A 55224-nucleotide genomic window follows, 5' to 3' on the forward strand; every position below is an offset into this window, starting at 1 on the left:
GCGCGCGGCGATGGACGAGATCGTCGATTGGCTGACGTTCTACAACCACCGGCGGCTTCACTCGTCGCTGGGCTACGTCAGTCCGATGCAATTCGAGAGGGCATGGCTTGCCGCCCAGCAAAGGCAAGCCGCGTAATGGTCTCAGCTATGGGATCCGGGAAACGCGGGCAAGGTCAATCCAGCCGATCTCCGGACCACCAGCAACTAGACATCATGGCTGCCGGCCCAGCGTAAGAGGCTCGTCTCCAGTAACGTGGATTGCGTACCGAGGTGTGCCGAGCCACATGCGTCTGGACGGGCCAGGCGCAACAGCAAGGAGACGAGCCATGGACGAGCGTATCAAGTTCTTCGTCGGTCTTGATGTCCACAAGGACACCATCAGCATTGCGGCTTGTGATGCCAGTCGAGAGCCGGCGCGCTTCGTGGGCACGGTGAGTTCGGATGTCCGGCAGGTGTTCAAGGCGCTGGCCAAGGCCGGAGAGCCGGGTGAGGTCCACGTCGTCTACGAGGCCGGCCCGACCGGCTACGGGCTGTATCGCGAGCTCTGCAAGCGGGGCTATCGCTGCGAGATCGTGGCGCCGTCGCTGATCCCGCGACGACCCGGCGACCGGATCAAGAACGACCGATGGGACTGCGCCCGGTTGGCCGAGCTGGCGCGTGCCGGCGAACTCAAAGCGATCTGGGTGCCCGACGAAGAGCACGAGTCGGTGCGAGACCTGTGCCGGGCACGAGAGGATGCGGTGAATGCAAGGCTCAAGGCGCGCCAGCATTTGAAGGCCTTCCTTCTGCGGCACGACCGGCGCTACCCGGGCAAGACGTCGTGGAACAAGAGCCATGCGAGCTGGATCGCCGAGCAGCGCTTTGACCATGCCGGCGAGCGTGTTGCGCTGGCGGAGTACCAGCTTGCCGTGCAGGCGGCCGAACAACGCGTCGAACGGCTCACCGCTGCGCTTAGCGAGACGATCAAAGGGTGGCGCTTCGAGTCCGTCGTTGCCGCGTTGCGCGGCCTGAGGGGTATCGACGTGGTCAGTGCCATCGGGCTCGTTGCCGAGATCGGCGACATCAATCGCTTCGGCTCGGCGCGGGGCTTGATGGGCTACCTCGGCCTGGTGCCGTCGGAGCATTCCAGCGGCAACAGCGTACGACGCGGCTCGATCACCAAGACCGGCAACGCCCACGCCAGGCGACTGCTGACGGAAGCGGCGTGGAACTACCGGTTCCCCGCCCGGATGAGCGCCACGCTGCGAGCGCGCAACGAGGCGTTGCCGCAGGCGGTGCGGGACCACGCTTGGAAGGCACAGCTGCGCTTGAGCAAGCGCTTCTCGCAGCTGTCGTCACGGGGAGTGCAGGCTAACAAGGTCTGCGTCGCCGTGGCCCGGGAACTTGCCGGCTTCGTATGGGCCATCGCTCGCCAAGCCACGCCCACATTGAATTGAACGAACGCGAGCGGCCTGCGGCGATGCGGGGCAGCTAAACGAATGGAAGAATCCTCAACTCAGCTACACCGGAAGGCCTTCGGCAACCCGCGAAACTAGACAGAGGCAGCTTCCACGACGGATAGATGTAGAGCGGCAACCAACCCGCGGATATCAGTCTGATCCATCGTCGCAGCAGACTTTGCGCCGCATCGCCCCAGGCCGCTTGCGTTCGGAATTCAAATGTTTGACAAGAGCAGCCATATCAGCTGAACGCTGCCAGCAGCCGCTCCAACGCCACGGTGAACGGCGTCTGCATGAGCGGCAGCGTGGCCACCATGCCGATCAGGCCGACGCTGACCGTCAGCGGGAAGCCGACCGAGAAGACGCCGATCTGCGGCGCCACGCGGGAGATCACGCCGAGCACGAGGTTGACGAACATCAGCATCGTGATCAGCGGCAGCGCGATCCACAGGCCGATGCTGAAGATCTCGGCGCCCCACTGCTGAGGTGCCGCCGCGCGCAGGAAGGCGAAGGGCTCGCCACCGACCGGGAAGGCGTGGAAGCTCTGAATCAGTGCGTTGATCAACAGCAGATGGCCGTTGATGGCAATGAACAGGAAGGCCACCATGCTGCCGAAGAAGCGGGCGCTGGCGGTGCCCTGGGCGCCGGTGCCGGGGTCGAAGAAGCCGGCGAAGTTCAGGCCCATCTGCAGGCCGATGATCTCGCCGGCGAACTCAAGCGCCGCGAACACGATGCGCACCGCGAAGCCCATGGACAGGCCGATCAGCAGCTGCTGCGCCACCAGAAGCGTCAGCATCGGAAAGGAGTCCAGCGGCGTGGGCGGGATCTCGGGCAGCGAGGGCTGGGCAGCCACGGCGATGAACAGTGCCAGGCCCACGCGCAGCCGCAGCGGCACGTTGCGCTGACTGAAGGTGGGCATGCCGGCGAACAGCGCCAGCGTGCGGATGAAGGGCCAGAGCAGCGGGTTCAGCCACGCCAGCAACTGGGCTTCGGTGACGCTGAACATCGCCCCTGCTTCAGCCGACGACAGACGGGATCGTCTGCAGCGTGCGCTGGATGTACTCGACCAGCTCCGTCATCATCCAGGGCCCCGCGACGGCCAGCGTCAGCACGGCGCCGATGACCTTGGGCACGAAGGACAGCGTCGCCTCGTTGATCTGCGTGGCCGCCTGGAAGACGCTGACGACGACGCCGACTAGCAGCACGACGATCAGGATGGGCGCGGACACCAACAGCAGCATGTACAGGCCTTGCTGGCCGAAGGTGAAGACTTGTTGTGCGTCCATGTCAGGTCACGAAGCTGGCGGCCAAAGAGCCAAGAAGAAGATTCCACCCATCCGCCAGCACGAACAGCATCAGCTTGAAGGGCAGGGCGACGAGCACGGGCGACAGCATCATCATCCCCAGGCTCATCAGCACGCTCGCCACGATCATGTCGATGACGAGGAAGGGGATGAAGATCAAAAACGCGATCTGGAAGGCGCTTTTCAGCTCGCTGGTGACGAAGGCCGGCACCAGCACCTTGAAGGGCACGTCCTCGGGCTTGATGCCACTGTCCAGCTTGGCCAGGCGCGAGAACAGCGCCACGTCGGCCTGGCGGGTCTGCTTGAGCATGAAGCCGCGCATCGGCACCTCGGCGCGCTTCAGGGCTTCGTCGAACTGGATGGTGCCGGCGCTGTAGGGCTGCCAGGCCTCGGCGTAGACCTTGTCCAGCGTCGGGCTCATGACGAAGAAGGTCAGGAAGAGACTCAGGCCCACGATGACCTGGTTGGGCGGCGCGGCCTGCGTGCCCAGCGCCTGGCGCATCAGGCTGAGCACGATGGCGATGCGCGTGAAGGCTGTCATCATCAGGATGACCGCGGGCAGGAAACCCAGGGCCGTGAAGAACAGCAGGGTCTGGATGGGGATGGAATAGCCGCCCTGGCCGACGAGCAGCGGCAGCGATGCTGGCGGCGTCTGGCCTTGCGCGAAGGCGCCGCCCGCGGCCAGCAGCAGTGCAAGGCCGATCGCCTTACGCATTGCCACGCTCCTTGCCGAGCAGCTTGGCGAACGAGGCCGGCGCGACCGGCTCGGCCTGCGGAGGCAGCGTATGCAGCGTGGTGATGCTCTGTGCCGTGGCGCCCAGCACCAGCCAGCGGCGGTCCTCGCCCTGGCCGACCTCGACGACCAGCAGGCGCTGGTTGGGCGCCGTGGGCAGTTGGGCCACCACGCGCAGCACGCCGGCCGCCGCCGCGCCGCCCATGGGCGTGCGCTTGAGCAGCCACAGCGCGACCGGGATCAGCGCGACGATGGCGAGGAACCAGAGGAAAGGGAGCAGGCCGGAAGCATTCATGCCTCGGCATTCTGCGGACGGACTTGAGCCGTCGATCCCGGCAACTGAGCCGGGAATTCGGTGCTGATCAGGCCGCTTTGGAGAGCCGGCGCATGCGCTCGGACGGCGTCACGATGTCCGTCAGCCGGATGCCGAACTTGTCGTTCACCACCACCACCTCGCCCTGGGCGATCAGATAGCCGTTGACCAGCACGTCCATGGGCTCGCCGGCCAGGGCGTCCAGCTCCACGACCGAGCCCTGGGCCAGTTGCAGGATGTTCTTGATCGGGATGCGGGTGCGGCCGAGTTCGACGGTGAGCTGGACGGGGATGTCCAGGATCATGTTGATGTCACCGGCCGGGCCACCCGCCGTCGTCGGGCTGAAGTTGGCGAAGCTGGGCGTGGACACCTGCTCGGGGGCCACCTCGGTAACGACCTCGGTGGAGGCCGCGGGGGCGGGCGCAGCGGAGGCTTCGGCCAGGGCCGCGGCCCATTCGGCCGCCATCGCGTCCTGTTCTTCTTGGCTGGGTGAATCAGGGCTCATGTTTGGCTCCCAACCAGCTCTCCTGCGAGCCGGTCAGCATCTTGTCGATCTTGAGGGCGTAGCGGCCGTTGGAGGTGCCGTAATGGCACTCGAACACGGGCACGCCGTCCACCTTGGTCTGGATCATGGGCTCCAGGTCCAGTTCGATGAAGTCGCCAGGCTTGAAGGCCAGCAACTGCTCGACGGTGGCCGGCGCCGTGCCCAGCTCGGCCACGAGTTCGACCTCGGCCGACTGGATCTGCGTCTTCAGCAGGTTGATCCAGCGCCGGTCGGGCTCGGAGGAGTCGCCCACTGTCGTCGAATACAGCACGTCGCGGATGGGTTCCAGCGTCGAGTAGGGGATGCAGAAGTAGATGGTGCCGCTGGTCTCGCCGATCTCCAGCGTGAAGGATGTCGACACGACGATCTCGCTGGGCGTGGCGATGGTGGCGAACTGCGGCTGCATCTCCGAGCGCTGGTATTCCAGCTCCAGCGGGTAGATGCCTTTCCAGGCCTTGTGGTACTCGGCGAGGATGACCTCGACGATGCGGGTGATGACGCGCTGCTCGGTGGGCGAGAAGTCGCGGCCCTCGATGCGGGCGTGGAACTTGCCGATGCCGCCGAACAGCGAGTCGATGACGGCGAACACCAGCGTCGGGTCGCAGACGATGAGCCCGCTGCCGCGCAGCGGCTTGACCGATACGATGTTGAAGTTGGTCGGGACGACGATCTCGCGCAGGAAGGCGCTGTACTTCTGCACCTTGATGCCACCGATGGCGACCTCGGGGCTCTTGCGGATGAAGTTGAACAGGCCCACGCGGATGTTGCGCGCGAACCGCTCGTTGATGATCTCCATCGTGGGCATGCGCCCACGGACGATGCGTTCCTGGCTGGCGAGGTTGTACTCGCGTATGCCGCCAACCTGCTCCTCCTCGGCTTCGAGCTTCTGGCTCTCGCCGGTGATGCCCTGGAGCAGTGCATCGACTTCGTCTTGGGAAAGAATCTGCTGATTCATGGTGAATCTGCGTCGGTCACTGGACGATGAAGTTGGAGAACAGGACTTGCGTCACCGGGCTTTCCACGGCGGCCTTTTTCTTCTTCTTTTTCTTCTTCGGCGCGTCGGCGGTTTCTTCTTCCTCATCGTCGAGCTCGATGCCCATGGGCCGCACCGACTCGCGCATGATCTCCTTGGCGAGCTTCTCCTTGCCCTCGCGGCTCAGCAGCTCGGCGGCGGTCTTGTGCGACAGCACCATCAGCACGTTGCTGCGGATGGCGGGCATGTAGGCCTTGATCTGGTCGGCGAACTTCGGGTCGTCGACCTGCAGCGTCACGCCCACCTGGGCGAAGCGGTCCACGTCCTTGTCGGCCAGGTTGACCGTGAACGGGTCCAGCGGCACGAAGGTCGGCGGGTGCTCGGGCTTGGCATGGGCCTTGGCCTTGACGGGCGCTTCGACGACCTCGCCGTCCTCGCCCTCCTCGGCCGCGGGCTTCTTCTTCAACAGCATGAAGGCCGCACCGCCCCCGACCAGCACGAGCACGAGCACGGCAGCCAAGATGATGATCAGCTTCTTGCTGCCACCGCCTTTGGGTGCGGCGGGTTCGGCAGCCGGCGCAGTCGCCATAAGAACTCCTTGAAACGCGTCCATCGCCCATGCCGGCCTCGGCGGGCCATGGGCATCTTGCGGCCGATTATTGACCCGGGCCGGGCCGGGCAAACCTCGATCAGGTCAAGTCAGGCGTGGCTATTTCCGCTTCAGCTTCAGGCAAATGTGTCGAGCAGGCCGACCGCACGGCGCGCGGGAGCCGCCACGGCAGTGCTGCCGCCCGCGCGGCCACCGCCCGCGCGGCCACCGCCGGCCCGGGCGCCACGGCCCTCGCTGCTGCCGGACTCGGCTTCGCCGCCCTGGGTGTCCCGGGAAGACTGCTGGAAGACACCGCCGCCCGACAGCGTGAGGCCCTGGCCCTGCAGGGCGGCGGCCAGATCGGGCAGGCTCTGCTCCAGCGCCTGGCGCGTCTCGGCCTGCACGGCGTGGAAGGAGACCTGGGCCTGGGCGCCGTCGACGACGATCTGCACGGACACCGGGCCCATGTCGGCCGGGTTGAGCTGCAGTTCGGCCTGCTGCACGCCGTCCACCGCTAGCAGGCTGACGCTGGCCGCCAATTCAGGCGCGAAGGTGCTGCTGTGCAGGGCGGCATGCACCTGGCCGCTGGCGGTGGCTGGCGTCGTGGCGGGTGCAGCGGCGGCTGCGGGCAGGGACTGGGCCAGTACGGCGGCAAAGCTGGAAGGGATGGCGTCGGAAGTGGCCGCGGTGCGCGGGGCGCTGTCGCCCGTTCTGGCGCTGTCGGCCTGCTGCAGCATCTCGCTGCTGGCGCTTCGCGCGGCTGCGGCCCGGTCGGCGGCCAGTTCGATGCCCTTGGCGCGCGGTGCCTCTGCGGTGCGGGCGCCGGCCTCGGTTGGGCGGCGTTCAGCCGTCGGCCCGGTGGCCGGCTCGGTGGAGTCAGCCGGGGCTGCGGCTTCGCCGGCCGCTTCGTCGGCGGCCTGGCCGGCGCGCGCGCCATGGGCAACGTGGGCACCCGGTGCGCCCTTGATGGCGGCTTCGGCATCGCCTGCGGCCCCAGCCGCGGCGACCGGGTTGGGTGCCGCGGGCTGCTGCCCCGGCAATGCCAGGCCGATGAGTTGCGTGAACTCGTTCAGGCCCGAGGTTTCGGCATCCTGGTCGTCGTCGGCCGCGGCGTCGGTGGTTTCGGCGCCGTCCTCACCGACCTTGGCGGGCTGGGCCTGCCCGGTCGAGGCGGTCGCTTCGGCCGTGTGCCCCGGGGGCGGCGGCGCCGGCTTCGCCGACGCGGCATTGCCTTCCTTGCGGCGCACCGGCGCCGCGCCCGCTGCCGGGGAGGGCGCGGGGGCCGTCTCGCCGGCCGTGTTGGCGTTGTCGGGCGCGGGAGGGTTGTGGGCGGGAGGCAGCAGGTCGGGCTGGTCGTTCAGGAACTGCGCAAAGCTCGGGCCGCCGGCCGAAGCCGAACCGGGTGCTGCGGCCTGGGGGACGGGCGCAAAAGCGGCCGGCTTGGGGGCGACGTTCGGGGCGCTGCTGAGCATGGTGGTGCCCCTCTTCAGGCGTGGGCCGTGCGGCGCAGGTGGGCGCGGGCGGCGAATTCGTCGGTGGCGCGCTGCTCGCGGCGCTGGGCTGCCTTGGCGGCCTCGGCCTGGCGGCGGGCGATCAGCTGGCGCAGCGCCGCCACGCGCAGCTCCGCCTGGCGCAGTGCCTCGCGGGCGCGCACCTGGCGCTGGTCGGCGTGGCTGGCGACATGGCCTTGCGTGTCGACGGCCTGGTTCAGGCGCTGGCCGAAGCTCTGGTAGCAGGCCACGATGTCCATGGTCGTGGCCTGGGCGAAGCTCTGCGTCCAGCGCTGCTGGTAGTCCTGGCGATAGCCGGACAGCTCGCCATGCTGGGCGTGGGCGGCCTGGGCCTGGGCGCTGGCGGCGTGCAGGGCCTGGGCGGCCGTGTCGCGTTCGCCTTCGGCGCGTTCCAGCAGCAGGCTCAGGGTGTCGGTGGCGGGTGCACTCATTCAAAACTCCAGCGCAGCGCCGAACCGACGGTCCGGCGCTCAGTCGTTATCGGCGGGCGCCCGACCGAGGTTTAGGCGCCCTGGACCACGGCCTGCAATTGGCTGACGCTGGCGTGAAGAAGTGCCGGGCTGTGCATGTCCTGCTGCAGCAGCCGCGTCATGTCGGCATGCAGGCGCACGGCCAAGTCCAGCTCGGGGTCCGCGCCCGGGGCGTAGGCACCGAGCTGGATCAGGTCGCGGGCCTTGTTGTATTTCGCCAGAAGCTGGCGGAACCGACGCGCGGAATCGACCTGGTTTTGGGGTGCAACACTGGTCATCACCCGGGAAACGGAGCGCTCGATGTCGATGGCCGGGTAGTGGCCGGCTTCGGCGAGGTCGCGCGAGAGCACGATGTGGCCGTCCAGGATGCCGCGCGCGGCGTCGGCGATCGGGTCCTGCGGGTCGTCGCCCTCGGTCAGCACGGTGTAGAAGGCGGTGATGGAGCCCTCGCCCGGCAGGCCGTTGCCGCTGCGCTCCACCAGCTGAGGCAGCTTGGCGAAGCAGCTGGGCGGGTAGCCCTTGGTGGCAGGCGGCTCGCCGATGGCCAGCGCGATCTCGCGCTGGGCCATCGCGTAGCGGGTCAGCGAGTCCATCAGCAGCAGCACATGCCGGCCCTGGTCGCGGAAATGCTCGGCGATCGCCGTGGCGTAGTGCGCACCCTGCATGCGCATCAGCGGTGGCGCATCGGCCGGGGCAGCGACGACGACGCTGCGCCGCAGGCCCTCCTCGCCGAGGATGTCTTCGATGAATTCCTTGACCTCGCGGCCGCGCTCGCCGATGAGCCCGACGACGATGACGTCGGCCTGGGTGTAGCGCGCCATCATGCCCAGCAGCACCGACTTGCCGACGCCGGTGCCGGCGAACAGCCCCAGGCGCTGGCCGCGGCCGACGGTCAGCAGCGCGTTGATGGCGCGCACGCCAGTGTCCAGCGGCGTGCGCACGGGGTCGCGGTCCATCGCGTTGATGGGCCGGCGCACCATGGGTTCGTTGTGGATGTTGGCTAGCTCGCCGCCGCGGTCCAGCGGGTGGCCGTGCGGGTCGACGACGCGGCCCAGCAGGCCGTCGCCCATGGGCAGGTGCAGGCCGCGGTCCTCGCCGCGGCGCCAGGGGTGCAGCGGCTGGCCCAGCTGCGGCGCCAGCGGCGGCAGGTGGCGGGGCACGACGGTGGCGCCGCTGGACAGGCCCTGCACCTCGTCGGTGGGCATCAGGTAGGCGCGGTCGCCGGAGAAGCCGACGACCTCGGCATTCACCGGCGCCGAGCCGCGACGCGGGTTGTTGCCGCTGCTGGGCATCTGGATGCGGCAGACCGAGCCCAGCGGCACCTTGATGCCGGTGGCCTCCAGCACCAGGCCGGCCACGCGCACCAGCTTGCCCTGCGATTCCAGCGGCGCGGTGTTGCCGGCCAGGGTCTCCAGGTCGGCGAGGTAGCGCTGCCAGCGCTCGCGGCGCTCAGTCGGCATCGGCGTCCGCGCCACGGCGGTCTTCCCAGATGGATTGCTGGCCAAGGGCGGAAACTGCCTGCTGCCAGCGGGTGGCGATCGTTGCATCGACGCTGGCGATGTCGGCATCGACCTTGACACCGCCGCGCGGCACTTCGGCATCCGGGATGAGCTGGGCCTCGCGGGCCTCCAGCTCACTGCCGGCGCCGTCGCGCACCAGCGGGAAATCGTCGGGGTGCACGCGCACGCGCACATGGCGGGCCGACAGCTGCAGGGCCTCGACGGCGTCATGGGCGACGCGGGCGATCAGCTCGGGGCGCTGCTCCAGCTCGCTGCGCACCACCTGGCGGGCCAGTTCGACGGCGATGCGGGCGATCGAGCCGGCCATGTCGTCCTCCAGCGCGCGCATCTCGAAGTCGAAGTTCTCGACCAGCCCGCCCAGTTGCTTGCTCATCTGCTGGGCAAAGCTCTGCTTGAAGGCGTCGAGTGCAGCCATGCCGTCGCGGTAGCCGTCCTGGTAGCCGCTCTGGCGGGCGGTGTGCAACTGCTCGTGCACGCTGGGTTCGGGCGGCGGGGGCGCCTCCACGGGCGCCGCGGCGGGCGCGGGCGACGGGGGCGAGCCGGGGCGCATCGGCGCGAACGGCGAGGGTGCGGTATTGCCCAGGTTGTCGAGGCTCCAGGCCTTGGCGCCCTGGATCTCCTCGCCCGGGATGAAGCGCGCATAGCTGCCGCGGCGCTCGCCTTCGCGGCGATCCGGGGGCGGCACCTGCCGCGGGGGTTGGCGACCGGTGGCCATGGTCAGACGAACTGGTCGTCGCCGCCGCCGACGAGCACGATCTGGCCTTCGTCGACGAGGCGGCGCACGATCTTGAGCATTTCCTTCTGCTCGGCCTCGACCTCGGAGAGGCGCACCGGGCCGCGGGTTTCGAGATCCTCGCGCAGCGTCTCGGCGGCGCGCGTGGACATGTTTCGGAAGATCTTCTCGCGCAGGTCGGCGCTGGCGCCCTTGAGCGCGACGATGAGGCTTTCGCTCTGCACTTCCTTGAGCACGGACTGGATGCCCTTGTCGTCGATCTTGTTCAGATCGTCGAAGGTGAACATGTTGTCCATGATCTTCTGCGCCAGGTCGGAATCGGCCTCGCGGATGTAGTCCAGCACCGAGGCCTCGACGCTGGAGCCCATCATGTTGATGATCTCGGCGGCGGTCTTGGCGCCGCCCAGCGAACTCTTCTTCATGCGCTCGCCGCCGGCCAGGATCTGGCTCATGACCTCGTTCAGGTCCTTGAGCGCCGTGGGCTGGATGCCGTCCAGCGTGGCGATGCGGATCAGCACCTCGTTGCGGCCGCGCTCGGTGAAGAGCTTGAGCACCTGGCTGGTCTGGTCGAAGTCGAGGTGGGCCAGGATGGCCGCGATGATCTGAGGGTGCTCGTTGCGCAGCAGCTCGGCCACGCTGGCCGCGTCCATCCACTTCAGGCTCTCGATGGAGGACACGTCGCTGCCCTGCAGGATGCGGTCCAGCAGCAGGTTGGCCTTGTCTTCGCCCAGGGCCTTGCGCAGCACGGCGCGCACGTACTCGTCGGTGTCCGTGACCAGGGTGCTCTGGGTCTCGGCGACGGCGTCGAACTTGTCGAGCACGGTCTCGACCTGGGCGCGCTTGATGACCTTGAGCTTGGCGATGGTCTCGCCCAGCGCCTGCACTTCCTTGGGCGACAGATGCTTGAAGACCTCGCTAGCTTCTTCTTCGCCCAGCGACATCAACAAAATTGCGGCGTTCTCGATGCCCTTGTCGTCCATGGTTCAGCTCTGAATCAGCTGGCGGTCTCACCCGCCATCCAGTCGCGCATGATGTTGGCGACTGCCAGCGGATTGTCGCGGGCCAGCGCGCGGGCGCGTTCGAGTTTTTCGTTGTGCAGCGGGGCTTCGAGTCGCGGCATGCCGTCGGCGCCGGGCAGCAGTTCGGTGTCGTCGACGACTTCGTCCACCGTTTCCGGCTTTTCCTCGGGCGGCAGCGGCGCGGCGGCCTTGATGGCGGGGCGGATCATGCCGAACACGGCGATCAGCGCGATGGCGACGAAGGCCAGCGGCACGATGGCGCTGCGGGCGATGTCCAGCAGCCAGGGCTGCTTCCACAGCGGCACGTCGGCGGGTTCGGTCTTGTCGACGACGAAAGGCGCGCTGATGACCTTGACCGAGTCGCCGCGCTCGGCGCTGAAGCCCATGGCCTCCTTGACGAGTTCGGTCAGGCGGGCGACTTCCTCGGCCGGCACCGGCTGGTGGGTGGTCTTGCCCTTGCCGTCCGTCACCGGGCGGTGGTTGACGACGATGGCCGCGTTCAGCCGCCTGACGTTGCCCACCGCGCCGCGCGTCACGCGCACGGTCTTGTCGAGTTCGTAGTTGGTGACCTGCTCGCGCCGGCTGCTGTTGGCGCCGCCGCCGGTCTGCGTGGCCTGCAGCGGCGCGCTGGCGCCGTTGATGGGAGCCGTGGCCGGCACCGGGGGCTGGTTGGTGGCCGCGCCGGGCACGCCGGTGGGCTGGGCGGCGTTGGCGTTGCTGCTCTCGTTGCTCTGGCTGGAGCGCACCGCCGCCTGGGCGTTGGGACCCTGGTTGGGGCGGTATTCCTCGGCGGTGGCTTCGGTCTGGGAGAAGTCGACGTCGGCGGTGACGGTGGAGCGCAGGTTGTCGCGGCCGACGACGGGCTCCAGCAGGTCGAAGATGCGCTTGTTGTAGCCGGCCTCGATCTGCTGCTTGTACTGGAGCTGCTGGCTGTCCAGACCGGTGGCGGCGTCGGCGCCGGTCTGGGAGAGCAGGGCGCCGGTCTGGTCCAGCACGCTGACGGCCTTGGGACTCAGCTCGGGTACGCTGCTGGAGACGAGGTGGACGATGCCGGCGATCTGGCTGCGGTCCAGCGTGCGGCCGCCGCGCAGTGTCAGCATGACGCTGGCGCTGGGCTTCTGCTGCTCGCGAAAGAAGCCGTTCTGCTGCGGCATGGCCAGGTGCACGCGGGCGTCGGCCACGTCGGACATGGCGGTGATGGTGCGCGTGAGCTCGCCTTCCAGCGCGCGCTGGAAGTTCAGGCGTTCGTTGAACTGGGTCTGGCCGATGCTGGACTTGTCCATCAGCTCGAAGCCGACCGAGTTGCCGGTGCCACCCTTGGGCAGGCCCTGGGCGGCGAGCTTCATGCGCAGCTCGTAGACCTGGCTGGCCGGCACGAGGATGGTGCCGCCGGCCTCGTGCTTGTAGGGCACCTGCATGGCCGACAGCGCGCCGATGACGGCGCCGCCGTCCTTGTCGGCCAGGCCGGTGAACAGCGGGCGGTAGTCTCCCTGGGACGACCACAGCGTGATGGCGAGCACGGCGCCGGCCAAGGCCAGCAGGCCGGCGCCCATGGTCAGCTTGCTGCGCAGCGGCAGGCCGTTGATGCGCTGGACGAAGTTGGGCTGCGCGTCGACCGGCGTGATCATCACCGGGGCGGCGGCAGCGGGGGCGCTCAGGGCGTTGTCCATCGAGGAGGCGAGACAGCAGAGAGGCCGGGAATCGACCGATGGCGCAAATTATTTGTGCCGGCCCCCCTCAAGAAAGCGCCGAAGTGGCCGACGCGGGCAGCGCATCTCTGCGCTTCGTGCGCGTGACTTGCTGCCAAAGTGCGGCCCCATGGACATGAAGCTGCGCCCCTTCGACTTCGCCCAGGCCGCCGCCCGCGCGGGCCTGGCGGTGAACGGCACGCCGCTTGCGCCCAAGACGGCCGCGACGAGCGGCGCGAGCTTCGGCGACGCGATGGCCCAGGCGCTCAAGGGCGTCAGCGCCCAGCAGAACGAGGCGGCGCGGCTGCAGCGCGAGGTCCAGCTCGACAACCCGACCGTCAGCCTCGAAGAGACCATGGTCTCGATGCAGAAGGCCCAGATCGGCTTCCAGGCGACGCTGCAGGTGCGCAACCGCCTTGTGTCGGCCTACTCGGAAATCATGAACATGCAGATCTGAGCTCGCCGCCCGCGGGTGGCAGGGCATGAAGACAGCTCAGCAGCTGTCGTTTCTGCGCGCGTCGCTGCCGCAGATCTGCGGCCGGCCTAGCGGGTTGAGGTCGATGCGCAACTGCTGGTTTTGGTCGTTGGAGATGCCGATGCGCGTCCAGTCCAGCGCCCGGCCCATGCCGCCCTCGAAGGTGATGCTCTGGCCCGACTGAAGCAGCGTGCCCTTGTACTGGCGGTAGTTGTCGCCCCCGAGCTCGCAACGCGGCGCACCGGTGGTGCAGTTGCAGGGCGCCTGGCGGCTGAGGCCCCAGCACCATTGCGCACCGCTGTTGAAGCTGACGAAGATGTTGCGGCTCTCGTCGACGCTGAGCGTGCGCGCGCGGCGCAGGTCTAGCTCCAGCAGGCCGGCCACGTGGCGCAGGCGCTGGCGGGCCAGGTAGCTGGAGTAGCTCGGCACGGCGACCGCCAGGATGATGGCCAGCACGGCCAGCACGAAAGCGACCTCGATCAGCGTGAAACCCTTGCTGCCGGTCACCCTCATGGATCGAGCTTCAGCAGGCGGCGGCGCTTTTGCGTCTGGTCCACGTAGACCTGCAGTGAGCGGCCGGCGTTCGCATCCAGTTCCACGAAGGAGCAGCCCAGCTGCTGCATGCCGCCGGCATCACCGCTGATGGGGCTGACATGGTGGGGCAACAGGGCGATGCGCAGTGCGCTGATGCGGTCCAGCTCCAGCACCAGGCCATCGGCGACCCGGCCGGGCGGCAACGCGGGAAAGTCGGGCGGTAGGGCCAGTGCGAGGCCGCCGATGCTGATGTCCAGCACGCGCAGCGCACGCCCCGGTTGGGCGCCGCCGGGCAGGATGACGCGCGGGTAGGCGCTGCCGGCGGGCTGCACGCGGTAGGACTGGCGGCGTTGGAAGCGGTAGAGCCGCGTCGGCAGCATGCCGCGCAGCACCGTGCCCTGTTCGCCGCTGACCAGGACGGGGGCCTCCAGGTCGAACTGCAGCTTGATCGCGCCGAGATAGGCGACCGCGGTGATCTCGCCCTCGGCCACCAGGGCCTGGCTGATGCCTTCGGGGTCGGTGGCGATCTCCAGGCCGATGAGGTCGGCGTCGGCGTCGAGGGCGACGATGCGGCTGGCCAGACTCTGGCCTTGCGGGCCGCTGAGCAGCACGCCGGCGCCTTCGCGCTGCAGCTGCTGCAGATAGGCCGTGATCTCGGCCGAGGAGGCGACGCGCAGCTCCTCGGAAATGGCTTCAGGGGCGGACATGCCGCGATGGTAGTCGCCCGGCGCGGCGCGCTGGCGCCTGCACCGGGGCGCCGTCAGTGGACCAGGCGGCTGTTGCCCTTGAGGACGTGGTCCAGGTCTTCCAGCCAGGGCTCCGCGAGGTGGCGGATCTCGGCGTCGTTGAGCAGGATGCGCTGCATGATGCGCGTCTTCAGCTGCGACTCGCCGGCGGCCAGCTGGCCGTGGTTGGCGGCGGCCTTGAGCTGGGAGATCAGCAGCACGCAGGCGCCCTCGAGCTTGACGACTTCGTCCCAGTTGCCCGTGCGGGCCGCGGAGAGCATGTCGGCGCTGGCTTGCTCGATGGCTTCGTAGTAGTTCAGCAGGTCGGAGTTCATGTCGGAAGGCACCGGCTAGTTCTTGGGGCGGGGAGCTCAGGCCGCGCGGGCGGCGTCGCCGCCGAGGGCGGCCGGCGTCTGGGCGATGGCGCTCCAGGCCTCGCGCACCGGCGTCAGCAGGCGCTGGCATTCCTCGACGGCGGCCAGGTCGCTGTGCAGGTTGGCCTGGGTCAGCCGCATGCAGACATAGCCGTAGAGCTCGCGCAGGTCGACGGCGAGCTGGCCGGCGGAGAGATCCAGCCCGGCGCGCAGGCCTTCGTCGAGGATGCGCACGGCACGCGACAGGGCCCGGTTCTTGAGCTGAACGTTGCCGGCCTGGATGGCCTGGGTGGCCTGGCTCATCGCATCGAACACGCCGTCGAACAGCATGGCGACGAGGCGATGGGGGCTGGCGGCCTGCACATCGGTCTCCAGGCCGACCTTGGCATAGAGGGTGGCGCGCTGGTTGCGGGATGCGAAGGGGGAGGACATGTTGCCGTACATGGTTTCTCGGGGTTGGCGTCGTCGTGTTGACTGTTTTTCGGCCTTCTCCGGGGGGACTTGAGCCGGCCTTCGCCGGAACTTGTCATGAACTGTGCGGCTATTCCGCCCGCTTGAGAAGACGTCTTCGGGGCACCAAGAAAAACGGCGACCCGCAGGTCGCCGTCTGTCGCCGCAGGGCCGGAAGTTTCAGGCCTTGTTCAGCAGGGCCATCTGCTGGGTGACGTAGCTGGACAGGCCGCTGAGCTGGCTCATCTGGGTGTCCAGCGCCGAGTAGCGGGCGCGCAGCCGTTTCTCGGTCTGGGACACGTGATCTTCCAGCTGGTCCTGGCGCTTGTTGTTGTTGTCGATCTGTTTCTGGATGCCGGCCTGGCGGCTGGAGACGCGGCCATCGGTGCTCAGTGCGCCGTCGATGTAGCCGCGGATGCGCTGGGCGAAGCCGTCGTTGCTGCTGACGCCGCCGCTGTCCAGGCCCATGAAGAGCTGCTTGAGGCTGTCCAGGTCGCTCAGCGCCGTGGTGAGCTTGCTGTCCGTCGTCTTGAGGTTGCCGTCGCTGCCGGCTTCCAGGCCGATCTGCGCCAGGCGGCTGACACTGCTGCCGGCCAGCGAGGTGCTGCCGCCGACGATGCTGCGCAGCTGGTTCTGCAGGCCGATGGCGGTGGAGTCGCCCTGCAGGGCGCCGGCCGTCTTGCTGGCGGAGTCGTACTTGGTCTGCTCGCGCAGCAGCGCGTTGACGGCGTTGTAGGCGGTCGTGAAGTCGGTGATGAGCTTCTTGATCGAGTCCTTGTCCTGCGTCACGGCCACGCTGGCGGGGATGGTGGTGGTCTTAAGCAGCGTGATGTTGAGACCGTCGATGGCCTCCTTCAGCGTGTTGGACTCTGAGCTGATGTCGATGCCGTTGATCAGCGCGCGGGCGTTCTGGGCCGGCAGCGTCTGGATCAGCGAGGTGACACCCACGCGCGGGTCGTAGCCGAGATCGGTCAGGCCGCCGCCGGCGTCGATGCGAAAGCCGTTGGTCTGGCCGGTGGCATTGGAGCGCAGCGTGAGGCGCGCGCCGGAGGCGTCGTTGACGATTGAGGCGGTGACGCCGGCGCCAGCGGCGTTGATGGCGTCGCGGATGCCGGTGAGGGTGTCCTGGCCGCTGGCGATGTTGATGGTGACGGGCGTGGCGCCGGCCTTGTCGGTGAAGGTGGTGGCGCCGTTGGCGTCGGTGCCCCAGGCGCCGAGGGTGATGGTGAGGCTGCCCTGGCCGACGGTGGTGGTGGCGCTGGCGAAGGACGTGCCGCTGACCAGGGTCTGCGCCTGCGCGAGCTGGTTGACCTGGACGGACACGCTGCCGATGGCGGCACCGGTGCCGGCGCTGACGGAAACGGCCGTCGTGTCGCTGGACGAGGCCAGCGTGCCGGCCCAGGAGGAGGGCGACGTCAGCTTGGAGGCGGCATCGCGCAGCGTGGACAGGGCACCCTGCACCTTGCCGTAGGTGGACAGCTCGGTCTTCAGGTTGTCGGTGCGCTGGGACAGCTGGGTGATAGGGGTGCGTTCGGCAGCGACGAGCTTGCTCACCAGCGACTCGATGTCGAGGCCGCTGCCGATGCCTGCTGAGCTGATGGTTGCCATGGGGGTGAATGCAAAAAGGCCGATATGCCAGGGGAATATCGGCCAGGGTTTTCCGGAACTTTAGGCCCCGGACGAAATTTTTTTCAGGATCAGCCGTTCCGCAGCAGCGACAGCACTTGCTGGGGCAGTTGGTTGGCCTGGGCCACCATGGCGTTGCCGGCTTGTTGCAGGATCTGTGCCCGGCTCATGTTGGCGGTTTCCTGGGCGAAGTCGGCATCCATGATGCGGCTGCGGGCGGCGGTCTGGTTCTCGACGGCGACCTGCAGGTTGGAGATCACCGCGTCGAAGCGCGACTGGATCGCGCCGTAGGTGGCCCGGGTGTTGTTGATCGTGTCCAGCGCTGCGTCGATGTTGTTCATGACGACACCCAGCGCGTTGAAGTCGGCCGTGTTGTCGATCAACGCCGGGAAGGGCGCCGCGCCCGTGCCGAGCAGGGCGACGACCGTCGGGTCCTGGGTCATGTCCAGGGCCGCGATCGTGATCGAATCGTTGGTCGTCGTGTTGGCGCCGATCTGGAAGGTCTGGCCGGTGCCGGCGGCCACGCCCGCCGCGTCGGCGAGGATGGGTTTGCTGTTGAAGGTGGTCGCATTGACGATGCGCCAGATTTCCGAGCCCAGCTGCTCGAACTCCTTGTTCAGCGAGTCCTTGTCGGAGTTGCTGTTCGTGGCGTTGCGGGCCTGAACGGTCAGCTCCCGCATGCGCTGCAGGTTGTCGCCGATCTTGCCCAGCGCCCCTTCCGCGGTCTGCGCCAGCGAAATGCCGTCGTTGGCATTGCGGATGGCGACGTTCATGCCGCGCACCTGGGTGTTCATGCGCTCGGCGATGGCCAGGCCCGCCGCGTCGTCCTTGGCGGAATTCACCCGCAAGCCGGACGACAGGCGCTGCATCGACACCGCCAGAGCGCTCTGAGACGAGTTCAGATTGCGCTGAGCGTTCAGCGAGTTGATGTTGGTGTTGATGGTCTGTGGCATCGCGCACTCCTGGATTCGGTCGCCGAGCCGGCGTCAGTGGTGCCGAGACTCGATGGACCGAATTCTGAAAGTGCGCCGGTTTGCCAAAAGCCCGATCAGCGGGTCAAACCACGTCCAAAACGAAGCTCCGCGCGCCGGCCCTTGGGCCAGAGCGCGGAGCGTCCCTTCGCGCCGGATCAGCCGCCGCGCAGCAGGGCCAGCACCTGCTGGGGCAGCTGGTTGGCCTGGGCCACCATGGTGTTGCCGGCCTGCTGCAGGATCTGGGCGCGGCTCAGGTTGGCGGTTTCCTGGGCGAAGTCGGCGTCCATGATGCGGCTGCGGGAGGCGCTCTGGTTCTCGACGGCCACCTGCAGGTTGGAGATGACGGCGTCGAAGCGGTTCTGCGAGGCACCGAGTGTGGCGCGCTCGCCGTTGACCTTGTCCAGGGCCGAATCGATGTTGGTGATGACCGTGTCGATGGCAGTGCCGACGGCGGTGTTGTCGATGACGGCGCGGCCGGTGCCGGCGTTGTCGGTGCCGGCGACGGTCGTGATCGTCGTGTCCGTCGTCATGTCCGTCGTCGTGATGTCGATGCGGTCGTTGGCCGTCGTGTTGGCGCCGACCTGGAAGGTCTGGGTGCCCGCGGCGGACGTGGCCAGCACGGCCTTGCCGTTGAAAGTGGTGCCGCCCAGCACGCGCTGGATTTCCTTGGCCAGCTCGCCGAATTCCTTGTCCAGCGAGTCCTTGTCGGCGTTGGTGTTGGTGGCGTTGCGGGCCTGCACGGCCAGCTCACGCATGCGCTGCAGCGCGTCACCCACTTTGGACAGCGCGCCTTCGGCCGTCTGCGCCAGAGAGATGCCGTCGTTGGCGTTGCGGATGGCGACCTGCGAGCCGCGCACCTGGGCATTCATGCGCTCGGCAATGGCCAGGCCGGCTGCGTCGTCCTTGGCCGAGTTCACGCGCAGGCCCGAGGACAGGCGCTGCATCGAGACGGCCAGGGACGACTGCGACATCGCCGTGTTGCGTTGGGCGTTCAGCGAGGCGATGTTGGTGTTGATGATTTGAGGCATGACTCAATCCTTTCGTTTACGAACAAGTCCGGTGCGAAGCCGGTCAAAGGCGGTTGCAACAGGCCGCCCCGCATGGGGTGGCCGCGTCCGCGTCCTGCCCGTGCGCCCCTGTGGCGCATGGCGGGCCGGCTGACCGGACCACGGAGTCCTCGAATGAATCGCGAACCCGTTGGACTGGTTATCGTCGACTGATGGATTGACTTGAATCCTTTTGCACATTGCCCCCAAAAGCGCCACCCGCGGCGGCGGATGGCGTCAAGGTGCTTGTGCTGGAGGGGTGAGGACTTCCGTCTTCGTGATGGACGTTTCACTCAGGGCCAGCGTTGCTGGCCCGGCTTCATCGAAGCAAGGACAGGACTTGCGACGGAATCTGATTCGCCTGGGCGATCATCGCGTTGCCTGCTTGCTGGAGGATGTTGGCGCGGGACAGGTTGGCCGTTTCCTGGGCGAAGTCGGCATCGGTGATGCGGCTCTTGGCGGCGCTCTGGTTTTCGACCGAGATCTGCAGGTTGCTGATGACCTGGTCGAAGCGGTTCTGCGACGCACCCAGCGTGGCGCGCTCGGAGCTGACCTTGTTGATCGCCGTGTCGATGTTGCCGATGACGGTGTCGATGGTGGCGCCGGTGGCGGTGTTGTCGATGACGGCGCGGCCTGCACCCGTGTTGTCCGTGCCAGCCACGGTCGTGATTTCCGTCGCGACCGTCATGTCCGACGTGGTCACGTCGATGCGGTCGTTGGAGGTCACGTTGGCGCCGACCTGGAAGGTCTGCGTGCCCGCGGCGGAGGTGGCCAGGATGGCGCGGCCGTTGAAGGTCGTGCCGCCCAGCACGCGCTGGATTTCCTTGGACAGTTCGCCGAATTCCTTGTCCAGCGAGTCCTTGTCTGCGCTGGTGTTGGTGGCGTTGCGGGCCTGCACCGCAAGTTCGCGCATGCGCTGCAGCGAGTCGTTCACCTTGGATAGGGCGCCTTCAGCCGTCTGCGACAGCGAGATGCCGTCGTTGGCGTTGCGAATGGCGACGTTGGAGCCACGCACCTGAGCGTTGAGGCGCTCGGAGATGGCGAGGCCGGCGGCGTCGTCCTTGGCGGAGTTGACGCGCAAGCCCGAAGACAGGCGCTGGATGGAGACCGCGAGTTGTCCCTGCGCGGTCGAGGTGTTGCGCTGCGCGTTCAGCGACAGCAGATTGGTATTGATGACCGAGGCCATGATGCGCTTCCTTTCAACTTGAATACCCGGCAAAAAACGCCGGACGAAGACCCGAGTGCCCGGGTGCGGCACCCGTGCTGTCCGTTCAAGCGCACCTGTGACGGCGCACCCTTGCGGCGACGCCCGACGCCAGTCAACCGTTGAAGCCCGTGACCTCGCCCGTGAGCGAAGTCACACCACCTCGGCCTTCCAGCCGGACCACGGAGCTGTTTCCAGCGCCGTTGGAATGGCTATCGGACAGCGCAAGAAGTTTCTTGAGCTGCTTTTGTCAAGGGGTGTGATCTATTGAACAGAGCCGCTGCCAGGTCCTTGTTTGTCGGATCGGTTCACGCAGCCAGGAAGTGCATCGGGAAGGGCTGGGTGGTCGATCCGGGCTGCGGGAGGGCAGGGCGCCGGGGCTGAAGGTCGAGCGTCGGGGTCGGGACTCCTTGTATTCAAGCGGTCGGGTCGGTCGTGGAAGCGATCTCCCCGGGAAGCGCGAGACCGCCGAGGTGGTGTGGCGGGCTCCCCCGGGTTTTCGGCAGGCGGCCGGCCGGACAGCCGTTGAGTAACGGCGCTGCGACCTGCCTTTTCTGCGGATTGATGGCGGGGGTGCTGCCTAAAGTGCAAGCCATCCCGGCCGAACCCTTGTGCCGGATTGGAGTCCCCGCCATGCGTGCACAGTCCACGACTGCCCGAACCAAGAACGCCCATCGTCCCGTCACGGTGTCGGCCAACGATCCGGCCATGCTGCTGGCGCGGGCCCGCAATGCGGCTTTTGCCGAGGCTTCCAAGGGCAACCTCGGCGGCGGTCTGGGCGTGCTGTACGACGCGCTGCAGGACGAGCCCATGAGCCACGACCTGCTGTCCGACATGGCGGCCCTGCTGCTGGCGGCCGGCAAACTGGAGCACGCGGCCGGCTATGCCGAGCGTGCGCTGCAGGCCTGTTCCCTGCATGGCCCCAGCCTGTACACGCTGGCCTTCGCGCTGTCGGGCCAGGGCCAGGTGGACCGGGCCATCGGTGTGCTGACCGAGCTGCAGTCCGGTGTCGGCCGCGACAGCCTGCAGGCCGAGGCGCCGGAACTCGTGCCCGTCGCGATGATCGAGCTGGAGCGCCTGCGCCGCAGCCGCGACGCCTGAATCCGCCAAGCAATTCACACCCCGAGGCCCCGGCCAGCGCAAGCTGCCCGGGGCCTCGGCTTTGTGGCCTGACGCGGCTGTAGGAATTTGACTGACAAGCCCTTCTTGCCAGGGTGACGCCGCGCACCGACGCAGCCTGATATCGCCGGAGAAGGGCCGTCAACACAATCCGTTTCACTGATCCGCAACACCCACCCAACTCTGAAACGGAAGCCGCCATGAACGCCGACCAAATGCTCGCCGAAATCCGTGAAGCCAACCTGTCCTACCTGATGCTGGCCCAGAGCCTGATCCGTGCCGACCGCGAGCAGGCGCTTTACCGCCTGGGCATCAGCGAGGACACGGCGACGCTGATCGGCACGCTGAGCCCGGCGCAGATCATGAAGATCGCCTCCGGCAACACGCTGCTGTGCGCCTTCCGCATGAGCGACGACCTGGTGTGGGGCCTGCTGACCAACCACAGCAAGCCGGGTGCGAACGAGAGCGTCAGCCGCCTGCACGCCTCCATCCTCATGGCCGGCCGCCACGAGCACGCCTGATCCCCAGCCTCGCCCAACAGTCCAGATTCCGGAGTCCACCATGCGCGTCAAGAGCATCCTCACCGAAGCCAAGCAGATCGAACGTGCCGTTCAGCTGATCCATCTCGGTGCCCGCCTGCAGGTGCTGGAATCGGAAACGGACCTGTCCTACGAGCGCCTGCTGCGCCTCTATAAAGAGGTGAGCGGCAAGTCGCCGTCCAAGGGCCAACTGCCCTTCTCGACCGACTGGTTCATGACCTGGCAGCCCAACATCCATGCCAGCCTGTTCCTGAACATTCACGAGTACCTGAACAAGGCCGCGGAGATGGACGAGATCGACACCGTCATCAAGGCCTATCAGCTCTACCAGGAGCAGACGGCCGCCCAGGGCCTGGAGGCCATGCTGTCGGTCACCCGCGCCTGGCGTCTCGTCAAGTTCGTCGACAACGGCATGCTGACGCTGACCAAGTGCTGCAAGTGCAACGGCCAGTTCGTCACCCACCCGCACGAGATCGCCCGCCACTTCGTCTGCGGCCTGTGCAACCCGCCGGCACGCGCCGGCAAGGGGCGCGCCCAGGGCTCGATCCAGATGCACTGACCGGTCAGGCGACACTGTCGCCATGTGGATCACCCGTTGGCCGCTGCCGGCTCTGTGGAGCTGGCTGGCGGCCTGGTTCATTTATGCGGCCGCGCTTGGGGCGGGCCTGTCGCCCGGGCCGGCGCTGGCGCTGGGGGCGGGCCTCGCCGCGGCCCTGGGCTGGCTGCATGGCGAGCGCTGGCGGCGCCTGATCGTCGCCCTGGGCTTTCCGGTCTCGGTGCTGGCCCTGGGCTGGCAGGGCGGCGCCTCCGGCCTGCTGTGGCTGCTGCCGCTGGCCCTGCTGTGGTGGCTGTATCCGCGTCGCAGCTGGTCCGAGGCTCCGCTGTTTCCCACGCCGCGCGGCGCCCTGGATCAGCTGCCGGCCCTGGCGCCGCTGGCGCCCGGCGCCCGCGTGCTGGACGCAGGCTGTGGCGTGGGCGATGGCCTGCTTGAGCTGGTGCGCAGCTACCCCGGGGCCCTCGTCGAAGGCGTGGAGTGGAGCCGGCCGCTGGCCTTGCTGGCGCGCTGGCGGGTGCGCCACGCCAGGGTGCGCCGGGGAGATCTCTGGGCCGACGACTGGGCGCCGTTTGCGCTGGTCTATGTCTTCCAGCGGCCCGAGTCCATGCCCCGCGTCTGGGCCAAGGCCTGTGCCGAGCTGGCGCCGCAGGCCTGGCTCGTCAGCCTGGACTTCGCCGTGCCCGATGTGGCGCCGGTGGCAAGCTGGCAACTGCCCGACGGCCAGTTCGTGTGGCTTTACCGCCCGGGGCGGAATGTGGCGTCAAAGCCCGCCAATTGATGCGTTCACGGCGGGTTCGGCACGGCATACTTTCTCAAGCCCCCCGGCTCCGGGCCGATATGGCCTGAACACCCCCAACTCGACCGCGCATGTTCGTCATCATCGGCTGGGCCATCTCCATGGCCTGCATCTTCGGCGTGTTCATCGCCCACGGCGGGAACATCGGCGTCATCCTTCACGCCCTGCCCTTCGAGATGATCACCATCTTCGGCGCCGCCATTGGCGCCTTCCTGGCCAACAACCAGATGAAGGTCGTCAAGGCGACCGCGGCCGGCCTGGGCCTGTGCTTCAAGGGCAGCAAGTACAGCAAGGCGCGCTACATGGAGCTGCTGGCGCTGATGTACGACATCCTGCAGAAGGCCCGCAAGGAGGGCCTGATGTCCATCGAGAAGGATGTCGAGGATCCGCACAACAGCCCGCTGTTCCAGAAGTACGCCACGGTGGGCAACGACCACCATGTCACCGAGTTCATCACCGACTACCTGCGCATGATGGTGTCGGGCAACCTGAACGCGCACGAGATCGAGTCGCTGATGGACAGCGAGATCGAGACCCACCACCAGGAAGAGCATGCCGCCGTGGCCGCGTTGCAGCGCCTGGCCGGCGGCCTGCCGGCCTTCGGTATCGTGGCCGCGGTGCTGGGCGTGGTGAACACCATGGGCTCGGTGGGCCAGCCGCCGGCGGTGCTGGGCGGCATGATCGGCTCGGCGCTGGTCGGCACCTTCCTGGGCATCCTGCTGGCCTATGGCTTCGCCGAGCCGCTGGCGGGCCTGCTGGAGCAGAAGGTCGAGGACGCCGGCAAGGAATTCCAGTGCATCAAGACGACGCTGCTGGCCAGCATGCAGGGCTATGCGCCCCAGGTGGCCATCGAGTTCGGCCGCAAGGTGCTGTTCTCCGGCGACCGCCCCAGCTTCACCGAGCTGGAAAGCCACGTCAAAAAGAAGTGACGATCCATGGCGGGTGACGCAAAGAAGCTCCAGCCCATCATCATCAAGAAGGTGAAGAAGGGCGGCCACGCGGCCCATGGCGGCGCGTGGAAGATCGCCTATGCCGACTTCGTGACGGCCATGATGGCCTTCTTCCTGCTGATGTGGCTGCTGGGCTCCACGACGGAGGGCGACAAGAAGGGCATCGCGGACTTTTTCCAGTCGCCGCTGAAGGTGGCCATGCTGGGCGGCTCGGGCTCGGGCGACTCTTCCAGCGTCGTCAGGGGCGGCGGCAAGGACCTCACGCGCGAGACGGGCCAGGTCAAGGAAGGCGACAGCGCCGCCAAGAAGGCCAGCTACACGCTGCGAGCCTTGAAGGAAGAGCAGCGCAAGGCCGAGCGGTCGCGGCTGGAGCAGCTCAAGACCAAGGTCGAGCAGGTGCTGGCGGAGAACCCCAAGCTCGCGGCGCTGGGCGGGCAGATCCGCCTGGACATGACCAAGGAAGGCCTGCGCATCCAGATCGTCGACGAGGGCAACCGCCCCATGTTCGACAGCGGCAGCGCCGTCGTGAAGCCCTACATGCGCGAACTGCTGCGCGAGTTGGGCAGCGTGCTGACCGAGGTGCCCAATCGCCTGACGGTGGAGGGCCACACCGACGCCCAGCCCTTCCCGGGCGGGGACAAGGGCTACAGCAACTGGGAGCTGTCGGCCGACCGCGCGAATGCGTCGCGCCGCGAGCTCGTCGCCGGTGGGCTGTCGGAGGCGCGCATGCTGCGCGTGCAGGGCCTGGCCGCGAGCAAGCTGCTGGATGCCAAGGATCCCAACGGCGCGCTGAACCGGCGCATCAGCATCATCGTCATGAACCGCGATGCTGAAGACGCCGTGCTGAAGAACCTGCCCGACGAGCCGGAGAACGAGGCGGCAGGCGGGGATGCGCCACAGGCGGCGGCCGGGGCTGCGCCCGTGCCGCCGAGCGGGCTCACGTCAGTGCCCGGTAACGGGAAAATGCCGCAAACTCAATCGCCGACGCCAGTCCGCTAGAACTAGACTGCGGCCTGACCCTGAAATCCCGCCAGTTCCCGAGAGAGGATCGCCATGAGCGCTGACATGAAATTCCTGGTTGTCGACGACTTCTCCACCATGCGCCGCATCGTGCGCGGCCTGTTGAAGGAGATCGGCTACAACAACTGCGAAGAAGCCGAGGACGGCGTCGAGGCGCTGAACATGCTCAAGGGCGCCAAGTTCGACTTCGTCGTCAGCGACATCAACATGCCCAACATGACGGGCTTCGAGCTGCTCAAGGCCATCAAGGAAGATCCGAACCTCAAGCACCTGCCCGTGTTGATGGTCACCGCCGAAGCCCGCAAGGAAGACATCGTGCTGGCCGCCCAGTCGGGCGCCGCAGGCTACATCGTCAAGCCCTTCACGAAGGCGACGCTGGAAGAAAAAGTCCAGAAGATCATGCAGAAGCTGGCCGCCGCGGCCTGAGCTCGGGAGGATCCGCCATGTCGATGGAACAGTTGGATCAACTGGGCAAGGCTCAAGAGCCGCTGCTCGTTTCGCCCGAGGTCTTCCAGCAGCTCGGCACCATCACCCGCACCCTGCATGACACCATGCAGCGTCTGGGCGTCATGCCCAAGTTGCAGGTGGCCACCGATGGCCTGCCCGACGCGCGCAGCCGCCTGAGCTACATCGCCACCAAGACGGCCGCCGCCGCCGAGAAAGTGCTGAATTCCGTCGACCAGGCCAAGGCCGAGCACGCCGGCATCAGCCAGGCCACCCGTGACATGGCCGCCGCCATCGTGGCCGATCCGGTGCGCGCCGTGGCCAGCGGCGCCGTGCTGAACTTCGTCAAGGATGTCGAGAACCGCACGGCGAGCATCGACAACCACCTGACCGACATCATGCTGGCCCAGGATTTCCACGACCTGACCGGCCAGGTCGTTGCCAAGGTCGTGAACCTGGCCAACGACCTGGAAGACAGCCTCGTCAAGCTGCTGGTGCAGGTCGTGCCGCCCGAGCAGCGCGAGAAGGTCGATCCCAACATCCTGCAGGGCCCGGTGGTGAACCCCGAAGGCCGCACCGATGTCGTCACCAACCAGGGCGAGGTCGACGACCTGCTGGCCAGCCTCGGTTTCTGAGGCCCTCGGCGCCCCGCATCAAGCCCGCCCGTCCGGCGGGCTTTTCTTTCCGGCCGGCGGTGATGAGCAGGCCTCAGTCGGCCTGCACCTCGGGCAGCAACTCGCGGATGGCCTGGTTGATCTTGTCCAGCGCCTGGGGCGCGACCTGCAGGGAGCAGGCCAGATAGCGCAGCTCGCCGCGCGGCATGTCGGCGAATTCGATGCGCACCAGCGGCAGCGGGGTGAAATCGGGATCCTTGCGCAGCCAGTTCAGATCCTCTTCGTCGATTAGCATGTAGTCCACACGGCGCACACCCACCATGCGGGCCAGCTGCAGCGGAGCCAGCTGCGCGCGCACGGGCGGCTTGGCCGCGCCGGCCAGCAGCTGGTCCAGGCGCTGGCCGTAGGACACGCCATCCAGCAGCCCCGGCTGCAGCGAGGCATCCGTGAACAGCTGGGCGATGCGCGGAATTGAACGGATGCGCGCGACGACGTCGGCATGGGCCAGCACGACATGCGGTCGGTCGCGGTGGATGGGCAGTGAGAAGCGCGCGAACTCCTCGCGCTCGGCGTTCTTGTACAGGCCCGGCGTGCACAGCGCGGTCTGGTTGGCCTGCAGATGCTGCAGCGTGCGCCGGATTGGCACCTCGGCGTAGCGCGGGTCGAAGCCGGCGCGCTTGAGCAGCCGGGCGGTGCGCTCCATCAGAAAGCCGGCCGGCTTGCCTTCCATCGTGTAGCTGTAGGGAGGCTTGTCGCGGTACTCGACGGTCAGCGGTGCCTGGGCCAGAGCGGCGTCGGCGCAGGACGCTGCGGCCGTCAGGGCGAGCAGGCGGGCGAGGCTGGCGAGGCGAGGCATGGGCAGAGATTAGCGTCAGCGGCGCCCCACGGGCGATGGCGGAAACGGCAATCCTGCACACCCTGGCGCCCGCAGCGCGACGGGGCTTGGGAATAGCCGGGCATCCACCCCGCTTTTCTCGCTCAAGTTCTGCAAGGCCCCTCGAACAATCCGGTCCAGCGCTGAAGAACCGCCATGGCCGACCACGACGCACAGGATCGCAACTTACCCGCCTCGCCCAAGAAGATCGAAAGATCCCGGGCCGAAGGCCAGCTGCCGCGTTCCCGCGACCTGCCGCATTTCGCGATGATGGTGGCCGGCGGTGCCGTGCTGTCCGTGGGCGGGTCGCAGATCGTCGAGAGGCTTCGCCTGATGCTCGCCACGGGCCTGCACTTCGATGCGAGCCTGCTGGCCAGGCCGGGCTTCATGGGCGAGCGCCTCGCCGAGATGACGCTGGCCTTCGGCGCGGTCATGGGCCCGGTCGCTGCCCTGCTGATGGCCGTCGCCATCGCCAGCCACCTGGCCGGCGGCGGCTGGAACTGGACGATGAAGCCGCTGGCGCCCAAGTTCAGCCACCTCAATCCCATTGCCGGCCTGGGCCGCCTGTTCACGGGCCAGGGCTTCGGCACGGCGCTGAAGGCCGTGCTGCTGGCTCTGGTGCTGGGCATCATCGGCGCCATGGTGCTGAAGGACCGCCTGGCCGCCTACGTCGGCATCATGTCCGTGCCGCTGCCGTCGGCCCTGGCTTATGCGGGCCAGCAGCTGATGGGCGGCCTCGCCCTGCTGGCCCTGGCGCTGGCGGTGTTCGCCGCCATCGACCTGCCGCTGCAGCGCCAGCTCTGGTTGCGCCGCATGCGCATGAGCCGGGAGGAGGCCAAGCAGGAACTCAAGGAGGTCGAGGGCAACCTCGAGATCAAGGCCAAGGTCCGTGCCCGCATGCGCGAGATGGCCAAGCGCCGCATGCTGGCCGCCGTGCCCAAGGCCGACCTCGTCGTCATGAATCCGACCCACTACGCCGTCGCGCTGAAGTACGAGGAAGGCCGCATGGCTGCGCCCAAGGTCGTCGCCAAGGGCGCCGACCTGCTGGCCATGAAGATCCGCGACCTGGCCAGGGAGAGCAAGGTGCCGGTGCTGCAGCAGCCGGTGCTGGCACGCGCCCTGTACGCCCACGCCAAGGTGGACCACGAGATCCCTGCCGCCCTGTTCGGCGCCGTGGCCCAGGTGCTGGCCTACGTCTACCAGCTGCGCGCCGCCATGGCCTCGCGCAACGCGGCCCGCCCCGACATGCCCAAGCCTCACGTGCCGCCCGAGCTCGATCCGCACAACAAGCCGGGCTGGGCGCCCGAGCCTGACGAAGACTTCGCCGAATGAACCCGCTGATCCAGAAGCTGCAATCCCTGCTCGGCCCGCGCGCCGGCATCATCGCCGCGCTCGGCGCACCGATCGCCGTGCTGCTGGTGCTGTCCATGATGGTGCTGCCGCTGCCGCCCTTCGTGCTGGACCTGCTGTTCACCTTCAACATCGCGATGGCGGTGATGGTGATGATGGTGGCGGCCCACATGGTGCGGCCGCTGGACTTTGCGGCCTTCCCGAGCGTGCTGCTGCTGACCACGCTGATGCGGCTGTCGCTGAACGTTGCGTCCACCCGGGTCGTGCTTCTGGAGGGCCATACCGGCACAGGGGCAGCCGGCAAGGTCATCGAGGCCTTCGGCCACTTCCTGATCGGCGGCAACTTCGCGGTCGGCCTGATCGTCTTCGCCATCCTCGTCGTCATCAACTTCATCGTGGTGACCAAGGGTGCCGAGCGCATCGCCGAGGTCGGTGCCCGCTTCACGCTGGACGCGATGCCCGGCAAGCAGATGGCGGTGGATGCCGACCTGAACGCCGGGCTCATCAACGAGGCCGAGGCCAAGCGCCGCCGCGCCGAGCTGTCCGACGAGGCCGACTTCTTCGGCTCCATGGACGGTGCCAGCAAGTTCGTGCGCGGCGACGCCGTGGCCGGCATGCTGATCCTGGCCATCAACATCGTCGGCGGCTTCATCATCGGCATCGCCCAGCACTCCTTGAGCGCCTCCCAGGCCGCCAACAGCTACATCCTGCTGGCGGTGGGCGACGCGCTGGTGGCCCAGGTGCCGGCGCTGCTGATCTCGGTCGCGGCCGCCATGGTGGTGTCGCGCGTGGGCACGGACAAGGACATCGGCAGCCAGATCGGCAAGCAGGTTTTCGGCTCGGCCAAGAGCATCGCCATCACGGCCGGCGTCATCGGCGCGCTGGGTCTGATCCCGGGCATGCCTCACGTCGTCTTCCTGCTGATCGCCTCGGGCCTGGGCTATCTGGCCTACTGGCTGCGCAGCAAGGAGCAGGCCGCGGAGGCCGCCAAGGCCGTCAAGCCCATCATGCCCAGCAGCGAAGGCGCTGGCGAGGCCAGCTGGGAAGACCTGGTGCCGGTGGACACGCTGGGCCTGGAAGTCGGTTACCGGCTCATCACGCTGGTGGACAAGAGCAAGGAAGGCGACTTGCTCAGTCGCATCAAGGGCGTGCGCCGCAAGTTCGCGCAGGAGGTCGGCTTCCTGCCGCCGCCGGTCCACATCCGCGACAACCTGGAGCTGCGTCCCAGCCAGTACCGCATTTCGCTGCGCGGCGCGGTGGTGGGCGAGGCCGAGGCCTTCCCCGGCATGTGGCTGGCCATCAACCCCGGCCATGCCACGCAGAAGCTGCTGGGCACCCAAACCACCGACCCCGCCTTCGGCCTGCCGGCCGTGTGGATCGAGGAGCGGCAGAAGGAGATGGCCCAAATGAGCGGGTTTACGGTGGTTGATTGCTCGACCGTCGTGGCCACCCACCTTTCACACTTGATGCAAGTGCACGCGGCCAAGCTCCTGGGCCGCGTGGAGACGCAATCGCTGGTGGAACACCTCACCAAGCAGGCGCCGCAATTGATCGAAGACGTGATTCCCAAGATGGTCAGCATCGCCACCCTGCAACGCGTGCTCCAGCTGCTGCTGGAGGAGGGCGTGCACGTGCGCGACATGCGCTCCATCGTCGAGTGCCTGGCCGAGAACGCGCCCACGGTGACCGACCCGCAGGAGCTGGCCCGCCGCATCCGCACCCACATCGCGCCGGCCATCGTGCAGCAGATCTATGGCAGCACCAAGGAGCTCGACGTCATCGCGCTGGAGCCCGAGCTGGAGCGGCTGGTCACGCAGGCCCTGAATTCGCCGCACGGCGCCGCGCTGGACCCCGGCGTGGCCGACACGCTGGCCCGCAGCGCCGCCGAGACCGCCCAGAAGCAGGAAGACCGCGGCGTGCCCGCCACGCTGCTGGTGCCCGACCTGATCCGCTCGCCCATGGCCCGCCTGCTCAAGCGCGCGGCGCCCCGTCTGAAGGTTCTCGGCCACAGCGAGATTCCTGAGACCCACACCATCCGCATCGGCTCCATCATCGGAGGCACAGCATGAACGTCCGTAAGTTCACCGCCCGCACATCACGCGAGGCGCTCGCTCTCGTCAAGCAAGCCTTTGGCCCCGACGCAGTGGTGCTGTCCAACAAGAACGTGCCCGAAGGCGTGGAGGTGCTGGCCATGGCACCCGAAGGCATGGGCCAGATCGAGCAGATCGCGGCCACCGCGCCGCGCACGGCTGCCCGCGCGCAGCTGGCTCCAGCGCCCACGGTGCCCCAGCAGCCGCCTGCACGCCCCAGCTTTTCCGAACGCACGCTGCGCCAGGAACCCAGCTTCGGCGCGCCCGAGGTGCAGGGCGATGTGCAGCAGCTGGCCATGAGCACGCTGTCTTTCCAGGACTACGTCCGCGAGCGTGTGCTGCGCCGCCGCCAGGCCGAGATGGCCGGCCAGCCCGACCCCGTCATGCAGGTCGCACCGCCGCCGACGCAGCCGGCCGCAGTGTCCATCGACGCCGCCCGCGCGCAGCGCGAGCGCCGAGCCGCCGAGGCTATGGCCGCGCTGGCCCCGCGCCGCGCCGCGCCACCGCCGACCGTGCCCCAGGCCCGCCCCGTGCCGCCGGTGCTGCGCGACGAGATCCGCATCCCCACCGCCAGCGCCCAGCGCGCCGTGCCGCAGCTCAGCGACGTCGGCGGCGAGCCGCTGCCACTGCCCGGCCAGCCGTCGCAAAGCCAGCGCAACCAGATGGACATGGCCGACGAGCTGCGCCAGATGCGCGGCCTCATCGAGGAGCGCTTCTCCTCGCTGGCCTTCATGGAGAAGCTGCAGCGCCAGCCCGTGCAGGCGCGCCTGACGCAGAAGCTGCTGGAGCTGGGCTTCAGCCCGGCGCTGGTGCGCAAGCTGGCCGAGAGCTGCCCGTCCGACTTCAAGGCCGGCTCGCCTCATGATCCCGCCGACGAGACCGCCTGGGCCGCCCACGTGTTGTCGCGCAACCTGCAGACCGACGAGGCCGCCCCGGCCATCGAGGACCGCGGTGGCGTGTTCGCGCTGATCGGCTCCACCGGCGTCGGCAAGACGACGACGACCGCCAAGCTCGCCGCCCACTTCGCCACCAAGTTCGGCGCGAGCCAGCTCGGCCTCATCACGCTGGATGCCTACCGCATCGGCGCCCACGAGCAGCTGCGCGCCTACGGCCGCATCCTCGGTGTGCCGGTGCACACGGCGCATGACCGCGCCTCGCTGGACGATCTGCTGGATCTGCTTGCCAGCAAGAAGCTGGTGCTCATCGACACCGCTGGCATGGCCCAGCGCGACAGCCGCACGCAGGAGCTGCTGGAGATGCTGGCCCACCCCAGCATCAAGAAGCTGCTGGTCATCAATGCGGCCCAGCAGGGCGAGACCATCGAGGACGTCGTCTCGGCCTGGAAGGGCGCCGCCTGCGAGGGCGTCGTGCTCAGCAAGATCGACGAGGCGGTCAAGCTCGCTCCGGCGCTGGACACGTTGATCCGCCACAAGCTCAAGGTGCTGGGCGTGGCCAACGGCCAGCGCGTGCCGGAAGACTGGCACCGCCTGCCCAGTGCGGCCCTGGTGCAGCGCGCGCTGAAGAGCCCCGCGGCCGGCGCCTGGCGCATGGACAACACCGACGTGAACCTCATCTTTGCCGGCGCGCCGCTGGCGGAGGGTCTGTCGAGGGCCGTGCACTGACATGACGCGAGGCCCCATGCCCCAGGATCAAGCCCACGGCCTTCGCCGCCTCTTCGCCGCCTCCAAGCAGCGCTTCGTGCCCGTCGTCAGCAACCCGCGCGTCATGGGCGCCGGCGTGCTGCTGGAAGGCCTGTGCACCGCCTTTGCCGAACTGAACCTGCGCACCCTGGTGGTCGATGCTGGCGTGCATTCGCCGCAGCCCTCGGAGCTGGCGCAGGTGGACCTGTCCAACTGCATCGAGCGCCTGTCGCCCAAGGTGAGCTACCTGGCGGCGCGCGGCCTGCCGATGCGCTACATCAATGCCAACGGTTCTGCGGCCTCCTTCCTGGAGGCCGTGGCCGAGGCGGCACCCGAGGCCGACGTCATCCTGCTGCACGCGAGCGCGGCCGAACTGGCCCGCATCGTCGCGCTGCGCGAGGTGCGTCCGCTGCTGCTGGCCGACACCGATCCCGCCAGCGTGACGGAAGCCTACGCCGGCATGAAATGGCTCACACAACGCGCCGGGCTGATGGTCTACAGTCTGCTGATGGCCTGCCACCCCCAGTTGCGCGTGGCCTCCCGCATCGCGCAACAGCTTCACTCCTGCGCCGACGGCTTCCTCGGCGCGGTGCTGCGCGACTGGGCCTGTCTGGACCCTCGCGCCTCCCAGCATGCGCCGCTCACGCCCGAGCTGCGCCATCTTGCCCGCGAGCTGCTGCTCGCGGCCCCTCCGGGAGCGGCCGTCGATGCCGCCTCCGACGCGATCCCGCTGCGCCCGGCGCGCGCGGTGTCGGCTCCTTTCATCTCAGCGCACTGAACTGCCGGAGTTCACGATGTACACGCCCAAAGGCCGCCTCGACAACAGCACGCTGATCAAGCAGTACAGCCCGCTGGTCCGACGCCTGGCGCACCAGATGATCGCCAAGCTGCCGGCCAATGTGGAGGTGGATGACCTGATCCAGGTCGGCCTGATCGGGCTGACCGACGCGCTGTCGCGCTTCGATGCCGAGCAGGGCGTGCAGTTCGAGACCTTTGCGACCCAGCGCATCCGCGGCGCCATGCTCGACGAGCTGCGCGGTGGCGACTGGATGAGCCGCGGCACGCGTCGCCAGCAGCGCGAGATCGAAGTCGCCGTGCACAAGGTCGAGCAGCGCCTCGGCCGCGCGCCGCGCGAGGACGAGATCGCCGCCGAGATGGGCCTGCCGCTGGCCGAATACCAGGAGCTGCTGGGCAAGGTGCGCGGCACCCAGCTGGTTTATCTGGAAGACATGTCGGGCGACGACGGCGACGAGGACTACCTCGACCGCCATGTGGCCGACGAGTCCGGCAACCCCATGGCCCGGCTGCAGGACCACCGCATGCGCGAGGCGCTGGTGGCCGCCATCAAGAACCTGCCCGAACGCGAGCAGTTCGTGATGAGCATGTACTACGAGCACGACATGAACCTCAAGGAGATCGCGGCCGTGCTCAAGGTCACGGAGTCGCGTGTGTGCCAGCTGCACAGTCAGTCCATTGCAAGGTTGCGCGTTAAGCTGCGTGACTGGTAGATAACGGGGCCACTTCTCGCCGAGCCCCGATCCATACGCGGGGACAAACGCATGCTCAGATGGCCCAGGGCCGGAGGTTCATCCTCCGCGGTCGCTTCGGAAGCGCCCAGCCGGCGCGACGACAGCGCGGCGTTGAACGTCATCAAGCGGCTGGCCCGTTCCATCTCCACGGTGGGCAAGGATGCCGCCGAAGTGCGCGGCGCACTGGAGGACACCCAGCGCATCGTGCAGATGCAGAGCCAGGCCATGCAGGCGCTGGCCCAGCAGCTCAACCAGATCGGGCAGGCGCAGGCGGCCATCGCGGCGGCAACGGCCCAGAGTGCGTCGGCCGTGCAACGTGCCCGCGGCGCGCTTGGTGTCGTCGGCGGCGAGGTCACCGGCATGGCGGCCACGCTGGCCCAGGTGTCCGATGCGGCGGCCGAGATCACCAAGATTTCCCTGCAGACGCGGCTGGTGGCCTTCAATGCCGCGGTCGAGGCCAAGCATGCCGGCGATGCCGGCCGCGGCTTCGCCGTCGTGGCCGAGGCCGTCAAGGCCCTGGCCGGTCAGGTCGAGTCTTCGTCCAAGGCCATCGTCAGCGCCATCGCCAGCCTGCAGGAGCGCATCGACCGCTTCAGCGCCGAGCTGACCGAGAACCCGTCCAAGCCCAGCCAGATCCATGCCGCCTTCCACGAGGTCGAGGAGGACGTGCAGCGCATTTCCACCTCGGCTGCCGAGAGCGGCCAGCAGATGAGCCTGCTCAACGAGCGCGCCCACGAACTGGAGCGCGAGGTGTCGCAGGCCTCGCATGGCCTCAAGGTCGCCTTCGACGGCAGCGACCGTTTCCTGCGCATGTCGGAGGACCTGGTCGAGCAGATCGCCGAAAGCGGCGTCGAGGTCGACGACATGCCCTTCATCCGCGCCGCCCAGCAGGCCGCGGCCGAGATCGGCGAACTGCTGGAAGGGGCCGTGCGCGATGGCCAGATCTCGCAGACTGACCTGTTCGACCAGAACTACCGCGCCATCGAGGGCACCTCGCCCCAGCAGCACACGACGCGCTTCTGCCAGCTGACCGACCGGCTGTTCCCCGCGGTGCAGGAAAAGATGCTGTCCTTCAGCGACAAGATCGTCTTCTGCATCGCCGCTGACCGCAACGGCTACATCGCGACGCACAACCGCAAGTACTGCCAGCCGCAGCGTGCGGGCGACACGGTCTGGAACACGGCCAACAGCCGTTACCGCCGCATCTTCAACGACCGCACCGGCCTGGCTTCGGCGCGCAACACGCGGCCCTTCCTGCTGCAGACCTACCGCCGCGACATGGGCGGCGGCCGATTCGTCGTGCTGAAAGAGGTGACCGCACCCATCATGGTTGCCGGCAAGCACTGGGGCGGCCTGCGCATGGCGTTCAACTTCTGATCTCGCGCCCGCAAGAAAAAGCCACCGCCGGTGGGCGGTGGCTCGGGCTTTGTGATCGCGTGCTCAGGGCAGCTTGTTCAGCGCGTTGATCGCATCGATGAGGCCGAAGCCGTCATAGACGCTCCAGCCCCTGACAGCACCGCCTGCAGAGAAGGGAATGACCCGTGCCGCCGGTGTGCCCTGCAGGATGGACTTGATCTGCTTGGGTGTCAGCGAGGCGGGGCCGCCGGCCTTCTGCAGCATCAGGGCCGCGACGCCTGCCGCATGGGGCGCCGCCGCGCTGGTGCCGAAGAAGTTGTTGTAGCCGTCGCCTTCGTAGTCCGAGTTCGCGTAGAAGAACGTCGTGTTGCCACCGTCCGGCGCGGCGAAGTCGGGCTTCTTGCGCGTTTCGGGCACGGTCAGGCGGTTGCCGGCCGCATCGAAGGCGATGGTCACCGGACCCGGGCTGCTGAAGGATTCGAAGGCCGGGATGAAGGGCACCTGTTGCGTGGCCGGGAAGGTATAGCGGTAGGCCGCCACGCTGTTGGCGCCCGATGCGGCGTTGTGACCGAAGGTCGTGGGGCTGGATCGGGTTTGGAACGGCGTGCCGCCCCAGCCGTCCAGATTGAGCATCCGCACACGCGTGGCTTGCTTGGTGCCCGCGCTGGTGCGCGCCACCATGATTCGGTAGGTGCCGGACGGACCGCCCGACAGGCCGATGATTTCCGCTCCGTAGTCAGCACTGATGTTGTTGGTTGCGAAAGCGAAGACACAGTTGCCGGCCGCATTGAACATGTACCAGTTCAGGTCGGTGGTGACCTTGCCCTGGTAGAACAGATCGTCCCACTGCATGACCATCGTCGATCCTGCGCCGTTGTACGTGACGGACAGCGCGAAGTTGCCGCCGCCGAAGTCCAGGAAACCACCGGCCGTGTTGGCCTTGGTACTGCCTGTGGCGGGCGAGCTGGTGCAGGTGCTGGTCGTTGCCAGGTTGATGTTGCCGAGATTCGTCGGCGCGGTGGAGAAGTTGGCGTTGGACACGTCGACGGAGCCGCCGCCGCCCGCGGAGCCCTGGTTGCCGGCCGAGGAGAAGTAGGCGACCTGCTTGCCCGCCAGCGTGGTGCTGGTGGCCACGTCGTTGACGGCCTGTGCCACCTGCCCGTCGGAGAAAAAGGGCTCGTCGTAGTAGAAGACGTCGTCGACGATCACGTCGGCCCTGCAGGCCGCGTGCGTGCGCAGCGTGCGGATGTTGTCCGCGAAGGCGGCTTCACCCGCAAATGCCGTCGCGAAGCACAGGTCGGCGGCCGGCGCCACATCCTGAACGATCTGCATCATCGCCCGGCCTTCATCGGCGTTGCTTGGGTCCGGCCCCAGATCGAGGACGAACTTGGGAGTCTTCAGGTCGCCCGAGGCGATGTCGTTGACGGCACGGATGGTGGTGAAGGAGGTCGGCGAACTGTCATAAGAGTCCGACAGCACGCCCACGGTGATGCCTGTGCCGAGAAAGCCGTTGACGTTGGCCTGGTCGGCGCGCATGACCTTGGCGCCCTGCGATGTGACGACACCGACATTGCGCTGCGGGCGGGCTGTCATCTTCATCAGATGCAGGCCGTTCCAGCCGGCGACAGAGCCGATCGCCGTGGCCGGTACAAAGGCCGAAATGGCACCGTGGCGGAAGCTTGGGTTGACGCCCGTGATGTTGCTGCCGACGCTGACCAGCAGCGCCTTGAACTGATCGAGGCTGAGGTTGCCATCGAGATAGATGTCCACCAGCACACGGCCGGCACTGTCCATCATGGGATCGATCAGGGCGCTGGGCGCATCGAGACTGGACGAAGGCGTTTTCAGGACGCCACGCGTGTTGGCGCGTTTCATGCCGTCGACGAAATCGGACAGGCGGCTGTCGAGCTTGTGGTGTTGGGCCTGGCTGGCGCTTGCGGCGCCGAGAGCCAACAGGCTGACCAGCAGGCGAAGGCGGTTGTGTTGTTTCATGGATAGACCTCAATCAAGGTTTCAATGTCGGCCGATGGCGCGACTCCGTCCGGGCTGGCCGGACGCCGGGAAGACCTGGCGCGTCAGCGGCCGACGCGACGACGTGCCGCCCCGGCGGCTGCCAGGCCAAGGCCGGCGAGTAGCAGGCTGGCGGGTTCGGGAATCCGGTTGTTGCCGGGGGCGACGGCAAGCGCTCCTTGCAGCTGGATTTCGTAGTCGCCGTATTCATTGGTCAGGCTGGCCCATCCCGACAGGGATCCGCCGGAAAAGGTGGGAACGTAGCTGGCGCCGGTGATGGCCAGGAAGTAGAGGCCGGACTGGGCAGGCGAGTAGCTCAGCAGCGATTGCGGGCCGCCGGTGATGCTGCTGTCGTCATTGAAGGCGACCTGAACGCCTGCGGCGTCGAAGAGATAGAGCACGGTGTCGAAGTTGTTCCAGGCGATGCCGGAATCCGTGGTCGACGCGGAGAAGTCGATCCCTGCAGTCAGTTGGATCGAGAACAGGTCGGCCAGGTCGCTGCTGCCCGTGCTGCCACGGATGGCATCGACGGAACCTGCGCCGGGCACCGTCTGAGCCGACGCGAGAAGCTGGCCTGCGTCCGCCCCTTCGGTGTGGATCAAGCCGGCATGGCTGGCCGTGGCGGTCAGTGCCGCGGCGGCGGCACAGGACAAAAGTTTCAGATGGCGCAGCGGTCGGCCCCACGTGTTGGTGTACATCTCTGGTCCCTCAATCAGATGAAAACGATGAAGGCCGCGGGCCAACGAGTCTTTTCGCTTCGTCGTGTCTTCGCGGCACAACTCACCTCAGCACGAGCCGTGCCCGCAGCCGGTAATTGTTGGCACCAAGCGGTACGTTCATGGGAGAGCCGCAATACAGCCAACTGCAGCTGGACGCTTCAGTTAGGTTGATGAGGAAAAGCTGTAAAGCTTCTCGACTCCGGGAAACTCAGTAGAAGGCTGGTCGTACAGGCCCGGCCGCTGGATCTGCGGTTGCTTGACCGCAACTTGCGAGGTGCTCCGCCTTACTCGGCGATGCAAGCCCTGTTCTTGCCCGTGTGCTTGGCTTCGTACAGGGCCACATCGGCGCGGTCCAGCGCCGCCTCCAGCGTCTCGCCGGGGCGGTAGAGCGTCACGCCGGCCGAGAAGGTCACGAAGACGTCCTTGCCTTCGTGGTTGAACAGCGCGCTCGACAGCGAGCGCTGCAGGCGCACCAGTACCTGCTGGGCCTCGTCCAGCGGCGTGTTGGGCAGCATCAGCACGAACTCCTCGCCGCCGTAGCGCGCCACCATGTCGCCGGGGCGCAGCGAGGCCTGGGTGCGCTCGGCGAGCGACTTCAGCGCGATGTCGCCGGCGTGGTGGCCCAGGCTGTCGTTGAGCTTCTTGAAGTTGTCGATGTCGAGAAGGGCCAGCGCGACGCGCGTGGACTCTCGCTCGGCCTTGGCCTGCTCGATGCCGAAGGCCTGGATGAGACCGCGGCGGTTGGCCACCTGGGTGAGCTGGTCGGTGTGGACCTCGTTGGACAGGCGGCGCAGCTCGCCCTCGAGCTCGTCGACGCGTTGGGTGAGGGCGGCAGCACGGTCGTGTTCCAGCGTCAGGCGAGCCTGGGTCTGGGCGACGAGGCCCTGCACGCTGCGGCTTTCCTCCACCATCTCGCGCACGGTGCCGGCCAGGCTTTCCAACGAGTCGGCGTGCTCGATGGCCTCGGCATAGCGGCCCACGCTGCTCTGGAAGCGGTCGGTGTGCTGGCCCAGTTCGCCGAGCTCGGACAGCATGCGCTGGATCAGGCCCTTGAGCGCATCGCGCGCCTTGGAGCGTTCCTCGCGCAAGGTGCGCTGGCGCTCGCGCGTGCCGTTGAGCAGCTCGGAGACGGTGCGCACGCCGCGGCCCGACAGGCCCTGGGCCAGGGTGTTGTTCATGGCCTCGGCCTGGCCGCGGGCCCAGGAATCGTCCTCGGCGAGGTCGACGAGGCTGGCGGACAGCTCGCGGCACAGGCCGCCGAGTTCGTCGAAGAGGTGGCGGCGATGGTCCAGCAGATGCCGCGCGCGCAGGCATAGAGCGGCCATCTGGGTGGCGCGCTCGGGGCTGGCGCCCTGGGCCTTGAGCTCGGCCTGGGCGGCGTCCAGCTCGCGCATGAGCGCATCCGCAGGCGTCGCCTCGGCCTCGGGTGAGCGCAGCGCATGGCGCACGGTGCCGTTCAGCTCGCCGCTGAGACTGAGCCAGTGGGGACTGTTGTCCACGGGCGGCGTGTTGTCGCGCCGGCCGGTGCGGCTGATCTCGCCGAAGCCGCTGCTGTCGCGGAAACCCGTGTCGGCAAAACCGGAGGTGTCGACAAAGGCGCTGTCGGCAAACAGCTGGCTGGGCGTGCCGCCGTCCTCGTCGGTCTCGATCTCGCCGCCGCCACCATCCTTGTCCCAGCTCGCGATGAGCTGGGTGAGGCGCTTGATGAGCTTGCCGCTGTCGCTGCGGCTCAGCTCCAGCGCGCGGAAGATGCCGTCCTTCTTGCGCGCCACCGTCCAGTGCCTGCCACCGCGCTCCAGGCCGCGCACGAGGCGTTCGACGGCTTGGGCCAGCGCCTCGGCCTGCGCGGCGGGGCCGGCCACGTCCAGCAGTTTGTCGACCTGGCGTTGCAGCTCGTCCAGGCGCTGCTCGCGCAGCGAGGTCTGCAGCTCCTGCCGCGTGCTGCCGCTGGGCAGTGCCAGGCTGATGAGCTTGGAGACCAGCTGCTGCACGCGCTCCGGCAGGCCGGCATTGGCCGACTGGGCGGGCTCGCCACCGGCTTCGATGGCGTAGGCACGTGCGTAGTTCTCGGGCGTGGGCTCCAGCCGGGCCTGCGCCAGGCGCTGCAGCGCAGCCTTGGCCAACTGGGCAGGGGGGAGCTGCGAACGCATGGGGCCAGCCTAGCCGCGGCTCGCCACGTCGAGGTGGCTGTCGGCCTGGGTGATCCAGGGCGCCTTGCGCGGCAGCACGGTCTGGGCGATCCAGCGCTCCAGCTCGTCGGGCGGCAGCGGCTTGCTGAACAGGAAGCCCTGCATCAGCGAGCAGCCCAGGCGGTGCAGCACTTCCATCTGGCGCAGAGTCTCCACGCCCTCGGCGATGACGCGCAGGCCCAGGGCCCGCGCCAGCGCGATGATGGCCGTGACGACGGCGGAGCTCTGCGGCGCGATGCCCAGGTCGCGCACGAAGGTGCGGTCGATCTTGACCTCCGAGATCGGCAGCGTCGTCAGATAGGCCAGCGACGAATAGCCCGTGCCGAAGTCGTCGATGGAGATCTCGACGCCCACCTCGTTCAGACGATGCAGCGACGGGATGACGTTCTGCAGGTCCTTCATCAGGTTGTTCTCGGTGATCTCGAGCTGGATGGACCGGTGCGGCACGCCGTAGGCGCTGACGCACTGGTGGATGTGCTCGACGAGATCGGTGCGCTCGAACAGCCGGCTGGGCAGGTTGACGGCGATGGAGTCGCTGAAGCCGAACTGCAGCTGCCACAGCTTGGCCTGGCGGGCGGCTTCCTTCAGCGCCCATTCGGACAGCGGCACGATGAGGCCGGTTTCCTCGGCCAGCGGGATGAAGTCGGCCGGCGGCACCAGCACGTTGCCGCGCTGCCAGCGCATCAGCGCCTCGGCGCCCACCATGCGGGCGGCGCGCACGTCGATCTTGGGCTGGTAGTGCAGCACGATCTCGTTGCGCTCCAGCGCCTTGTGCAGGGCGGACTCCAGCTCCAGCTTCTGCTTGCCGTGGCCGGCCAGCTGTGGGGAGTAGACGGCCGAGGCGTTGCGGCCCTGGCTCTTGACGGCGTACATGGCCACGTCGGAATTGCGCAGCAGGTCGGCCATGGTCTGGCCATCGCGCGGGTACAGCGCGATGCCGACGCTGGCCGTGACGAAGCATTCCTGGCCGCCGACGAAGATGGGCTCGCGCAGGGCGTCCAGCACGCGCTGGGCGACGCGCTCGGCATCGCGCTCGTCGGCCACCTCGGGCAGGAGGGCCACGAACTCGTCGCCGCCCAGTCGGCCCACGGCCTCCAGCCCGCGGTGGCTGCGGTTGCCCAGGCCGTCGAGCACGCCTTCGAGGATCTGGTCGGAATGGCGCACGCAGCCGCGCAGACGGCGGCCCACCTCGATGAGCAGCTCGTCGCCGGCCGCGTGGCCCAGGGTGTCGTTGATGACCTTGAAGCGGTCCAGGTCGATCAGCAGCAGGCCGACCTCGTGGCCGCCGCGGCGTGCGCTTTCGATGGCGCGCTCGACGCGATAAATGAGCTGGCGGCGGTTGGGTAGGCCGGTCAGCGCGTCGAAGTGCGCGAGCTGGCGGATGCGGTCCTCGGCCTGGCGGCGGTCGGTCACGTCCTGCAGGATGCCGGTGTAGCCGCTGACGCCGCCTTGCTCGTTGAACTCGGGCTCGGCCTCGATGTGGACGACGCGCTGGCGGCCGTCGGGCAGGGTCAGCGGCAGGTCGGTGACGAGGACGGAGGTGTGGGCGATGACGTCCCGCAGCAGGCGCAGGAAGACATGGCGGTCGTCGGACGGCACCATGCGCATGACGCCGATGAAGTCCAGCCGGTCCTGCGGCCCGCGGCCGAAGACGCGCAGGCCCTCGGCCGAGATGGCGAAGCTGGCGGCCGCCTCGCGCCACCATTCGAAGCTGCCCATGCGGGCCAGGTCCTGGGCGCGGGCCAGCTTGGCCTTACTGCGCTCCAGCTCCAGCCGCGTGCGCGAGCTGCGCAGCAGATAGCGCAGCCGCCCATCCAGCAGGCTCCACTGCGAGGACTTGACGAAGAAGTCCGTCGCGCCGGCCTGGTAGGCGCGGTTGATGGAGGCCTCGTCGTCCAGGCCCGTCAGCATCAGCACGGGCAGGGACTCGAAGCCGGGTGTGGCGCGCAGCAGCGAGCAGGTTTCGAAACCGTCGAGCTCGGGCATCAGCGCGTCCAGCACGACGACGTCGGGCGTGCGGGTGGACAGCAGCCCCAGGGCCTCGCTGCCACTGGCGGCCTCGGTGACTTCGAAGCCCCGCTCGCGCAGCGCGGCGGCGGTCAACAGCAGGTTGACCTCGTCATCGTCCACCAGCAGCACCCTGGGGCGCGGTGGCAGGTCGTCGAGGGCTTGACCGGGTGGCAGCATGAGGCTGGGCGTCACAGCAGCGCGGCCAAGGCCGTGCGCACCTGTTGGATGTCTTGGAGCATAGCGTCCAACTGTTCTGACAGGCCCTGCACGCGGCCGTCACGGGCCATGGTTTCGATGTCGGCGCAACGCGCCGACAGCGCCATCGCACCGAGGCTGGCCGACGATGACTTGAGCGTGTGGCTGACATGACGCACGACGGCGAGGTCAGGCACGTCGCCTTCGCGGGCGCGGGCAAGGTCGGGCAGCAAACGGTCCAGTGAGTTGGAGAAGGCGTTCACGACACGCTCCAGCAGCTTGTTGCCGCCGCTCGGGTCAAGCTCGCGCAGGCGGCGGATGGCCTCGGGGTCGAGCAGGGCTGCGGTTTGGGAGGCGGTCATGGGAGGGCGTGCGGGTCTAGGGACTCTGCATTCCTAAATGTATCTCGGGTGGGAGGGGTGGCAGCCGCGAAGGAATGCACAGAATCGGCCGGGCCGGCTGTGGTTATTGACATCGGCCAACACCGGGTCCTGCCGGGGGGCGGAGGGGAGGTGGGCGCTGCCTACAATGCCGCGCATGAACAGCCTCAGCGACGACAGCGCGCTCACGCCGCGCCGCCAGGAGCGACGACTGCCGATGCGGCTGCTGGTGCTGGGTCTGGTCGCGGCAGCCCTGCTGATGCTCGTGCTGGGCAGTCTCGTCGTGCTGGCGCTGATGCGCGTCTGGGGTGGCGAGGTCGGCCTCGTGCATGCCGCGCTCGTGCTGACGGCATTCTTCACCGGCGTCATGGTGCTTGCCGCGGCGGCGCTGGGGTGGCATGCAGGCGTGCGGCTGACGCGCCAGCGCCTGGCCGAGCCCTTGCGCGAGGCGCGCCAGCAGCTGTTGATGCAGGCCCAGCTGCAGCGCGACTGGCAATGGGCCACCGATGCCGCTCACCGGCTTGTGCGCTGGCAGGCGCCCCAGGGTGCGCCTTCGTCGAGCTGGGTGGGGGCGGGCGCCCGCACCCAGCAGCTGTGGGAGCGCTTCGAGGCCGCAGCCCCGACCGCTCAGTTGCGCGAGCGGCTGGATGCACAGCAGTCCTTCGCGGACCTTCTGCTCACCGCCGCCGACGGCTGCACGCAATGGCGTCTGCGCGGCATGCCCTGCATCGATTCGCATGGCCATTTCGCCGGCTATCTGGGGACAGCCTGCACCGAGGAGCAGGCGGCCGCGCCCCTCGCTCCGGCTCAGCCCGACCTGGCGGCGGAGCACGAGTCCTTCAGCTACACGGTCTCGCACGACCTGCGCGCGCCTTTGCGCGTCGTCGAGGGCTTCGCGCGCATCCTGAAGGAAGACTACGGCGCCCGGCTGGACCGCGTCGGCAACGATCACCTCGACCGCGTCATGAGCGCCGCGGCGCGCATGAACAGCATGATCGACGCGCTGCTGTCATTGAGCCAGCTGTCGACCAGGCCACTGGCCAGCCAGCCGGTCAATCTGTCCCAGCAGGCCGGCTACGTGATGGAAGAGCTCAGGCGCTCGGCGCCGCAGCGCGAGCTGGTGCTGGACATCGAGCCCGGGTTGACGGTGCAGGGCGACCCGACCCTGCTGCGCATGGTGCTGGAAAACCTGCTGGGTAACGCCTGGAAGTACAGCGCCAAGGCCGAGCGCACCGAGATCGGCTTGCGACAGGTGCAGCAGGGCGGTCGGCGCGTCTTCGTCGTCAGCGACAACGGTGCCGGCTTCGACATGCGCTTTGCCGAGCGGCTGTTCGGAGTCTTCCAGCGCCTGCACAGCGCCAGCGACTTCCAGGGCACGGGCGTTGGCCTGGCACTGGTGCGGCGCATCGTCCGCCGCCACGGCGGCGAGATCTGGGCCGAATCGGCCGTGGGCGAGGGCGCCCGCTTCTATTTCACCCTCGGCGGCTGAGTCAGCCTTTCTGCCCGGGCCGGGCCAGCAACTCCAGCGCATCGACGATGCGCCTGGCCTGCTCCGGTAGGCTGTGGCCGTCGGCCGAGGCCAGGCTCATCAGGCGGGCCAGGGCCTCGTCGCGGGGCAGCGAGTAGCGGTGCATCAGCACGCCGACAGCCAGGGCCGTCGGGTCCAGCTGGGCCGGCAGCTCGGATGGCGGCTGGGCGGCGGTAGTGGCGGCGGGTGCAGGCGCAGCGGCGGTTGCCGTCGAGCGCGCGAAGGCGGCCTCGACGGCGGGCACGATCTGAGAGATGTCCAGCGGCTTGACGAGATAGGCGACGGCGCCCAGCTCCTTGACCTTGGCCACGGTCGCGTCGTCGGCGAAGGCCGACAGGAACATGAAGGGCGTCTGCAGGAATTCGCGCAGATAGGCCGCCACGTCGAAGCCCGTCAGACCTTCCATGCGGATGTCCAGCAGGGCCAGCTCGGGCCGGTGTTCGCGGGCGAGCAGGATGGCGTCGTCGCCGTTGTCGGCGTCGATAACCTCGAAGCCGGCCTGCGTGAGCCCGTAGCTCAGCGTCGCCAGCACCAGTCGGTCGTCGTCGACGACCAGGATCTTGCCCTTGCTCACCGCGCCCCTCGTTCAGCCGTTCACGACCCTTGTTTTGTGCCGGGATTGTGAACCACGCTGGGTGGAATCAGTTCCAGCCTGCAAACGACCTCGCCGCCGTGCTGCTCCAGGCTCAGGATGGCGCTGCGCCGGGGCAGCAGTGCGCGCACCAGGCCCAGGCCCGAGACGCCGCTCTTAACGTTCTGCAGCGCGAAGCCTTCGGGCAGCCGGCCGGGGTTGACGATCTCGACGGTCACGCCGGCCATGTCGCAGATGAGCTGGCAGCGTACCTGCGCGCCGTCGCCGTGGCGCAGCGCATTGCCGAGCAGCTCGTTGAGGCTGAGCGCGATGGGGATGGCCTCGGCCTCGGGCAGGCACCAGTCGTCCAGCAGGGCGCCGCCCTCGGCCGTGGTGGTGATGACACGGCCCTGCATGCGCTGCACCGAGCCGACGATGGCGTCGAAGACGCGCTTGAGCAGCAGCGGGCCGCTGGCGCCTACCTGCAGGCCGTAGACCTGGGCGATGGCCTGCACCTGGCCGACGGCGTCCTTCAGCACTGGCGCGACCTCGGGGCGGCGCGCGGCGATCTGCTGCAGCAGGCCGGCCACGCCCTGCAGGTTGTTCTTGATGCGGTGGTGCACCTCGCGCACCAGGAGCTCGCGCTGGGAGATGGCGGCCTGCAGCCGGGCCTGTTCGGCGGCGCGCTGCTCGGTCACGTCGCTGGCCACCAGCAGCAGCAGCTCGGGAGTGTCGTCGCCGCCGACACCGGCCAGATGCAGCAGCCGGGCGTCCCAGATGCGCGTCGAGGCGCCCGTGGGTACGTGGTACTCGCGCTGCACGACGGCCTGCGATTCGAGGGCCTCGCGCATGTCGGCCACGACCTGGGCGCCCTGCTCGGCGCCGAACAACTGGGCCGGCGTGCCGCCCAGCAGCGCGGCCTCCGGGCGGCCGGCCAGCGCGGCGGCTGCATGGTTGAGCTTGACGATGCGCAGGCTCTGGGCCTCGTGCAGCGTGATGGCCAGCGGCGCGCCCTCGATGATGCGGGCCAGCGAGGCCTGGGCCAGCCGGCTCTGGGCTTCGGCCTGGCGGCGGCGGTCGATGTCCAGCAGTGCGTAGGTCGTCTGCTGGGTCGTCGGGCCCGGGCCGTCCTCGCGCGGCGTCTGCACCGCGTTGCCGATGACCCAGAACTCGCGCCCGTCGCGGCCGCGCAGGCGGCATTCGAAGACATCGGCGCCCGGCTCAGCATGGAAGGCGTGCTCGTCGTCGCCCGGGGCCAGCACGCCCATGGGCCGGCCCTGCACGTCCTCCAGCTCGCAGCCGAACATGCGGCGCGCCGAGCGGTTCATCCATTCGATGCCGTCCGGCCCGACGGTGACGATGCCGACGAGCACCGAGTCCAGCACGGCGCGCTCGCTCTCGGCGCGCAGCAGCAGGGCGTTCTCTGCCTGGGCCTGGGCGGTCACGTCCAGTGTCACCACCGAGGTGGAACGCCGGCCGCCGGCGAGCAGCCCCGGCGCGACGCGGGTCAGCAGCCAGCGGCGGCCGAGCTCGGGGTGGCGCACCGCGTAGCGCACCTCGATGGCGTCGCCGCGCTTGAGTGCGCGCTGCAGGCGTTCGAACTCGGGCAGCGACGCCGGCTCGACGATCTCGCGGTTGATGCCTTGCAGCGAGCCCGGGGTCGGGCCCTGCTGCTTGGCCCCGGTCTTGAAGGGCGAGCCCTTGCGGTGGGCCTTGAGCCAGCCGGCCTCGGGCTGGAAGGTGGCCAGGCCCACGGCGGCGGTGTCCATCAGCGCGTCGAGCTGCTGGTGGGCGAGGTCGCGCTCGTGCAGGGTGCTCTGGTCTTCCAGCACGGCCAGCAGCAGCGCGCTGCCGTTGTGGCGCCACAGGCGCAGCCGCGCCTGCAGCCAGCGATGCTGGCCCTGGGGGTCGACGAACTCGGCCTCGGTGACGAGGGGGCCGTCCTGCGGGCGCTGGGCCGTCAGGGCCGGCAGCGGCGTGCCGCGGTTCCAGCCGAGCAGGGCCTGCAGCAGGTCGGGCAGGTCGTTGAGGTGGCGCGGCGCGGCGCCGCACAGGGCCGCGAAGGCCGCGTTGTGGCGCAGCACGGCGCCGCCCAGCGCGTCGGCCAGCACGGCCGGCAGCGGCGACAGGGCCAGCCACTCGGCCAGCGGCGGCTCGCCGGGGTCGGCGGCGCTGAGGCGGGCGTGCAGCAGCCAGTTGGGCCGTTCCCGCAGCAGGTGCAGGGTGGCGCGCTGGCCGTCGGCGAGCTTGAGCGGTGGCGCGACCGGCGGCGCGCGGCCGCTGTCGATGGCGTGGGTGGCGTCACGCAGCCAGGCCTCCAGCCGGCTGCCCGCGGCCTGGCGCAGCAGGCGCCAGCCCTCGGCGGCGTCTGTGCCCAGCCATTCGCGTGCGGCGGGGTTGGCGCGCAGCGCGGACAGGTCGGCCCGCAGCGTCAGCACCGGGTCGCCGACGAGGTCGAGCAGCGCAGCTGAGGCAGGCGGGCCGAACATGGTTCAGCCGTGCGACGGGCGCGGGCTCATTCGAGCTGGGACGCCTTGTGCAGGGCCCGCAGCACGCAGGCGTTGATCTCGCCGGCGCCCAGCATCAGCGCGTCGGCGCGCTCGCGGTAGTCGAACACGCTCTCGGATTCGATGGCCCGCACCAGCTCCAGATAAGGCAGGAAGGGGCCGCCGTCCTCGACGAGGGCCTGACGCACGCGCTCCGGCACGGGAATGCTCTGCAGCAGTTTCTCGAAGGGCTGCTTGAGCATGTGGTCCAGCAGCGAGAACAGGCCGCAGATGAACATCTCGTCACGCTGCTCGCGGTCCTCCATGCCTTGCGCCAGCTCCTCCATCAGCAGGCCGCGGCGCACGGCGCCGTACATGATGGGGCGCATGCTGTGATCCTTGCTGGCCGTCGTCAGCAGCAGGGCCAGCCAGCGCTTCAGGCGCGCGTAGCCCAGCAGCATGATGGCGTGGCGGAAGCTGGACACCTCCACCGGCAGGCCGAAGGCGGCGGAGTTCATGTAGCGCAGCAGCTTGAAGGCGAGGCTGGGGTCGCGCTTGAGCGTTTGCTCCAGGCGCTCGACGTCCTCGCCCTCGTCGACGCGCGAGATGAGCTCCATGATGACCTGCAGGTCGGCGGCGATCTCGGTCTTGGCGGCGCCGGGCGTGGCCTCGAAGATGCCGTCCATGGGCCAGCCGATGACCTGTTCGGCGCCGGCCTTGAAGCTGGCGTCGATGGCCTCGGCGCCGCGCACGCCGGCGTGCACCAGCGCGACGCCGGCCGGTGCGGCCTGCCCGAGGTCGAGGACGACCTGCTTGAAGACGGCGGCGACCGGGGCCGGCAGCGGCGCATTCGGCAGGCCCTTGAGCAGGCCGCCGTGGCCGGCACCCTTCAGCGCGGCGATGGCATCGGCGTGGGCCGGATCGGCGGCAATGAAGGCGGGCACCTCGATGAGCGTCGGCTGAGCGGGCGGCTGGGCGAGCAGGGCGGTGAGCAGGGCTTCACCCTGGGGGCTGATGACGACACCGCCCTGGGGCCAGGTGGCGGCCAGCGCGGCGAGCAGTTCGGCGTGGTCGATGCGAGCGTCGGCGCGCAGAGGCACCAGCGTCAGCCGGGTGCCGGCGATGGCGCGCTGGCGGTCGATGACCGGGGCGTAGCCGAGCGCGATGCCGGGCAGGATGGCGTGATCGAGGGCGGCTGGGATGTTGTCGGACATGGCGCGGCGCTGGGGGCGGGGAATGCGGCAGTCTGCCACGCCGCCCTGCCGGCCACGCTGTCAAATCGTGACAGCTTCACGCCAGCCGAGTGCCATCAGCCCTGGATGTACTGGAACAGCGACATGCGCTGGACCATGGCGTAGGTCTTGAGCGCCGTGTCGTAGCCGGTCTGCTGGTTCTGGAAGTCCGATATGCCCTGCACCATGTCGATGTCCTCGGCGGCGCTCTTTTCCTCGGTGTTGTACTGCTTGAGCGCGGCCAGCCGGCTTTCGGTGCCGTCGAGGTTGTTGAGCCGCTCGCCGGTCTGGCTGCGCATGTTCTGCAGGCCGCCCATGGCGGCGTCGATGTCGCGCAGGCGGCCGGAGTTGCTCTGGGCGATCTGGGCGTTGCTGCGCAGCGGCGTTTTGAGCTCGGCGATGGCGCGGTCCAGCACGTCGAATACCTTCAGCGAGTTGGTGGCCGGCGCGATGGAGAAGGCGTCGCCGTCGGCCGGCGTGCCGGTGACGGCGACGCTGATGCCGTCGAAGACGATGGACTGGCCGGACTTGTACGTGCCGCTGGTGACGCCCGCACCGGTATCGGTGTTGGTGACGTTGTAGGTCTGGGCCGGGGCGGTGCCGGCGATGTCGATGCGGTAGTTCTGGCCGGTGACCAGCGTCGGATCGACGACGCGGCCGGAATCGATCCAGGCCTGGGCGGGGTTGCCCGTGATGCCGTTGGGGCTGGCGTCGGTGACGAAGCTGCCGTTGCCGCTGCGCGCCTGCTCCCAGGCGGCGCGGCCGTCCACGCTGAGCTGGAAGTTGTCGAGGTTGCCGGTCTGGATGGTGCCGGGAACGCCGACGTAGGTGACGCCGCCGGACCGGTCGAGGAAGGGCGGGTTGGCCGAGCCCTGGCCCGAGAAGAGATAGCCGCCGGCGCCGTCGGGGCGGTTGGCGATGGACAGCAGCTGGTCGCGGATGCCCTGCAGCTTGTTCGCCAGGCCCTGGCGCTCGGCGTCGGAGTAGCTGGCGTTGCCGGCCGAGACCATGGTCTCGCGGGCCTGCTGCATCAGTTCGTTGGCATCGCCCAGGGCCGATTCGGCCAGCGTCATGCTGTTGCGGCTGGCTTCCAGCGCGCGCTGGTTGGCCTCGACGCGGCCGATGGCGGCCAGGGCCCGCTCGGCGCGCGCAGCGCCGGTGGGGTCGTCGCTGGCCGAGGCGATGCGCTTGCCCGAGGTCAGCTGCTGCTGCTGGTTCTGCAGAGCCTGCTGACGGCGCTGCAGGTTGGCGATGGAGGCGTCGTAGAGGTTGGCGGTGGAGAGTCTCATGGCTTACCTCGGGGGCCTAGCGCGATGCGATGCGCATCAGTTCGTCGAACAGGGACTGTGCCGTCTGCAGCACCTTGGCGGCGGCCTGGTAGCCCTGCTGGTACTGCATCAGCCGCGAGGCTTCCTCGTCGAGGTTGACGCCGGCCTGGCCCGAGCGGCTGGCCTCGGCGTCGCTGGCGACGCTGGTGGACACGCCGGACAGGTAGTTGGCGCTCTGCACGCGGGCGCCGATTTCGCTCATCGCCGCGGCGTAGGCGTCGTTGATCGTCGAGCCCGGGCTGACGGCGCCGCTGGTGAGCATCTGGCGGCCCACGAAGCCCTCGGCCTGGATGTTCAAGAAGGCCTTGGCGTTGCCGTTGTTGGTGCTGGTGTAGACGGTCGGGTCGAGGGTGATCTTGTCGCCCGAGCGCGGCACGCCGTTGGTGCGCAGCTCGAAGCCGAGGTCGATGCCTGCGGCCGGCTGGTTGCCGATGGCCTGGCCGGGGCTCCAGCTGCCGTTCAGCACGGTGCCGTCGGCCAGCGTCAGCGTGTACAGCACATTGCTCGCGTTGACCGGGTCGGGGCCGCCGAAGTCGACGGTCATGGGGGCCTTGGCCGGGTCGTAGTTGCCGTTGACGGCGTAGACGGTTTCGACGCTCAGCGTGCCGGTGTTGTTGACCGATGCCGAGGCCGTCAGCGGGGAGGCCGCTGCGATGCCGGCTGGGTTGTCCAGCACCCGGCGCATCTCGACGGCGGCGGCGCCGACCGGCTCGATGAGGAAGCTCTCGCCCGCGGCGGGTGCGCCGGGCGTAAAGGTGAACTTGACGCCGTCGATGGTGTCGCCGTCGGCGACGGTGCGCACCAGGCCGTCGGACAGTCGGGTGAGTTCGTAGTTGCCCGGCGTGGGTGAGGTCAGCTTGTAGCTGCTGGCCTGCAGCTGGCTGGCGTCGACGATGGTGGCCTGCACGCCGTTGGTGTAGGCGCCTCCAGGGCTGCGCAGGTTGGTGGCTGCCGGCAACACGCGGGGCGTGGCCACGTTGAAGATGGCCGCGCCCTTGCCGGGCGGGTTGGACAGGTCCAGACCCAGGGCGTTCTGCTCGTTGACGCGGGTGCCGATGGCGGCCGCGAGCTGCCCCAGCATGTTCTTGGCGTCCTGCAGGTCCTTGTTCTGGAAGCTCAGCAGGGCCGTCATCGAGCCGCCGGTGAGCACGCTTTCGTCCAGCGCCCGGCTGATGCCGCCCTCGGTCAGCGACACGACGGCGCGTTGCGGGTCGTAGGCGTCGTTGGAGACCTGCAGCGCCGAGGCCTGGTTGCCCAGCACCAGGCGCTGGCCGCCGCCGATGAAGACGCCGACGGTGTCGTCGTCGGCCGTCAGCGTCGTCACGGCCACGTGCTCGCCGAGCTGGGAGATCAGCTGCTCGCGCTGGTCCAGGAGGTCGTTGGGCGTGTGGCCGCTGCCGCGCGTCTTGGAGATCTGGTCGTTGATGCTGGCGATCTGCTGGGCCAGTTGGTTGACGACGGTGACGTTGGCCTTGAGGTCGCTCACCACCCCGGCCTGCAGGTCGGTGATCTGCTGGCCGGCATTGGAGAAGCGCACGGCCAGTTCATTGGCGCGGCCCAAGGCCACTTGGCGGGCGGAGGGGTCGCTCGGTCGGCTGGTCACATCGACCATGGCGTTCAGGAACTGGCTGGCCGCGTAGCCCAGGCCGTCGGTGCCGGGCGGGAAGAGCTTCTCCATGCGCGACAGCTGCTCGGCGCGCGTCGAATCCGCCGTCGCGGTGGACTTGGAGCTGGCGGCTTCCTTGGTCAGGTAGTCGTTGTGGGCGCGCACGACGGTCTGCACGTCCACGCCCTTGCCGAAGAAGCCGGCGCCGGTGTACTGGCCGGCCGAGGTTGTCAGCACGACCGACTGGCGCGAGTAGCCCGGCGTGTTGGCGTTGGCGATGTTCTGGCCGATGGTCTGCAATGCCGCCTGGTTGGCGAACATCGCGCGGGCGCCGAGGGTGAGCAGTCCAGCCATGGTTCAAGTCCTCATGCCAACGTGCTCTGCACGCGCTGCGTCGTCTGGATGGTCTTGGCCAGCTTCTCGGCGTAGGCCGGGTCGGTGGCGTAGCCGGCCTGCTGCAGGCCGCGGGCGAAGCCGGCTGCGTTCCCGCTCTGGGCCTGCGCCACGACCTTGGCGTAGCGCTCGTTGCTGCTGATGAGCCGGGCGTAGTCCTTGAAGGCCTCGTCGTAGCTGCCGTAGGCGCGGAATTTGGCCGTCACCTTGTGCGCCTGGCCGTTGATGACTTCTGTGGTCTGCACGTCCACGGTCTTGCCCGTCCAGCCCGGCGTGGCCTTGATGCCGAAGACGTTGTGGCTCTTGCTGCCGTCGGCGCCGGTGATCTCGCGCCTGCCCCAGCCGCTCTCGTGGGCGGCCTGGGCCACCATGAAGCTGGCCGGGATGCCGGTGGCGGCCGAGGCCGAGCGGGCCGCGGCGTCGTGTTGCTGGATGAAGTTCTGCACGTGGTTGGGAATGCCCTTGGTGGCCAGTGCGGGCAGGGCCTGGGCCAGCGTCGTCTGGCTGGCCTTCCTGACGTTCTCGGGCGACAGGTCCTGGATGCCCATCTGGCGCTGCAGCTGTTTCTGGATGGCTTCCGACAGACCGCCGGGCAGGCCGCTCATCTTGCCGGCGAACTGGGTGTCCAGCATTTCCGTGCCGAGCTGTGTCGCGTTGTTGTCCAGCATGCCGCTGGCCAGCGTGGAGGCGCGCATGCTCTTCATGACTTCCTGCATGAAGAGCGATTCGAACTGCCTGGCCGTCTCGCGGACGCTGGCCTTAGGGTCGCGCGAGGCCTGGGCCTTCAGCGCGTCCAGGCTGCCGAGGCTCTGGCCGGAAATGGACTGGAACGAGGAGGCCATCAGATCACCTCTAGCTCGGCGTTCAGGGCGCCCGCGCTCTTCATGGCCTGCAGGATGGCGAGCAGATCCTGGGGCGTGGCGCCGAGTGAATTGAGTGCCTTGACGACGTCGGAAAGCCGCGCGCCGGCCGGCAGCTGGATGAGGCTGCCGGGCTCCTGGCGGATGGCGATGTCGGCCTTCTCGGCCACCGTCGTCTGTCCGCCGGACAGCGCATTGGGCTGGCTGATGATGGGCGTGGAGCTGATCGTCACTGACAGGCTGCCGTGGGCCACGGCGCAGGACGACAGCGTGACGGCCTGGTTCATGACGATGGAGCCAGTGCGTGCGTTGATGACGACGCGGGCGGCCGGCGTGGCCATGTCGACGGCGAGGTTCTCCACATCGGCCAGGAAGGCGACGCGCTCGTCCGGCGTGGCCGGGGCGCGCACGCGCACGACGCGGCCGTCCAGCGCCTGGGCCGTGCCGTTGCCCTTGGCCCTGTTGATGGCCTGGGCCACGGCGCGGGCGGTGGCGAAGTCGCTGCTGTTGAGATCGAGCTGGATGCTGTCCCCCTGCGCGATGGGCGTGGGCACCGAGCGCTCGACGAGGGCACCTGCCGGGATGCGGCCGGCGCTGAGGTGATTGATCTGCACCTTGGATCCCCCCGCCGAGGCACCGGCGCCGCCGACCACGAGGTTGCCCTGGGCGATGGCGTAGACCTGGCCGTCCGCGCCGCGCAGCGGCGTGGCGATCAGCGTGCCGCCGCGCAGGCTCTTGGCGTTGCCGATGGAGGAGACATTGATGTCCAGCTGCTGGCCGGGCTGCGCGAAGGGCGGCAGCGAGGCCGTCACCATGACGGCGGCGATATTGCGCGGCTGCATGGTCACGCCCTGGGGCAGCAGCACGCCGAACTGCTGCAGCATGGCCGTCAGGCTCTGGCCGGTGAAGGGCGCCTGCGTGGTCTGGTCGCCCGTGCCGTCCAGGCCGACGATGAGGCCATAGCCCGTCAGCGGGTTGGAGCGCACGCCGGCGACGGACGCGACTTCCTTGATGCGCGCCGCCTGGGCGGGCGCCACGGGCGCCAGCACGACGGCCAAGCTGAGGAGGAGGGCTTGCAGGTACTTCACTCGGCAGATTCTGCGGACGCTTGAGCCCGCGAAGCCGCCGAAAAGGATGCCGACGGCACCGCTTTTCCAAACCATCGGTCGCGGCCGCCCGGCAAGGCGGGGATTTTTCACGCTGTAAGGCCGGGGCCGCTCGGCCGACCACTGGCCACCTGTGAGGCACTGAGGCGCCCAGTCAGCACAGCGAGCTTTTCTTCCCCCTACCTTTTCTGGAGACCCGAAATGAAACGTCTTTCCCTGCTGACCCTGGTGCTGGCCACTTCCCTCGCCGCCTTCGCTGCACCGTCCCAGGCCCAGAGCCTGACGCGCGAACAGGTCAAGATGGAGCGCGACGCCTTCCTGGCGCTGATGCGCTGGGATGAACTGACCGGCATGTGGGTGCTGAAGTCCGGCATGGAGCCGCCCAGGGGCGTCATGTCGCGCGCCGAGGTCATCGCCATGCGCGACCAGTTCCTGCGCATGAACGTCTACGACGACACCGTCGGCACCTGGGTGCCGATCAAGGCGCCGCGCGACATGAGCACGCTGACGCGCGAGCAGGTCAACATGGAAACGCTGCGCTTTTTGATGATGTACCGCTACGACGAGCAGCGCAACGAGTGGGTCAGCAAGATGCGCTGAACGCCGCACAACCGCCGCAAACGCCCGACCGCCCGGTCGGGCGTTTACATTTCGGCCGGCAAGCTCGCGCTCAGGTTCGGCGCCGGGTGGCATGCGATCCTGTCAATCCCGATGCAACAGCGTTGCAGTGCCGGCCGCGGTGCCGGCGGGTCGTTGCGCGATGACCCAGGCCTGCGTGTTTTCCCGCAGATCGTGAGATTTGGCGGTGTTTGGAGGCCGAAAACCTCCGAGGAACCGTCGATGCGAGGGGGGATGTGACAGGTTTCTGAATGTGTACGACGGTAAAGTTTTATTTACCGTTCCGTTGCATTTGACCTGCCATGCCCCCGCCCTTCGAACCGCTGACCCTGGTTCATGTCGTGTTTTCGTCCCGGATCGCGGGCGGTGAGCGGCATTGCATCGACCTCGCCAACGCCCAGGCCGCCCTGGGTCACCAAGTGCACGTCATCGGCTCGACCGGCTCGGCGGTCGCCGCAGCGCTGGCGCCCGGCGTGCAGTTCCACGGCCTCGCCCTGCCCCTGCTGCGCGGCTGGCGCGTCGCAGCGCTGGCGCGCCGCCTCGGTGCCGATGTTTGCCACGGCCATCTCGGCCCGGCCTGCAAGGCCGTTGCGCACGCCCGCGCCTCGGCCCGCATCGGCACCCTGCACGTTGGCTACAAAGCCCACCATCACGAGCAACTGGATGGCCTGGTCTGCGTGAACCGCGCCCAGCATGAGGGTCTGCCCCGGGGTGAGGCGCTGGCCAGCGTCATCTACAACTGGGCGCCCGAGCGTGACCCTGTGGCCGCCGCGCGCCACACCGATCTGCGTGCCGAGCTTGGCTTGGCGCCCGACCAGCTGCTGGTCGGCAGCGTCGGCCGGCTGCACCGCAGCAAGGGCATGGACCTGCTG

54 protein-coding genes (1 of these 54 only partly in view) are annotated in these 55224 nt (G+C 68.5%); 20 read left to right on the forward strand and 34 right to left on the reverse strand.

Annotation, left to right across the window (positions count from 1 at the left end; all coding sequences use genetic code 11):
* Both AC07VX_RS25520 and AC07VX_RS25525 read left to right on the forward strand, forming a co-directional pair.
* On the forward strand, positions 1-136 hold a 136-nt coding region (locus tag AC07VX_RS25520; RefSeq protein WP_493166867.1), incomplete at its 5' end, for an IS3 family transposase.
* Positions 137-326: 190 nt separating this feature from the next.
* Positions 327-1436 (forward strand): IS110 family RNA-guided transposase, encoded by a 1110-nt coding sequence (locus AC07VX_RS25525; RefSeq protein WP_493166618.1) that lies wholly within the window; start codon positions 327-329, stop codon positions 1434-1436.
* Positions 1437-1680: 244 nt separating this feature from the next.
* Here AC07VX_RS25525 and fliR read toward each other — a convergent pair whose 3' ends face one another.
* The 13 genes from fliR to fliF form a co-directional block, all read right to left on the reverse strand.
* The gene (fliR, locus tag AC07VX_RS25530) at positions 1681-2445 is read right to left on the reverse strand and encodes a flagellar biosynthetic protein FliR (RefSeq protein WP_493166619.1); all 765 of its coding nucleotides are present in this window, start codon (positions 2443-2445) and stop codon (positions 1681-1683) included.
* Positions 2446-2455: 10 nt separating this feature from the next.
* Positions 2456-2725 (reverse strand): flagellar biosynthesis protein FliQ, encoded by a 270-nt coding sequence (gene fliQ / locus AC07VX_RS25535; RefSeq protein ID WP_493166620.1) that lies wholly within the window; start codon positions 2723-2725, stop codon positions 2456-2458.
* A 1-nt stretch (position 2726) separates the two neighbouring features.
* Positions 2727-3458: a flagellar type III secretion system pore protein FliP gene (gene fliP, locus AC07VX_RS25540; RefSeq protein ID WP_493166621.1), complete on the reverse strand. Its 732-nt coding sequence runs from the start codon at positions 3456-3458 to the stop codon at positions 2727-2729.
* Entirely contained in the window at positions 3451-3771 is a 321-nt protein-coding gene (locus tag AC07VX_RS25545; protein ID WP_493166622.1) for a FliO/MopB family protein, read from the reverse strand. The genes fliP and AC07VX_RS25545 overlap by 8 nt, the downstream gene beginning before the upstream one ends.
* Before the next feature lie 67 nt (positions 3772-3838).
* A complete protein-coding gene (gene fliN / locus AC07VX_RS25550; RefSeq protein ID WP_493166623.1) occupies positions 3839-4294 on the reverse strand; it encodes a flagellar motor switch protein FliN in 456 nt (151 codons plus the stop codon).
* A complete protein-coding gene (gene fliM / locus AC07VX_RS25555; RefSeq protein ID WP_493166624.1) occupies positions 4284-5288 on the reverse strand; it encodes a flagellar motor switch protein FliM in 1005 nt (334 codons plus the stop codon). The genes fliN and fliM overlap by 11 nt, the downstream gene beginning before the upstream one ends.
* 16 nt (positions 5289-5304) lie before the next feature.
* On the reverse strand, positions 5305-5895 hold the full coding sequence (locus AC07VX_RS25560; RefSeq protein ID WP_493166625.1) for a flagellar basal body-associated FliL family protein: 591 nt from the start codon (positions 5893-5895) through the stop codon (positions 5305-5307).
* A gap of 137 nt (positions 5896-6032) precedes the next feature.
* Complete coding sequence (locus tag AC07VX_RS25565) at positions 6033-7367, reverse strand: flagellar hook-length control protein FliK (RefSeq protein WP_493166626.1); 1335 nt, start codon at positions 7365-7367, stop codon at positions 6033-6035.
* A gap of 14 nt (positions 7368-7381) precedes the next feature.
* Complete coding sequence (gene fliJ, locus AC07VX_RS25570; RefSeq protein WP_493166627.1) at positions 7382-7837, reverse strand: flagellar export protein FliJ; 456 nt, start codon at positions 7835-7837, stop codon at positions 7382-7384.
* A gap of 71 nt (positions 7838-7908) precedes the next feature.
* Positions 7909-9336, reverse strand: coding sequence for a flagellar protein export ATPase FliI (gene fliI / locus AC07VX_RS25575; RefSeq protein WP_493166628.1), 1428 nt, complete (start codon positions 9334-9336; stop codon positions 7909-7911).
* The gene (locus AC07VX_RS25580) at positions 9326-10111 is read right to left on the reverse strand and encodes a FliH/SctL family protein (protein WP_493166629.1); all 786 of its coding nucleotides are present in this window, start codon (positions 10109-10111) and stop codon (positions 9326-9328) included. The genes fliI and AC07VX_RS25580 overlap by 11 nt, the downstream gene beginning before the upstream one ends.
* Before the next feature lie 2 nt (positions 10112-10113).
* Positions 10114-11109 carry a flagellar motor switch protein FliG gene (gene fliG / locus AC07VX_RS25585; protein ID WP_493166630.1) on the reverse strand — a complete coding sequence of 332 codons (996 nt, stop codon included), beginning with the start codon at positions 11107-11109 and terminating at the stop codon, positions 10114-10116.
* 14 nt (positions 11110-11123) lie between these two features.
* A complete protein-coding gene (gene fliF / locus AC07VX_RS25590) occupies positions 11124-12818 on the reverse strand; it encodes a flagellar basal-body MS-ring/collar protein FliF (RefSeq protein WP_493166631.1) in 1695 nt (564 codons plus the stop codon).
* 148 nt (positions 12819-12966) lie between these two features.
* On the opposite strand from fliF, the gene fliE reads away from it, so the two are divergent.
* A complete protein-coding gene (gene fliE / locus AC07VX_RS25595) occupies positions 12967-13293 on the forward strand; it encodes a flagellar hook-basal body complex protein FliE (RefSeq protein ID WP_493166632.1) in 327 nt (108 codons plus the stop codon).
* A gap of 36 nt (positions 13294-13329) precedes the next feature.
* On the opposite strand, the gene AC07VX_RS25600 is transcribed toward fliE, so the two are convergent.
* From AC07VX_RS25600 to AC07VX_RS25635, 8 genes are all read right to left on the reverse strand, one after another.
* A complete protein-coding gene (locus tag AC07VX_RS25600) occupies positions 13330-13824 on the reverse strand; it encodes a prepilin-type N-terminal cleavage/methylation domain-containing protein (RefSeq protein WP_493166633.1) in 495 nt (164 codons plus the stop codon).
* Positions 13821-14552, reverse strand: coding sequence for a flagellar brake protein (locus AC07VX_RS25605; protein ID WP_493166634.1), 732 nt, complete (start codon positions 14550-14552; stop codon positions 13821-13823). Before AC07VX_RS25605 ends, AC07VX_RS25600 begins: the two co-directional genes overlap by 4 nt.
* 53 nt (positions 14553-14605) lie before the next feature.
* Positions 14606-14905, reverse strand: coding sequence for a flagellar protein FliT (locus tag AC07VX_RS25610; RefSeq protein ID WP_493166635.1), 300 nt, complete (start codon positions 14903-14905; stop codon positions 14606-14608).
* Positions 14906-14941: 36 nt separating this feature from the next.
* A complete protein-coding gene (gene fliS, locus AC07VX_RS25615; protein ID WP_493166636.1) occupies positions 14942-15376 on the reverse strand; it encodes a flagellar export chaperone FliS in 435 nt (144 codons plus the stop codon).
* 198 nt (positions 15377-15574) lie between these two features.
* Positions 15575-17002 carry a flagellar filament capping protein FliD gene (gene fliD, locus AC07VX_RS25620; protein WP_493166637.1) on the reverse strand — a complete coding sequence of 476 codons (1428 nt, stop codon included), beginning with the start codon at positions 17000-17002 and terminating at the stop codon, positions 15575-15577.
* Between the two features lie 89 nt (positions 17003-17091).
* Positions 17092-17973 carry a flagellin N-terminal helical domain-containing protein gene (locus tag AC07VX_RS25625; RefSeq protein WP_493166638.1) on the reverse strand — a complete coding sequence of 294 codons (882 nt, stop codon included), beginning with the start codon at positions 17971-17973 and terminating at the stop codon, positions 17092-17094.
* A gap of 176 nt (positions 17974-18149) precedes the next feature.
* The gene (locus AC07VX_RS25630) at positions 18150-19022 is read right to left on the reverse strand and encodes a flagellin N-terminal helical domain-containing protein (protein WP_493166639.1); all 873 of its coding nucleotides are present in this window, start codon (positions 19020-19022) and stop codon (positions 18150-18152) included.
* A gap of 337 nt (positions 19023-19359) precedes the next feature.
* A complete protein-coding gene (locus AC07VX_RS25635) occupies positions 19360-20226 on the reverse strand; it encodes a flagellin N-terminal helical domain-containing protein (RefSeq protein ID WP_493166640.1) in 867 nt (288 codons plus the stop codon).
* A gap of 651 nt (positions 20227-20877) precedes the next feature.
* Between AC07VX_RS25635 and AC07VX_RS25640 the strand changes: the two genes are divergently transcribed.
* The 8 genes from AC07VX_RS25640 to AC07VX_RS25675 all read left to right on the forward strand — a co-directional run bounded on the left by AC07VX_RS25640 (position 20878) and on the right by AC07VX_RS25675 (position 26303).
* A complete protein-coding gene (locus AC07VX_RS25640; protein ID WP_493166642.1) occupies positions 20878-21345 on the forward strand; it encodes a hypothetical protein in 468 nt (155 codons plus the stop codon).
* 218 nt (positions 21346-21563) lie between these two features.
* Positions 21564-21884: a flagellar transcriptional regulator FlhD gene (flhD, locus tag AC07VX_RS25645; protein ID WP_477937466.1), complete on the forward strand. Its 321-nt coding sequence runs from the start codon at positions 21564-21566 to the stop codon at positions 21882-21884.
* Positions 21885-21924: 40 nt separating this feature from the next.
* Positions 21925-22461 carry a flagellar transcriptional regulator FlhC gene (gene flhC, locus AC07VX_RS25650; protein WP_493166643.1) on the forward strand — a complete coding sequence of 179 codons (537 nt, stop codon included), beginning with the start codon at positions 21925-21927 and terminating at the stop codon, positions 22459-22461.
* Positions 22462-22483: 22 nt separating this feature from the next.
* Positions 22484-23236, forward strand: a complete 753-nt coding sequence (locus AC07VX_RS25655) for a class I SAM-dependent methyltransferase (RefSeq protein ID WP_493166644.1) — start codon at positions 22484-22486, stop codon at positions 23234-23236.
* A gap of 89 nt (positions 23237-23325) precedes the next feature.
* On the forward strand, positions 23326-24183 hold the full coding sequence (gene motA / locus AC07VX_RS25660) for a flagellar motor stator protein MotA (RefSeq protein WP_493166645.1): 858 nt from the start codon (positions 23326-23328) through the stop codon (positions 24181-24183).
* Between the two features lie 6 nt (positions 24184-24189).
* Entirely contained in the window at positions 24190-25203 is a 1014-nt protein-coding gene (gene motB, locus AC07VX_RS25665) for a flagellar motor protein MotB (RefSeq protein WP_493166646.1), read from the forward strand.
* Positions 25204-25257: 54 nt separating this feature from the next.
* Positions 25258-25650, forward strand: a complete 393-nt coding sequence (gene cheY / locus AC07VX_RS25670) for a chemotaxis response regulator CheY (RefSeq protein WP_293803370.1) — start codon at positions 25258-25260, stop codon at positions 25648-25650.
* Positions 25651-25667: 17 nt separating this feature from the next.
* Positions 25668-26303 (forward strand): protein phosphatase CheZ, encoded by a 636-nt coding sequence (locus AC07VX_RS25675; RefSeq protein ID WP_493166647.1) that lies wholly within the window; start codon positions 25668-25670, stop codon positions 26301-26303.
* Positions 26304-26376: 73 nt separating this feature from the next.
* On the opposite strand, the gene AC07VX_RS25680 is transcribed toward AC07VX_RS25675, so the two are convergent.
* Positions 26377-27138: a transporter substrate-binding domain-containing protein gene (locus AC07VX_RS25680; RefSeq protein ID WP_493166648.1), complete on the reverse strand. Its 762-nt coding sequence runs from the start codon at positions 27136-27138 to the stop codon at positions 26377-26379.
* A 174-nt stretch (positions 27139-27312) separates the two neighbouring features.
* Here AC07VX_RS25680 and AC07VX_RS25685 point away from each other — a divergent pair, with 174 nt between their 5' ends.
* From AC07VX_RS25685 to AC07VX_RS25710, 6 genes are all read left to right on the forward strand, one after another.
* Positions 27313-28488, forward strand: coding sequence for an EscU/YscU/HrcU family type III secretion system export apparatus switch protein (locus tag AC07VX_RS25685; protein WP_493166650.1), 1176 nt, complete (start codon positions 27313-27315; stop codon positions 28486-28488).
* On the forward strand, positions 28485-30575 hold the full coding sequence (flhA, locus tag AC07VX_RS25690) for a flagellar biosynthesis protein FlhA (protein WP_493166651.1): 2091 nt from the start codon (positions 28485-28487) through the stop codon (positions 30573-30575). Before AC07VX_RS25685 ends, flhA begins: the two co-directional genes overlap by 4 nt.
* The gene (gene flhF / locus AC07VX_RS25695; protein WP_493166652.1) at positions 30572-32218 is read left to right on the forward strand and encodes a flagellar biosynthesis GTPase FlhF; all 1647 of its coding nucleotides are present in this window, start codon (positions 30572-30574) and stop codon (positions 32216-32218) included. The genes flhA and flhF overlap by 4 nt, the downstream gene beginning before the upstream one ends.
* 16 nt (positions 32219-32234) lie before the next feature.
* Positions 32235-33014 carry a MinD/ParA family ATP-binding protein gene (locus tag AC07VX_RS25700; protein WP_493166653.1) on the forward strand — a complete coding sequence of 260 codons (780 nt, stop codon included), beginning with the start codon at positions 32235-32237 and terminating at the stop codon, positions 33012-33014.
* Between the two features lie 16 nt (positions 33015-33030).
* A complete protein-coding gene (locus tag AC07VX_RS25705; protein ID WP_493166654.1) occupies positions 33031-33744 on the forward strand; it encodes an RNA polymerase sigma factor FliA in 714 nt (237 codons plus the stop codon).
* Between the two features lie 132 nt (positions 33745-33876).
* A complete protein-coding gene (locus AC07VX_RS25710; protein WP_493166655.1) occupies positions 33877-35142 on the forward strand; it encodes a methyl-accepting chemotaxis protein in 1266 nt (421 codons plus the stop codon).
* A gap of 63 nt (positions 35143-35205) precedes the next feature.
* Here the strand turns inward: AC07VX_RS25710 and AC07VX_RS25715 are convergent, their stop codons facing one another.
* The 5 genes from AC07VX_RS25715 to AC07VX_RS25735 form a co-directional block, all read right to left on the reverse strand.
* Positions 35206-37113 carry a S8 family peptidase gene (locus AC07VX_RS25715; protein WP_493166656.1) on the reverse strand — a complete coding sequence of 636 codons (1908 nt, stop codon included), beginning with the start codon at positions 37111-37113 and terminating at the stop codon, positions 35206-35208.
* Positions 37114-37196: 83 nt separating this feature from the next.
* Positions 37197-37829, reverse strand: a complete 633-nt coding sequence (locus AC07VX_RS25720) for a DVUA0089 family protein (RefSeq protein ID WP_493166657.1) — start codon at positions 37827-37829, stop codon at positions 37197-37199.
* 305 nt (positions 37830-38134) lie between these two features.
* Positions 38135-40000 carry a GGDEF domain-containing protein gene (locus AC07VX_RS25725; protein WP_493166658.1) on the reverse strand — a complete coding sequence of 622 codons (1866 nt, stop codon included), beginning with the start codon at positions 39998-40000 and terminating at the stop codon, positions 38135-38137.
* Positions 40001-40009: 9 nt separating this feature from the next.
* Positions 40010-42226, reverse strand: a complete 2217-nt coding sequence (locus tag AC07VX_RS25730) for a putative bifunctional diguanylate cyclase/phosphodiesterase (RefSeq protein ID WP_495119402.1) — start codon at positions 42224-42226, stop codon at positions 40010-40012.
* Positions 42227-42237: 11 nt separating this feature from the next.
* The gene (locus tag AC07VX_RS25735; RefSeq protein WP_493166660.1) at positions 42238-42606 is read right to left on the reverse strand and encodes an Hpt domain-containing protein; all 369 of its coding nucleotides are present in this window, start codon (positions 42604-42606) and stop codon (positions 42238-42240) included.
* 175 nt (positions 42607-42781) lie between these two features.
* On the opposite strand from AC07VX_RS25735, the gene AC07VX_RS25740 reads away from it, so the two are divergent.
* On the forward strand, positions 42782-44113 hold the full coding sequence (locus AC07VX_RS25740; protein ID WP_493166661.1) for a sensor histidine kinase: 1332 nt from the start codon (positions 42782-42784) through the stop codon (positions 44111-44113).
* A gap of 1 nt (position 44114) precedes the next feature.
* Here AC07VX_RS25740 and AC07VX_RS25745 read toward each other — a convergent pair whose 3' ends face one another.
* The 7 genes from AC07VX_RS25745 to AC07VX_RS25775 form a co-directional block, all read right to left on the reverse strand.
* Complete coding sequence (locus tag AC07VX_RS25745) at positions 44115-44726, reverse strand: response regulator (protein WP_493166662.1); 612 nt, start codon at positions 44724-44726, stop codon at positions 44115-44117.
* Positions 44727-44746: 20 nt separating this feature from the next.
* Positions 44747-47212 carry a PAS domain-containing sensor histidine kinase gene (locus tag AC07VX_RS25750; protein WP_493166663.1) on the reverse strand — a complete coding sequence of 822 codons (2466 nt, stop codon included), beginning with the start codon at positions 47210-47212 and terminating at the stop codon, positions 44747-44749.
* Between the two features lie 26 nt (positions 47213-47238).
* A complete protein-coding gene (locus tag AC07VX_RS25755) occupies positions 47239-48423 on the reverse strand; it encodes an EAL and HDOD domain-containing protein (RefSeq protein ID WP_493166664.1) in 1185 nt (394 codons plus the stop codon).
* 95 nt (positions 48424-48518) lie between these two features.
* Complete coding sequence (gene flgL / locus AC07VX_RS25760) at positions 48519-49730, reverse strand: flagellar hook-associated protein FlgL (protein ID WP_493166665.1); 1212 nt, start codon at positions 49728-49730, stop codon at positions 48519-48521.
* Positions 49731-49746: 16 nt separating this feature from the next.
* Entirely contained in the window at positions 49747-51729 is a 1983-nt protein-coding gene (flgK, locus tag AC07VX_RS25765) for a flagellar hook-associated protein FlgK (protein ID WP_493166666.1), read from the reverse strand.
* Between the two features lie 11 nt (positions 51730-51740).
* Positions 51741-52610, reverse strand: a complete 870-nt coding sequence (gene flgJ, locus AC07VX_RS25770; protein ID WP_493166667.1) for a flagellar assembly peptidoglycan hydrolase FlgJ — start codon at positions 52608-52610, stop codon at positions 51741-51743.
* Positions 52610-53716 carry a flagellar basal body P-ring protein FlgI gene (locus AC07VX_RS25775; RefSeq protein ID WP_493166668.1) on the reverse strand — a complete coding sequence of 369 codons (1107 nt, stop codon included), beginning with the start codon at positions 53714-53716 and terminating at the stop codon, positions 52610-52612. Before AC07VX_RS25775 ends, flgJ begins: the two co-directional genes overlap by 1 nt.
* Before the next feature lie 219 nt (positions 53717-53935).
* Between AC07VX_RS25775 and AC07VX_RS25780 the strand changes: the two genes are divergently transcribed.
* Positions 53936-54334 carry a hypothetical protein gene (locus AC07VX_RS25780; RefSeq protein ID WP_493166669.1) on the forward strand — a complete coding sequence of 133 codons (399 nt, stop codon included), beginning with the start codon at positions 53936-53938 and terminating at the stop codon, positions 54332-54334.
* Positions 54335-54654: 320 nt separating this feature from the next.
* A protein-coding gene (locus tag AC07VX_RS25785; protein ID WP_493166670.1) for a glycosyltransferase crosses the window boundary here: on the forward strand, positions 54655-55224 show its 5' portion. The gene runs 522 nt beyond the window's last position; 570 of the gene's 1092 nt are visible here — the first part of the coding sequence; its start codon is at positions 54655-54657; its stop codon lies beyond the right edge, outside the window.

It is taken from the genome of Roseateles sp. GW821-FHT03B02 (assembly GCF_059421025.1).

Excerpts from the sequence above, each read along its gene's own strand:
- AC07VX_RS25525 (WP_493166618.1), top strand. The coding sequence starts at position 327 with ATGGACGAGCGTATCAAGTTCTTCGTCGGTCTTGATGTCCACAAGGAC.
- fliR (WP_493166619.1), bottom strand. The coding sequence starts at position 2,445 with ATGTTCAGCGTCACCGAAGCCCAGTTGCTGGCGTGGCTGAACCCGCTG.
- fliQ (WP_493166620.1), bottom strand. The coding sequence starts at position 2,725 with ATGGACGCACAACAAGTCTTCACCTTCGGCCAGCAAGGCCTGTACATG.
- fliP (WP_493166621.1), bottom strand. The coding sequence starts at position 3,458 with ATGCGTAAGGCGATCGGCCTTGCACTGCTGCTGGCCGCGGGCGGCGCC.
- AC07VX_RS25545 (WP_493166622.1), bottom strand. The coding sequence starts at position 3,771 with ATGAATGCTTCCGGCCTGCTCCCTTTCCTCTGGTTCCTCGCCATCGTC.
- fliN (WP_493166623.1), bottom strand. The coding sequence starts at position 4,294 with ATGAGCCCTGATTCACCCAGCCAAGAAGAACAGGACGCGATGGCGGCC.
- fliM (WP_493166624.1), bottom strand. The coding sequence starts at position 5,288 with ATGAATCAGCAGATTCTTTCCCAAGACGAAGTCGATGCACTGCTCCAG.
- AC07VX_RS25560 (WP_493166625.1), bottom strand. The coding sequence starts at position 5,895 with ATGGCGACTGCGCCGGCTGCCGAACCCGCCGCACCCAAAGGCGGTGGC.
- AC07VX_RS25565 (WP_493166626.1), bottom strand. The coding sequence starts at position 7,367 with ATGCTCAGCAGCGCCCCGAACGTCGCCCCCAAGCCGGCCGCTTTTGCG.
- fliJ (WP_493166627.1), bottom strand. The coding sequence starts at position 7,837 with ATGAGTGCACCCGCCACCGACACCCTGAGCCTGCTGCTGGAACGCGCC.
- fliI (WP_493166628.1), bottom strand. The coding sequence starts at position 9,336 with ATGCCGACTGAGCGCCGCGAGCGCTGGCAGCGCTACCTCGCCGACCTG.
- AC07VX_RS25580 (WP_493166629.1), bottom strand. The coding sequence starts at position 10,111 with ATGGCCACCGGTCGCCAACCCCCGCGGCAGGTGCCGCCCCCGGATCGC.
- fliG (WP_493166630.1), bottom strand. The coding sequence starts at position 11,109 with ATGGACGACAAGGGCATCGAGAACGCCGCAATTTTGTTGATGTCGCTG.
- fliF (WP_493166631.1), bottom strand. The coding sequence starts at position 12,818 with ATGGACAACGCCCTGAGCGCCCCCGCTGCCGCCGCCCCGGTGATGATC.
- fliE (WP_493166632.1), top strand. The coding sequence starts at position 12,967 with ATGGACATGAAGCTGCGCCCCTTCGACTTCGCCCAGGCCGCCGCCCGC.
- AC07VX_RS25600 (WP_493166633.1), bottom strand. The coding sequence starts at position 13,824 with ATGAGGGTGACCGGCAGCAAGGGTTTCACGCTGATCGAGGTCGCTTTC.
- AC07VX_RS25605 (WP_493166634.1), bottom strand. The coding sequence starts at position 14,552 with ATGTCCGCCCCTGAAGCCATTTCCGAGGAGCTGCGCGTCGCCTCCTCG.
- AC07VX_RS25610 (WP_493166635.1), bottom strand. The coding sequence starts at position 14,905 with ATGAACTCCGACCTGCTGAACTACTACGAAGCCATCGAGCAAGCCAGC.
- fliS (WP_493166636.1), bottom strand. The coding sequence starts at position 15,376 with ATGTCCTCCCCCTTCGCATCCCGCAACCAGCGCGCCACCCTCTATGCC.
- fliD (WP_493166637.1), bottom strand. The coding sequence starts at position 17,002 with ATGGCAACCATCAGCTCAGCAGGCATCGGCAGCGGCCTCGACATCGAG.
- AC07VX_RS25625 (WP_493166638.1), bottom strand. The coding sequence starts at position 17,973 with ATGCCACAGACCATCAACACCAACATCAACTCGCTGAACGCTCAGCGC.
- AC07VX_RS25630 (WP_493166639.1), bottom strand. The coding sequence starts at position 19,022 with ATGCCTCAAATCATCAACACCAACATCGCCTCGCTGAACGCCCAACGC.
- AC07VX_RS25635 (WP_493166640.1), bottom strand. The coding sequence starts at position 20,226 with ATGGCCTCGGTCATCAATACCAATCTGCTGTCGCTGAACGCGCAGCGC.
- AC07VX_RS25640 (WP_493166642.1), top strand. The coding sequence starts at position 20,878 with ATGCGTGCACAGTCCACGACTGCCCGAACCAAGAACGCCCATCGTCCC.
- flhD (WP_477937466.1), top strand. The coding sequence starts at position 21,564 with ATGAACGCCGACCAAATGCTCGCCGAAATCCGTGAAGCCAACCTGTCC.
- flhC (WP_493166643.1), top strand. The coding sequence starts at position 21,925 with ATGCGCGTCAAGAGCATCCTCACCGAAGCCAAGCAGATCGAACGTGCC.
- AC07VX_RS25655 (WP_493166644.1), top strand. The coding sequence starts at position 22,484 with ATGTGGATCACCCGTTGGCCGCTGCCGGCTCTGTGGAGCTGGCTGGCG.
- motA (WP_493166645.1), top strand. The coding sequence starts at position 23,326 with ATGTTCGTCATCATCGGCTGGGCCATCTCCATGGCCTGCATCTTCGGC.
- motB (WP_493166646.1), top strand. The coding sequence starts at position 24,190 with ATGGCGGGTGACGCAAAGAAGCTCCAGCCCATCATCATCAAGAAGGTG.
- cheY (WP_293803370.1), top strand. The coding sequence starts at position 25,258 with ATGAGCGCTGACATGAAATTCCTGGTTGTCGACGACTTCTCCACCATG.
- AC07VX_RS25675 (WP_493166647.1), top strand. The coding sequence starts at position 25,668 with ATGTCGATGGAACAGTTGGATCAACTGGGCAAGGCTCAAGAGCCGCTG.
- AC07VX_RS25680 (WP_493166648.1), bottom strand. The coding sequence starts at position 27,138 with ATGCCTCGCCTCGCCAGCCTCGCCCGCCTGCTCGCCCTGACGGCCGCA.
- AC07VX_RS25685 (WP_493166650.1), top strand. The coding sequence starts at position 27,313 with ATGGCCGACCACGACGCACAGGATCGCAACTTACCCGCCTCGCCCAAG.
- flhA (WP_493166651.1), top strand. The coding sequence starts at position 28,485 with ATGAACCCGCTGATCCAGAAGCTGCAATCCCTGCTCGGCCCGCGCGCC.
- flhF (WP_493166652.1), top strand. The coding sequence starts at position 30,572 with ATGAACGTCCGTAAGTTCACCGCCCGCACATCACGCGAGGCGCTCGCT.
- AC07VX_RS25700 (WP_493166653.1), top strand. The coding sequence starts at position 32,235 with ATGCCCCAGGATCAAGCCCACGGCCTTCGCCGCCTCTTCGCCGCCTCC.
- AC07VX_RS25705 (WP_493166654.1), top strand. The coding sequence starts at position 33,031 with ATGTACACGCCCAAAGGCCGCCTCGACAACAGCACGCTGATCAAGCAG.
- AC07VX_RS25715 (WP_493166656.1), bottom strand. The coding sequence starts at position 37,113 with ATGAAACAACACAACCGCCTTCGCCTGCTGGTCAGCCTGTTGGCTCTC.
- AC07VX_RS25720 (WP_493166657.1), bottom strand. The coding sequence starts at position 37,829 with ATGTACACCAACACGTGGGGCCGACCGCTGCGCCATCTGAAACTTTTG.
- AC07VX_RS25725 (WP_493166658.1), bottom strand. The coding sequence starts at position 40,000 with ATGCGTTCGCAGCTCCCCCCTGCCCAGTTGGCCAAGGCTGCGCTGCAG.
- AC07VX_RS25730 (WP_495119402.1), bottom strand. The coding sequence starts at position 42,226 with ATGCTGCCACCCGGTCAAGCCCTCGACGACCTGCCACCGCGCCCCAGG.
- AC07VX_RS25735 (WP_493166660.1), bottom strand. The coding sequence starts at position 42,606 with ATGACCGCCTCCCAAACCGCAGCCCTGCTCGACCCCGAGGCCATCCGC.
- AC07VX_RS25740 (WP_493166661.1), top strand. The coding sequence starts at position 42,782 with ATGAACAGCCTCAGCGACGACAGCGCGCTCACGCCGCGCCGCCAGGAG.
- AC07VX_RS25750 (WP_493166663.1), bottom strand. The coding sequence starts at position 47,212 with ATGTTCGGCCCGCCTGCCTCAGCTGCGCTGCTCGACCTCGTCGGCGAC.
- AC07VX_RS25755 (WP_493166664.1), bottom strand. The coding sequence starts at position 48,423 with ATGTCCGACAACATCCCAGCCGCCCTCGATCACGCCATCCTGCCCGGC.
- flgL (WP_493166665.1), bottom strand. The coding sequence starts at position 49,730 with ATGAGACTCTCCACCGCCAACCTCTACGACGCCTCCATCGCCAACCTG.
- flgK (WP_493166666.1), bottom strand. The coding sequence starts at position 51,729 with ATGGCTGGACTGCTCACCCTCGGCGCCCGCGCGATGTTCGCCAACCAG.
- flgJ (WP_493166667.1), bottom strand. The coding sequence starts at position 52,610 with ATGGCCTCCTCGTTCCAGTCCATTTCCGGCCAGAGCCTCGGCAGCCTG.
- AC07VX_RS25780 (WP_493166669.1), top strand. The coding sequence starts at position 53,936 with ATGAAACGTCTTTCCCTGCTGACCCTGGTGCTGGCCACTTCCCTCGCC.